Source organism: Azonexus sp. MM2026_4 (genome assembly GCF_055901855.1).
The window spans coordinates 4,555,455-4,612,227 of sequence record NZ_CM148380.1 but is presented as its reverse complement, the minus strand read 5'-3'; the positions used below and the strand labels follow the sequence as shown (position 1 = coordinate 4,612,227).

54 protein-coding genes and 4 pseudogenes (2 of these 58 only partly in view) are annotated in these 56,773 nt (G+C 65.0%); 13 read left to right on the top strand and 45 right to left on the bottom strand.

The features are described 5' to 3' along the window. The 9 genes from napG to AC0KWY_RS21725 form a co-directional block, all read left to right on the top strand. Window positions 1-786, top strand: partial view of a ferredoxin-type protein NapG gene (gene napG / locus AC0KWY_RS21765; protein WP_474027584.1) — the 3' portion only. The gene continues 33 nt to the left of window position 1, outside the view; only the last 786 of its 819 coding nucleotides appear in the window; its start codon lies off the left edge, out of view; the stop codon is at window positions 784-786. After that, window positions 783-1,658, top strand: coding sequence for a quinol dehydrogenase ferredoxin subunit NapH (napH, locus tag AC0KWY_RS21760; protein WP_474027583.1), 876 nt, complete (start codon window positions 783-785; stop codon window positions 1,656-1,658). Before napG ends, napH begins: the two co-directional genes overlap by 4 nt. Continuing rightward, the gene (locus AC0KWY_RS21755; RefSeq protein ID WP_474027582.1) at window positions 1,655-2,113 is read left to right on the top strand and encodes a nitrate reductase cytochrome c-type subunit; all 459 of its coding nucleotides are present in this window, start codon (window positions 1,655-1,657) and stop codon (window positions 2,111-2,113) included. The genes napH and AC0KWY_RS21755 overlap by 4 nt, the downstream gene beginning before the upstream one ends. A gap of 70 nt (window positions 2,114-2,183) precedes the next feature. Further along, window positions 2,184-2,816 (top strand): NapC/NirT family cytochrome c, encoded by a 633-nt coding sequence (locus AC0KWY_RS21750; RefSeq protein ID WP_474029769.1) that lies wholly within the window; start codon window positions 2,184-2,186, stop codon window positions 2,814-2,816. Between the two features lie 105 nt (window positions 2,817-2,921). Then, on the top strand, window positions 2,922-4,787 hold the full coding sequence (locus AC0KWY_RS21745) for a histidine kinase (protein ID WP_474027581.1): 1,866 nt from the start codon (window positions 2,922-2,924) through the stop codon (window positions 4,785-4,787). Continuing rightward, window positions 4,784-5,437, top strand: coding sequence for a two-component system response regulator NarL (gene narL, locus AC0KWY_RS21740; protein WP_374327833.1), 654 nt, complete (start codon window positions 4,784-4,786; stop codon window positions 5,435-5,437). Before AC0KWY_RS21745 ends, narL begins: the two co-directional genes overlap by 4 nt. Before the next feature lie 108 nt (window positions 5,438-5,545). Then, window positions 5,546-6,118, top strand: a complete 573-nt coding sequence (locus tag AC0KWY_RS21735) for a mechanosensitive ion channel domain-containing protein (protein ID WP_474027580.1) — start codon at window positions 5,546-5,548, stop codon at window positions 6,116-6,118. A 267-nt stretch (window positions 6,119-6,385) separates the two neighbouring features. Beyond that, window positions 6,386-7,582 carry an acetylornithine transaminase gene (locus AC0KWY_RS21730; protein WP_474027579.1) on the top strand — a complete coding sequence of 399 codons (1,197 nt, stop codon included), beginning with the start codon at window positions 6,386-6,388 and terminating at the stop codon, window positions 7,580-7,582. Further along, on the top strand, window positions 7,579-8,166 hold the full coding sequence (locus AC0KWY_RS21725; RefSeq protein ID WP_474027578.1) for a transglutaminase-like domain-containing protein: 588 nt from the start codon (window positions 7,579-7,581) through the stop codon (window positions 8,164-8,166). Before AC0KWY_RS21730 ends, AC0KWY_RS21725 begins: the two co-directional genes overlap by 4 nt. An 89-nt stretch (window positions 8,167-8,255) precedes the next feature. On the opposite strand, the gene AC0KWY_RS21720 is transcribed toward AC0KWY_RS21725, so the two are convergent. The 10 genes from AC0KWY_RS21720 to AC0KWY_RS21675 are packed head-to-tail and all read right to left on the bottom strand — an operon-like array spanning window position 8,256 to window position 16,950. Next, window positions 8,256-8,666: an NUDIX hydrolase gene (locus AC0KWY_RS21720; protein WP_474027577.1), complete on the bottom strand. Its 411-nt coding sequence runs from the start codon at window positions 8,664-8,666 to the stop codon at window positions 8,256-8,258. Continuing rightward, complete coding sequence (locus tag AC0KWY_RS21715) at window positions 8,641-9,015, bottom strand: type II secretion system protein (protein WP_474027576.1); 375 nt, start codon at window positions 9,013-9,015, stop codon at window positions 8,641-8,643. Before AC0KWY_RS21715 ends, AC0KWY_RS21720 begins: the two co-directional genes overlap by 26 nt. Next, window positions 9,005-9,484 carry a type II secretion system protein gene (locus AC0KWY_RS21710; RefSeq protein WP_474027575.1) on the bottom strand — a complete coding sequence of 160 codons (480 nt, stop codon included), beginning with the start codon at window positions 9,482-9,484 and terminating at the stop codon, window positions 9,005-9,007. Before AC0KWY_RS21710 ends, AC0KWY_RS21715 begins: the two co-directional genes overlap by 11 nt. Next, window positions 9,481-10,986, bottom strand: coding sequence for a secretin N-terminal domain-containing protein (locus tag AC0KWY_RS21705; protein WP_474027574.1), 1,506 nt, complete (start codon window positions 10,984-10,986; stop codon window positions 9,481-9,483). The genes AC0KWY_RS21710 and AC0KWY_RS21705 overlap by 4 nt, the downstream gene beginning before the upstream one ends. Next, on the bottom strand, window positions 10,983-12,152 hold the full coding sequence (locus AC0KWY_RS21700) for a hypothetical protein (RefSeq protein WP_474027573.1): 1,170 nt from the start codon (window positions 12,150-12,152) through the stop codon (window positions 10,983-10,985). Before AC0KWY_RS21700 ends, AC0KWY_RS21705 begins: the two co-directional genes overlap by 4 nt. Beyond that, window positions 12,136-13,641, bottom strand: a complete 1,506-nt coding sequence (locus tag AC0KWY_RS21695) for a GspE/PulE family protein (protein ID WP_474027572.1) — start codon at window positions 13,639-13,641, stop codon at window positions 12,136-12,138. The genes AC0KWY_RS21700 and AC0KWY_RS21695 overlap by 17 nt, the downstream gene beginning before the upstream one ends. Window position 13,642: 1 nt before the next feature. Further along, window positions 13,643-14,836: a type II secretion system F family protein gene (locus tag AC0KWY_RS21690; protein ID WP_474027571.1), complete on the bottom strand. Its 1,194-nt coding sequence runs from the start codon at window positions 14,834-14,836 to the stop codon at window positions 13,643-13,645. Between the two features lie 9 nt (window positions 14,837-14,845). After that, the gene (gspG, locus tag AC0KWY_RS21685) at window positions 14,846-15,295 is read right to left on the bottom strand and encodes a type II secretion system major pseudopilin GspG (RefSeq protein WP_474027570.1); all 450 of its coding nucleotides are present in this window, start codon (window positions 15,293-15,295) and stop codon (window positions 14,846-14,848) included. Next, a complete protein-coding gene (locus AC0KWY_RS21680) occupies window positions 15,292-16,629 on the bottom strand; it encodes an FAD-dependent oxidoreductase (protein ID WP_474027569.1) in 1,338 nt (445 codons plus the stop codon). The genes gspG and AC0KWY_RS21680 overlap by 4 nt, the downstream gene beginning before the upstream one ends. A 15-nt stretch (window positions 16,630-16,644) precedes the next feature. Beyond that, window positions 16,645-16,950 carry a c-type cytochrome gene (locus tag AC0KWY_RS21675; protein WP_474027568.1) on the bottom strand — a complete coding sequence of 102 codons (306 nt, stop codon included), beginning with the start codon at window positions 16,948-16,950 and terminating at the stop codon, window positions 16,645-16,647. A 415-nt stretch (window positions 16,951-17,365) separates the two neighbouring features. Between AC0KWY_RS21675 and AC0KWY_RS21670 the strand changes: the two genes are divergently transcribed. From AC0KWY_RS21670 to AC0KWY_RS21660, 3 genes and pseudogenes are all read left to right on the top strand, one after another. Then, window positions 17,366-18,208: a DUF6502 family protein gene (locus AC0KWY_RS21670; protein WP_474027567.1), complete on the top strand. Its 843-nt coding sequence runs from the start codon at window positions 17,366-17,368 to the stop codon at window positions 18,206-18,208. Next, window positions 18,205-18,801: pseudogene (locus AC0KWY_RS21665) on the top strand (DUF5666 domain-containing protein); the annotation flags it as partial. The gene AC0KWY_RS21670 and the pseudogene AC0KWY_RS21665, both read left to right, overlap by 4 nt. Before the next feature lie 201 nt (window positions 18,802-19,002). Then, complete coding sequence (locus tag AC0KWY_RS21660; RefSeq protein WP_474029768.1) at window positions 19,003-19,884, top strand: hypothetical protein; 882 nt, start codon at window positions 19,003-19,005, stop codon at window positions 19,882-19,884. 29 nt (window positions 19,885-19,913) lie between these two features. On the opposite strand, the gene AC0KWY_RS21655 is transcribed toward AC0KWY_RS21660, so the two are convergent. From AC0KWY_RS21655 to AC0KWY_RS21515, 29 genes and pseudogenes are all read right to left on the bottom strand, one after another. Further along, window positions 19,914-20,672 carry a hypothetical protein gene (locus AC0KWY_RS21655; RefSeq protein WP_474027566.1) on the bottom strand — a complete coding sequence of 253 codons (759 nt, stop codon included), beginning with the start codon at window positions 20,670-20,672 and terminating at the stop codon, window positions 19,914-19,916. A 175-nt stretch (window positions 20,673-20,847) separates the two neighbouring features. Further along, a complete protein-coding gene (locus AC0KWY_RS21650) occupies window positions 20,848-21,201 on the bottom strand; it encodes a hypothetical protein (RefSeq protein WP_474027565.1) in 354 nt (117 codons plus the stop codon). Window positions 21,202-21,264: 63 nt separating this feature from the next. Further along, window positions 21,265-22,086, bottom strand: coding sequence for a crotonase/enoyl-CoA hydratase family protein (locus AC0KWY_RS21645; protein WP_474027564.1), 822 nt, complete (start codon window positions 22,084-22,086; stop codon window positions 21,265-21,267). 71 nt (window positions 22,087-22,157) lie between these two features. Beyond that, window positions 22,158-23,960 (bottom strand): acyl-CoA dehydrogenase, encoded by a 1,803-nt coding sequence (locus AC0KWY_RS21640; protein WP_474027563.1) that lies wholly within the window; start codon window positions 23,958-23,960, stop codon window positions 22,158-22,160. Window positions 23,961-23,988: 28 nt separating this feature from the next. After that, window positions 23,989-24,942: an NAD(P)H-dependent flavin oxidoreductase gene (locus AC0KWY_RS21635; RefSeq protein ID WP_474027562.1), complete on the bottom strand. Its 954-nt coding sequence runs from the start codon at window positions 24,940-24,942 to the stop codon at window positions 23,989-23,991. Between the two features lies 1 nt (window position 24,943). Continuing rightward, window positions 24,944-26,602: a long-chain-fatty-acid--CoA ligase gene (locus tag AC0KWY_RS21630; RefSeq protein ID WP_474027561.1), complete on the bottom strand. Its 1,659-nt coding sequence runs from the start codon at window positions 26,600-26,602 to the stop codon at window positions 24,944-24,946. A gap of 28 nt (window positions 26,603-26,630) precedes the next feature. Continuing rightward, entirely contained in the window at window positions 26,631-27,206 is a 576-nt protein-coding gene (locus tag AC0KWY_RS21625; RefSeq protein WP_474027560.1) for a chalcone isomerase family protein, read from the bottom strand. Then, entirely contained in the window at window positions 27,121-27,714 is a 594-nt protein-coding gene (locus AC0KWY_RS21620) for a DUF4442 domain-containing protein (RefSeq protein ID WP_474027559.1), read from the bottom strand. Before AC0KWY_RS21620 ends, AC0KWY_RS21625 begins: the two co-directional genes overlap by 86 nt. Further along, window positions 27,714-28,910: an acetyl-CoA C-acyltransferase gene (locus tag AC0KWY_RS21615; protein WP_474027558.1), complete on the bottom strand. Its 1,197-nt coding sequence runs from the start codon at window positions 28,908-28,910 to the stop codon at window positions 27,714-27,716. Before AC0KWY_RS21615 ends, AC0KWY_RS21620 begins: the two co-directional genes overlap by 1 nt. 22 nt (window positions 28,911-28,932) lie before the next feature. Next, entirely contained in the window at window positions 28,933-31,332 is a 2,400-nt protein-coding gene (locus AC0KWY_RS21610) for a 3-hydroxyacyl-CoA dehydrogenase/enoyl-CoA hydratase family protein (protein ID WP_474027557.1), read from the bottom strand. A gap of 160 nt (window positions 31,333-31,492) precedes the next feature. Next, window positions 31,493-32,797 (bottom strand): OmpP1/FadL family transporter, encoded by a 1,305-nt coding sequence (locus AC0KWY_RS21605; protein ID WP_474027556.1) that lies wholly within the window; start codon window positions 32,795-32,797, stop codon window positions 31,493-31,495. Between the two features lie 134 nt (window positions 32,798-32,931). Beyond that, the gene (locus AC0KWY_RS21600) at window positions 32,932-34,836 is read right to left on the bottom strand and encodes a 3-hydroxyacyl-CoA dehydrogenase NAD-binding domain-containing protein (RefSeq protein WP_474027555.1); all 1,905 of its coding nucleotides are present in this window, start codon (window positions 34,834-34,836) and stop codon (window positions 32,932-32,934) included. A 2-nt stretch (window positions 34,837-34,838) separates the two neighbouring features. Then, entirely contained in the window at window positions 34,839-36,122 is a 1,284-nt protein-coding gene (locus AC0KWY_RS21595) for an acetyl-CoA C-acetyltransferase (protein ID WP_474027554.1), read from the bottom strand. Further along, the gene (locus tag AC0KWY_RS21590) at window positions 36,119-38,473 is read right to left on the bottom strand and encodes an acyl-CoA dehydrogenase (protein WP_474027553.1); all 2,355 of its coding nucleotides are present in this window, start codon (window positions 38,471-38,473) and stop codon (window positions 36,119-36,121) included. The genes AC0KWY_RS21595 and AC0KWY_RS21590 overlap by 4 nt, the downstream gene beginning before the upstream one ends. 38 nt (window positions 38,474-38,511) lie before the next feature. Continuing rightward, on the bottom strand, window positions 38,512-39,189 hold the full coding sequence (locus AC0KWY_RS21585; protein WP_474027552.1) for a TetR/AcrR family transcriptional regulator: 678 nt from the start codon (window positions 39,187-39,189) through the stop codon (window positions 38,512-38,514). Window positions 39,190-39,269: 80 nt separating this feature from the next. After that, the gene (locus tag AC0KWY_RS21580) at window positions 39,270-41,516 is read right to left on the bottom strand and encodes a putative bifunctional diguanylate cyclase/phosphodiesterase (RefSeq protein ID WP_474027551.1); all 2,247 of its coding nucleotides are present in this window, start codon (window positions 41,514-41,516) and stop codon (window positions 39,270-39,272) included. Between the two features lie 62 nt (window positions 41,517-41,578). Next, the gene (locus tag AC0KWY_RS21575) at window positions 41,579-42,115 is read right to left on the bottom strand and encodes a dihydrofolate reductase (protein ID WP_474027550.1); all 537 of its coding nucleotides are present in this window, start codon (window positions 42,113-42,115) and stop codon (window positions 41,579-41,581) included. Continuing rightward, on the bottom strand, window positions 42,094-42,477 hold the full coding sequence (locus AC0KWY_RS21570; protein WP_474027549.1) for a dihydroneopterin aldolase: 384 nt from the start codon (window positions 42,475-42,477) through the stop codon (window positions 42,094-42,096). Before AC0KWY_RS21570 ends, AC0KWY_RS21575 begins: the two co-directional genes overlap by 22 nt. 104 nt (window positions 42,478-42,581) lie before the next feature. Continuing rightward, entirely contained in the window at window positions 42,582-42,962 is a 381-nt protein-coding gene (locus tag AC0KWY_RS21565) for a hypothetical protein (RefSeq protein WP_474027548.1), read from the bottom strand. 46 nt (window positions 42,963-43,008) lie between these two features. Continuing rightward, a complete protein-coding gene (locus tag AC0KWY_RS21560) occupies window positions 43,009-43,221 on the bottom strand; it encodes a hypothetical protein (RefSeq protein ID WP_474027547.1) in 213 nt (70 codons plus the stop codon). A 74-nt stretch (window positions 43,222-43,295) separates the two neighbouring features. After that, a complete protein-coding gene (locus tag AC0KWY_RS21555; protein WP_474027546.1) occupies window positions 43,296-44,393 on the bottom strand; it encodes an ATP-binding protein in 1,098 nt (365 codons plus the stop codon). Next, window positions 44,386-45,540: an FIST N-terminal domain-containing protein gene (locus AC0KWY_RS21550; RefSeq protein WP_474027545.1), complete on the bottom strand. Its 1,155-nt coding sequence runs from the start codon at window positions 45,538-45,540 to the stop codon at window positions 44,386-44,388. Before AC0KWY_RS21550 ends, AC0KWY_RS21555 begins: the two co-directional genes overlap by 8 nt. A gap of 217 nt (window positions 45,541-45,757) precedes the next feature. Beyond that, window positions 45,758-46,351: a hypothetical protein gene (locus AC0KWY_RS21545; protein ID WP_474027544.1), complete on the bottom strand. Its 594-nt coding sequence runs from the start codon at window positions 46,349-46,351 to the stop codon at window positions 45,758-45,760. Then, window positions 46,330-46,779: a hypothetical protein gene (locus AC0KWY_RS21540; RefSeq protein WP_474027543.1), complete on the bottom strand. Its 450-nt coding sequence runs from the start codon at window positions 46,777-46,779 to the stop codon at window positions 46,330-46,332. Before AC0KWY_RS21540 ends, AC0KWY_RS21545 begins: the two co-directional genes overlap by 22 nt. A gap of 507 nt (window positions 46,780-47,286) precedes the next feature. After that, a complete protein-coding gene (locus tag AC0KWY_RS21535; RefSeq protein ID WP_474027542.1) occupies window positions 47,287-47,802 on the bottom strand; it encodes a hypothetical protein in 516 nt (171 codons plus the stop codon). Between the two features lie 35 nt (window positions 47,803-47,837). Continuing rightward, window positions 47,838-48,200 (bottom strand): STY0301 family protein, encoded by a 363-nt coding sequence (locus tag AC0KWY_RS21530; protein WP_474027541.1) that lies wholly within the window; start codon window positions 48,198-48,200, stop codon window positions 47,838-47,840. Between the two features lie 61 nt (window positions 48,201-48,261). Continuing rightward, the gene (locus AC0KWY_RS21525; RefSeq protein WP_474027540.1) at window positions 48,262-48,789 is read right to left on the bottom strand and encodes a hypothetical protein; all 528 of its coding nucleotides are present in this window, start codon (window positions 48,787-48,789) and stop codon (window positions 48,262-48,264) included. A gap of 163 nt (window positions 48,790-48,952) precedes the next feature. Further along, window positions 48,953-49,207, bottom strand: a pseudogene (locus AC0KWY_RS21520) (IS3 family transposase); the annotation flags it as partial. A gap of 285 nt (window positions 49,208-49,492) precedes the next feature. Beyond that, window positions 49,493-49,751: pseudogene (locus AC0KWY_RS21515) on the bottom strand (transposase); the annotation flags it as partial. Between the two features lie 237 nt (window positions 49,752-49,988). On the opposite strand from AC0KWY_RS21515, the gene AC0KWY_RS21510 reads away from it, so the two are divergent. Continuing rightward, the gene (locus AC0KWY_RS21510) at window positions 49,989-50,600 is read left to right on the top strand and encodes a hypothetical protein (protein ID WP_474027539.1); all 612 of its coding nucleotides are present in this window, start codon (window positions 49,989-49,991) and stop codon (window positions 50,598-50,600) included. 185 nt (window positions 50,601-50,785) lie between these two features. Here AC0KWY_RS21510 and AC0KWY_RS21505 read toward each other — a convergent pair. The 6 genes and pseudogenes from AC0KWY_RS21505 to AC0KWY_RS21480 form a co-directional block, all read right to left on the bottom strand. Next, window positions 50,786-52,441 (bottom strand): annotated as a pseudogene (locus AC0KWY_RS21505) (bifunctional aconitate hydratase 2/2-methylisocitrate dehydratase); the annotation flags it as partial. Between the two features lie 85 nt (window positions 52,442-52,526). Next, complete coding sequence (locus tag AC0KWY_RS21500) at window positions 52,527-53,348, bottom strand: formylglycine-generating enzyme family protein (RefSeq protein ID WP_474027538.1); 822 nt, start codon at window positions 53,346-53,348, stop codon at window positions 52,527-52,529. After that, entirely contained in the window at window positions 53,293-53,628 is a 336-nt protein-coding gene (locus AC0KWY_RS21495) for a hypothetical protein (RefSeq protein ID WP_474027537.1), read from the bottom strand. Before AC0KWY_RS21495 ends, AC0KWY_RS21500 begins: the two co-directional genes overlap by 56 nt. An 18-nt stretch (window positions 53,629-53,646) precedes the next feature. Further along, a complete protein-coding gene (locus AC0KWY_RS21490; protein ID WP_474027536.1) occupies window positions 53,647-54,687 on the bottom strand; it encodes a reverse transcriptase domain-containing protein in 1,041 nt (346 codons plus the stop codon). 4 nt (window positions 54,688-54,691) lie between these two features. Beyond that, entirely contained in the window at window positions 54,692-55,171 is a 480-nt protein-coding gene (locus AC0KWY_RS21485) for an HRDC domain-containing protein (protein ID WP_474027535.1), read from the bottom strand. An 11-nt stretch (window positions 55,172-55,182) separates the two neighbouring features. Then, window positions 55,183-56,773, bottom strand: partial view of a formylglycine-generating enzyme family protein gene (locus AC0KWY_RS21480; RefSeq protein WP_474027534.1) — the 3' portion only. The gene runs 1,319 nt beyond the window's last position; only the last 1,591 of its 2,910 coding nucleotides appear in the window; its start codon lies off the right edge, out of view; the stop codon is at window positions 55,183-55,185.

Here is a 56,773-nt window from a genome sequence, read left to right as displayed (position 1 = left end):
GAAGCCGGCGCGCTTGCCTCCCAGGCGCGCCGGAAATTCCTCAACCGCATCGCCGCCGCAGCGGGCGGCGCCGGTGCGCTGGCGCTGGGTTCGCTGTTCGCCATGCCGCCGGCGGCGGCCCGTCCGGCGCAGGCGCTGCGCCCGCCCGGCGCCCTGCCGGAAGCCGACTTCGCCGGCGCCTGCCTGCGTTGCGGGCTGTGCGTCCAGGCCTGCCCCTACGGCACCTTGCGCCTGGCCACGCCGGGCGACGGCCTGGCCACCGGCACGCCGGTGTTCACGGCGCGTAATGTGCCGTGCGAGATGTGCGAGGACATTCCCTGCATCAAGGCCTGCCCGTCATCGGCGCTCGACCATCGGCTGACCGAGATCAACAACGCCCGGATGGGTCTGGCGGTGCTGATCGACCATGAATCCTGCCTCAACTTCCTGGGCCTGCGTTGCGACGTCTGTTACCGGGTGTGCCCGGTGATCGATCAGGCGATCACCCTGGAAAAGCTGCACAACCCGCGCTCCGACCGCCACGCGCTGCTCCTGCCCACTGTCCACGCCGATCATTGCACCGGCTGCGGCAAGTGCGAAAAGGCCTGCGTGCTGCCGACGCCGGCGATCAAGGTACTGCCCAGGCCGCTCGCCCAGGGCGCGCTGCCCGAGCACTACCGCAAGGGCTGGGAAGAGAAGGAACGCCACGGCGGATCGCTGATCGGCGAACAGGTGCAGATGCCGGTACGCGGGCTGGAAGACAAAGCCCCCGGCGACACTCGCCTCAACTCGGCGTGGAAACCATGAGCGCCGGAGGCGAAGCCATTCGCAGCAAGGGCTGGTGGGCCGCCCAGCGCTGGTTGCTGCTGCGCCGCGCCAGCCAGCTGCTGGTGCTCTCGCTGTTCCTCAGCGGGCCGTGGTTCGGCCTGTGGATCGCCAAGGGCAACCTGGCCTCATCACTGACCTTCGACCTGCTGCCGCTGAGCGACCCCTTCGTCCTGCTGCAGTCGCTGGCCGCCGGCTTCATGCCGGCACTGAGCGGGCTGCTCGGCGCGGCGCTGGTTCTCGTCGCCTACAACCTGATCGGTGGCCGCGTCTTCTGCGCCTGGGTCTGCCCGGTGAACGCAGTGACCGACAGCGCGGCCTGGCTACGCCGCCGGTTGGCCATCAAGACCGGCCGCGTCCCCGATGCCGCCACCCGCTACTGGCTGCTCGGCGCCGTCTTCGGGCTCGCCGCGCTGAGCGGCAGCCTGGTCTGGGAAACCGTCAACCCGGTGCACCTGATGCAGCGCAGCCTGATCCAGGGGCTGGCCGGCGCCCTCGCCGGCGGCATGACGATGACCCTGAGCGTGCTTCTACTGGTTTTTCTCTACGACCTGCTGGTCGCCAGCCGCGGCTGGTGCGGCCACCTCTGTCCGATGGGCGCCTTCTACGGCCTGCTCGGGCCCAAGGGGCTGCTCCGCGTGGCGGCCAGCCAGCGCGCCGCCTGCAACGACTGCATGGACTGTTTCGCCGTCTGCCCCGAGCCGCAGGTGATCCGTCCGGCACTCAAGCAGGACGGCCAGGTTTCCCCGGTGATCCTCGACCGGGACTGCACTGCCTGCGGACGTTGCATCGACGTCTGCGCCAAGAACGTCTTCAACTTTACTCATCGGTTCGACCAAAGGAGCGATTCATGAACACTACGAGCCGCCTGTTTTCCTCCGCCGTCCTGGCGGTTTTCCTGGCCCTCACCTCGCTGACCTCGGCAGTTGCCGAACCGAAGCTGAAATCGCTGCGCGGCAGCGAGATCCAGGGCGCCGACACGGAGTCCGCCGACCCCTTCAAATCCGAGAAGGACCGGGCGCCGATCGAGCGCAACTACCTCCAGCAACCGCCGCTGATCCCGCACAAGGTCGAAACCTACACGGTGACCAAGAACTTCAACAAATGCATGGATTGCCACGCCTGGACCCGCTACAAGGAAACCGGCGCGACCAAGGTCTCGCTGACCCACTTCAAGACGCGCGACGGCCAGGAACTCTCCAACATCTCGCCGCGCCGCTACTTCTGCCTGCAATGCCACGTCCCGCAGGCCGACGCCAAGCCGCTGGTCGGCAACCGTTTCCAGGCCGCCGAAGGCATCGGCCACTGAGCGCCGACCAGGGAGAAAGATCATCATGCAAGCACTCATATCCCGTCTCAAGGCCATCGGCAGCTGGGCGATGGCCCGCGTCAACGTGATCGGCCCGCTGGCGCTGGCCGGCATCTTCGTCGCCGGCATCGTCTTCTGGGGCGCCTTCAACACGGCGATGGAATGGACCAACCGCGAGGCCTTCTGCATCTCCTGTCACGAAATGCAGGACAACGTCTACCAGGAGTACCGCAACACGGTCCATTACTCGAACCGTTCCGGCGTCCGCGCCACCTGCCCGGACTGCCACGTGCCGAAGGAATGGGGACCGAAGATCTGGCGCAAGATCCAGGCCTCGAACGAAGTGCTGCACAAGGTCCTGGGCTCGATCGACACGCCGGAGAAGTTCAACGCCAAGCGCCTCACCCTGGCCCAGCACGAATGGGACCGGATGAAGGCCTCCGACTCGCGCGAATGCCGCAACTGCCACAACTTCGAGTACTTCGACTACGGCGTACAGGGCAGCCGCTCGGCACGCATGCACCAGACCGGCCTCAACGAGGGCAAGACCTGCATCGACTGCCACAAGGGCATCGCCCATACCCTGCCCGAGGTCAACCAGTCGATCGGCGCCGCCAACACGGAAGGCGCCACGCCCGAGCAGTTCCACCCGCCGCAGCCCGCCCAGCCGGCGCCGGCCGCCGAAGCGGCAGCCGCCAAGTAAGGCGACAGCAGGAGGGACAGGGGGCCGGGGTGCCCCCTGTCGCTTTTGGCCAGCCGATCTTCGATAATGGACCGCCCGATGCCCGAGTCTTCGCCCGCGCCGCCCGTGATCCCCGCCCTGCTCAACACCCTGCGCCATTCCATCCTGGCCCGCCTCGGCCTGGCCATGGTCGTCCTGGCCACCCTCTCCTTCCTTTCCGTGCTGATCTCGACGGTGATCGCCGACAGCAGCGTCGGCAAGGCGAGCGCGATCAACCTTTCCGGTTCGCTACGCATGACCAGCTTCCGCCTGCTCAGCGAGCTACAGCAGGCGAACCAGCGGGCACTGGCGGCGCAGACGCTGGAACAGTTCGAACGCCGGCTGGAAACGCTGGAACGGGCGGTCGCCGGCCAGGCCGGCTCGGCGCTCGACGAACTGCTGGTGCAGGTCCGCCACCGCTGGGAGGAAGAAATCCGTCCGCTGGCGCGCGTCGCCACCGCGCCGGAAAGCGCCGCCGGCCCGGAAGCCATCCAGCAACTGGCGCAGGACATTCCCGGTTTCGTCACGCGCATCGACGAGGTCGTGCAACTGATCGAGATCGACCTCGAGGAGCGCATCCGTTTGCTGCGCGCCACGCAGTTCGCACTGCTCGGCCTGATGGTGGTGGTCAGCCTGGTCACCTCCTGGATGCTGCGCAAGCTCCTCTTCCGGCCGCTCGCCGACCTGCTGAAGGCGGCGCGCAGCGTCACCGCCGGCTCCTTCGGCGCCCGCGTCCGCCACACTGCCCCCGACGAACTCGGCCAGCTCGGCCAGGCCTTCAACACCATGATGGACGAGATCACCAGCATGTACGGCCAGCTCGAAGCCAAGGTGGCGCAGAAGACCGAGGCGCTGACGCGCACCAACCAGTCGCTCGAACTCTTGTACCGGACCAGCCAGCAGCTGTCTTCCGGCGACCTCGGCCTGGAAACCATCCACCAGGTGATGCGCGAAATCGAGGAAGCGCTCGAACTCGGCCACAACGCGATCTGCATCAGCGAACACGGGCAGTTTCCGGCGCAGCAGGTGGTCGGCAGCCTGAGCCCCGGCGAAAACCTCCGGCTGCGCGCCGAACGCGACTGCGCCACCTGCTTCCGTCAGGCCACCCTGGCGCCGGAACAGCAGACCGGGCGCACCGCCGACGGCCGGCAGATGATCGTCTTCCCGCTCGGCGGCAACGAATCGCTGCACGGCGTGATGCCGGTCATGCTCGACAGCGCCATGCCGCTGCCGCGCGACAAGCTGCGCACGCTGGAAACCGTCAGCCGGCAGATTTCGAACGCCCTGGTCAATATGCGGCGCACCGAGGAACGCCACCGTCTGGCGGTACTCGAGGAACGCACGGTGATCGCCCGCGAACTGCACGATTCGATCGCCCAGTCGCTGAGCTATCTGAAGATCCAGGTCACCCGGCTGGAGAAGCATCTCGGCGACAACCCGCAGGCGACGCCGATCGCAGAGGAGCTGAAGGTCGGCCTCAACGCCGCCTACCGCGAACTGCGCGAGTTGATCACCACCTTCCGCCTGCGCGTCGACGAGCGCGGCTTCAGCGCCGCGCTGCAGGAAACCGTCGAGGAATTCTCGCGCAAGTGCGGTTTCGCCATCGCCCTCGACAACCGCCTGTCCGGCATCGTCCTCACTGCCAACGAGGAGATGCACGTCATCCGCATCGTCCGCGAAGCGCTCGCCAACATCGAGAAACATGCGCAGGCGAGCAGCGCCGGCATCGAGATCGGCCTCGACGACGACCGCCGCGTCCGCGTCTGCGTCCGCGACAACGGCCGCGGCTTCAACCCGGAGACGCCGCCGCGCAACCACTACGGGCTGATCATCATGCGCGACCGGGCGCAGATCCTCGACGGCAGTGTCGAGGTCGTCAGCCCGCCGGAAGGCGGCACCCTCGTCTGCCTGGGCTTTCGCCCCGAACAATTCAGCGCCAAGGAAAACCGATGAACGCCACCGCCCCGCTCACCCGCACCCTGGTCATCGACGACCACCCGCTGTTCCGGCGCGGCGTCTGCCAGTTGCTCAGCCTCGAACCCGGCTTCGAGATCGTCGGCGAGGCGGCGAGTGGCGAGGAAGGGCTGGAACTTGCCCGCCAGCTCGATCCCGACCTGATCCTGCTCGACCTCAACATGAAGGGATTGGGCGGCATCGAGACGCTGCGCGCCATGCGCGATGCCGACATCGCTGCCCGCATCCTCATCCTCACCGTTTCCAACGCCGCCGAAGACCTGATCGCCGCCATCCGCGCCGGCTCCGACGGCTACGTGCTGAAGGACGCCGACCCCAACGACATGCTGCGCCTGATCCGCAGCGCGATGGACGGCCAGGACGCGATCAGCCCGGAGCTGATCGGCCTGCTGACCCTGGCGCTGCGCCAGGAAAGCCTCGGCGAGACGCGCAGTCAGGCCAGCCTGACCGAGCGCGAAACGGCAATCCTGCGCTGCCTGGCCGCCGGCAAGTCGAACAAGCTGATCGCCCGCGAACTCGACATCATGGAAAGCACGGTCAAGGTGCACATCCGCAACCTGCTGAAGAAACTCAAGTTCCGCTCCCGCGTCGAAGCCGCGGTGTGGGCGGTGAACAAGCAGATCACCTGAGCGGCCAACCTTGATCGCCCGCCGGGCTGACCGGATAATCGGTCTTCCCGACGCCGCTGGAATGCCCATGCCCTCTACGAACAACGCCGGCAAGCCGGCTGCCACGCCATGAAGGACTACCTCCCCGACTGGGCGCATCCCTGGCTCGACCTGATCACGCTCGGTCTGCAGGTCGTCCTCATCGTCGCCGCCGCGCTGCTCCTGCGCAGCCTCGTCGTGCGCATCATCACCCGCCTGGTACGCAGCCACAACCTGCCGCTGGAGTTGATCGTCGGCGGCCGGCGCTTCGCCAGCATCGTCATCTTCTTCGGCGTCGTCCTGCTCGTGCTCGACCGCTTCAACGTCTCCGGCGCGGTGCTGTGGACCGCCATCACCGGCTTCGCGACGGTCGCCGCGGTGGCCTTCTTCGCCGCCTGGAGCGTGCTCTCCAACATCTTCTGCGCGGTGCTGATCTACACCACCCGGCCCTTCCGCCTGCACGACCACATCGAGATCCTGGAAAACGGCGACAAGCCCGGCCTCGGCGGCGAAGTGCTGGACATCCGGCTGATCTACACGACCATCCGCGAAACCCTGCCCGACCGCGAGCCGACCTTGCTGCAGGTGCCCAACAGCCTGTTCTTCCAGCGCCTGTTGCGGGTCCGCATCGTCGACGACGAACTGCCGTCGCTGCACGACTGATCGGCGCTTGACAGCCGGCCGGCCCTTCCCCGACACTGCCCCCATGAACTTCACCGCCAACGCACTCCGCCGACGCCACACCGCCGCCCGACGTCAATCGGGCGAGCCGGGCCGCGCGTACGCGCAGCGACGGCGGATGGCAGCGCGCCAGGCAACGGCGCCGACGCAACCCTAGCGTCACCCCCCGCTTTTTCGCACCAGGCCACGGCTCACCCCGTGGCCTTTTTGTTTTTCCCCAACGCTTTTTCTCAACGCAAGGAGTTGACCGTGAACCACCCATCCGCCCTTCCCACCCCCGCCAGCCTGATGCCGATCGCCGCCCGCCCCGACATCCTTTTCGTCCGTGGCCAAGGCGCCTGGTTGTTCGATGCCGAAGGCCGCCGCTACCTCGACTGGATGCAAGGCTGGGCGGTCAATTGCCTGGGCCATTCGCCGCAGGTGATCGTCGATGCCGTCGCGCAACAGGCGGCGACGCTGCTCAACCCCGGCCCGGCCTTCCACAACCTGCCGGCAATGCGCCTGGCCGAAAAACTGACCGCGCACAGCGGCTTCGACCACGTCTTCTTCGCCAGCTCCGGCGCCGAGGCCAACGAAGGCGCGATCAAGCTGGCGCGCAAATGGGGGCAGTTGCACAAGGGCGGCGCGCACGAGATCGTCACCTTCGTCGACGGCTTCCACGGGCGCACGCTGGCGACCATGTCGGCGAGCGGCAAGCCCGGCTGGGACACGCTCTTCGCGCCGCAGGTGGCGGGCTTTCCGAAAGCCCGGCTGAACGATATCGCCTCGGTCAACCGGCTGATCGGACCCAACACCGTCGCCGTCATGCTCGAACCGATCCAGGGCGAAGCCGGCGTCATCCCGGCCAGCGGCGACTTCCTGCGCCAGTTGCGGCAACTGTGCGACGCGCGGCAGCTACTGCTCATCGTCGATGAAGTGCAGACCGGCGTCGGCCGTACCGGCCACCTCTTCGCCCACAGCGCGCACGCCATCCAGCCGGACATCATGACGCTCGGCAAGGGCCTCGGCGGCGGCCTGCCAATCTCGGCGCTGCTCGCCACCCGCGCCGCTTCCTGCTTCGCCCCCGGCGACCAGGGCGGCACCTACTGCGGCAACCCGCTGGTCTGCGCCGCCGGGCTGGCCGTGCTCGACACCCTGCTCGCCGACGGCTTCCTGACCGCCAGCCGGCAGCGCGGCGCACAGCTCGCCGAGGCGCTGCGCGCGCTGTCCGCCGAACTCGGCCTCGGCGCAGTGCGCGGTGAAGGTTTCCTGCTCGCCCTCGAACTCGGCGCCGACCTCGGCCCCGCCATCGTCGTCCACGCCCGCGAGCTCGGCCTGCTGGTCAACGCGCCACGCCCGCACTGCCTGCGGCTGATGCCGGCACTGAACACCAGCGAAGCGGAAATCGCCGACGGCATCGCCCTGCTCCGCCGCGCCATCGCCGATGTGCAAGAGGCACAAGCATGAGCCCGGCCGAACGGCAGCCCTGGCTCGCCGCCAGCCGCATCATCGACTGGCGGCAGCCGGCCGTCCTCGCCCAGGCGCATGGCCTCGCCGCCGGCCTTGACGGCGACGCCGCTATCGCCGCCGCCTGTTTCCGCTTCGTGCGCGACGAAATCCGCCACAGTTGGGACCACCGGCTGAACCCGGTCACCTGCGCCGCCTCCGCCGTACTCGAACACCGCACCGGCTATTGCTACGCCAAGAGCCACCTGCTCGCCGCGCTGCTGCGCGCCAACGGCATCCCGGCCGGCCTCTGCTACCAGCGCCTGAGCATCGCCGACGGCCGCCCGCCGTACTGCCTGCACGGCCTCAACGCCGTGTATCTGGCCGCACACGGCTGGTACCGGATCGACGCACGCGGCAACAAACCCGGTATCGATGCCCAATTCACGCCGCCGGTCGAGCGCCTGGCGTTTTCGGTCAACCTGCCCGGCGAAGCAGATTTGCCGGGCATCCACGGCGAGCCGCTGGCGCTGGTGCTGCGGGTGCTGGAAAGCGCCGGCGATTACCGCGAAGTCGCAGACAGCTTGCCCGACATCACCGATTGACTTCAAACATCATGCAGAAAAATGACACTCGGACGGGAATCAGTCACGTTATTGGCGGCCCTCCTCACACTGATACCCGGACCGTCCGCTCACTGCGCTTCCATGCTGCAACGCGCTTCCTGACTCCCCGCCGCGGCCAGGCAGACGGCTACGATCCCCAGGCCGTCGACGCTGACCACCCAGTCCTGGCGGCCGCTGGCGGGGTTCGGGTAGAGCTGGCGCAGGTGGCGGCGCAGGCTGCCGCTGCGCCGGTCTTCGAGAAGATCGGCGAGACGCCGCGGCCGGTAGCTGGCGCCATCCGGCGTCGCCAGCCGGTAGCTGGCCAGCGCCCGCGCGTAGGCGTCGAGCGCGAATTCGGTCTGCTCGGCGAGCTCGCGCCGGGCGGCGCTGTACCAGGACTCGCCGAGCAGCGCCAGACCGTAGCCGGCGACGGCGACCACAAACAGCATCAGCAGGTAGGTATAGCCGCCCTGCCTACCAGTCGGCGTAGCGCGACCCATCGAGCCCCTTCCCTTCGGCGCCGCTGTGCAGATCGCCGACACCGATGCCGTTTTCGCCGGCGGTGATGCGCCAGGTGTCCGCCCTTTCGGTGAGCGGGTCGGTCGGCCGCTGGCGCAGGTAGCGTTCGGCGACCAGTTCGTCGAGCGATTCCGGCGAACGCCCGCGGTCCATGTGGAATTTGTCGAGCGCGTCGCGGACGATGAACAGCGTCTGGCGCAGCGCGGCTTCGCGCGAGCGGTCGAGATGGACGAAGTAGCGCGGCGCGGCGATGGTCAGCAGGAGGGCGATGATCGCCATGACGACCATCATCTCGAGCAGGGTGAAGCCCTTTTCCCGTTTACCACGCACGATGCGGCACTCCGTTCAGGCCGACCGCCGGCGACAGCGAGTAGACGTCGAAAACGTCCTTGCCCGCTTGCGGATCGTCCGGCGGACTGGCGTAGGAACGCAGCCCCCAGGTGGCGGCGGCGGGTGCCCGCGGATCGGGGTGGAAGGGATCGCGCGGCAGGCGGCGCAGAAAATACAGCATACGCCCGTCGGCGCTGCGGGCATCCGGCACGCCCTCGGTCAGCACTTCAAGATTGGGCGGGTAGCCCGAGCCGTCGGCCTGACGGGCGATCAGGCCGGACTCGTGGGCCTGGTGGTAACGGTCTAGCGCGCTGCGGATGTCGCGCAGGGCCTGGCGCAGTTCGCGCTCCTGGGCGCGCTGGTGCACCAGTTGCGAGAGCGGGGCGATGCCGGTCGCCAGGACGCCGATGATGGCGACGACGATCGCCATCTCGATCAGGGTGAAGCCGGCGGTCGTCTGCCGTTTCATTGATTCGTCGGCGCCGGGCTGGCCGCCTCCGGTAGCGCGGCGCCGCCGTCGCGCCATTCGCCGCCTGGCGCGTTCCAGATCTGCTGCGCCGCGCTCGGGCGCGACGGCGCGCGCAGCACGCGCGGGGTGATCAGCAGGACGATTTCGGTTTTCGCGCCGCTGTCGCGCTTCGAGGCGAAGAGGCGGCCGAGGACCGGCAGGTCGCCGAGCACGGGAACCTGGCTGGCGCTGCGCCGCTCCTCGTCGGAAATCAGGCCGGCGAGGATCTGCGTCTGACCGTTGCGCAGGCGCAGGCTGGTGTTCGTGCTGCGCGTGCCGACGATGTAGGCGAGCGATTGCTGCGGCCCCATCACCTCGCGCACCACCGACGACACTTCGAGGCCGATCTTGATCCCGACGTCGTCGGCGTCATGCACCTGCGGTTCGACATCGAGTTTGAGCCCGACATCGAGATAGCTGACCGAGGCCGCCACCCCGACGTTGGCGGTCAACGTCGTGGTGAACAGCGGCAGCTTCTCGCCGATGTGGATGCGCGCCTTCTCGCGGTGCTTGACGCGGATGCGCGGGTTGGCCAGCAGGTTGCCGTTGCCCTTCTCGCCGCGCAGGTTGAGCAGGACCATCGGATTCGGCGCGTACAGGGTGAGCTGGCCGGTATGCCTGAGATCGACGTTGCCGGGCGCCAGTTCGCCGCCAGGGACGGGGACGGTCTGCACGACGCCGCCGCTGAGCAGCGTCGTCGTGGTCGTCGGCGACAGGGCGCCAAGGCCGATCTGGTCGGGGAATTTCAGGCCGAGCTCCTGCAGGCGGTTGCGGCTGATTTCCAGGACCTCGACTTCGAGCATGACCTCGGGGTCGGCGGCATCGAGGCGGGCGACGAGGAATTCGGCCTGCCGCACGACCTCCGGCGTATCGCGCAGGATCAGCACGTTGAGCCGCTCGTCGACGTAAAGATCGCGGGCCTTCAGCACCTGCTTGAAGACGTTCTGCACCTGCTTGGCGTCGGCATTTTCCAGCGAGAAGCTGCGCGTCACCAGTTGCCGGTAGCTGCGCTGCTTGTCGGATTGGGCCGGGTAGATCAGCAGCGTGTTGGCCGAGACGATCTCGCGTTCGAGCTGGTGCGCCTTGAGGATGAGGCCGAGCACCTCCTCGAAGGGCAGGTTGCGGACGACGATGGTCACCTTGAGCTCCGGGCTGACATCCTGGTCGAGCACGATGTTCAGCCCGCTGGTCTTGGCCAGGGCCGTCACCACGTCGCTGAGCGGCGCATCCTTGAGCAGCAGGCTGACCGGCCGCCGGAAATTCTCCGCCAGGCGGATTGGCGGCGGCAACGCGGAAACCATGGCCGGCGCGGCTTCGGCAGCCGGCGGCGGCAGCGCTACCGGCGGCGCGCGCCATTCGGCGACCCGCTGTTCGAGCGGCGGCGGATTTTCCGCGGCGCTCTGCGGCAGCAGGCCGCAAGCGGCCAGTGGCGCGGCGAAAAACAAGACGAGGAAGCGCTTCACGGTTGGACTCCGGAGGATTCGAGTTCGAACTCGCGACGCTCCTGCGTCACGGTGTCGACCAGGGTAAGTTTGGCAATCGCCAGGCGTTCGACCCGGAAACGCTGGTCGATCAGTTCGCCGCGCCGGGCCATGGCGGCCCCCTGGGCGGTGCGGTAGAGAAGCTGGCGCTGCCGGCCGCTGGTGTAGATGCCGAGGATTTCCGGCCAGACGACGCTCTCTTCCTGGACTTCCGGCACCGCCTCCGGCGCCGGCGCGACGACGGTTTCCTCCGCCACCGGCGGCCGCGGCCGCGGCGGCAGCGCGGCGACGACACTTTCCGCCTCCGGCGCCGACGACTCGGGCAGGGAAACATAGACGGTGGCGAGCAGCGTCAGCCCGGCGGCGAGCGCGATCAGGCGGCGCCGCAACGGCCAGCGCTCGCGACTTGGCGCCGGCTTCAGCGCAAAGAGTGGCGGCCGGCAACGGCGGGCAGAGGCGGGCAAGACCGCCCAGCGCCACGGCGCGGCGGCCGCCCCGGCCGACGTCCAGCCCCGGCACCAGATCGTCCGCTCGCCGGCCGGCCAGGCCAGCTCGCCCAGCCAGCGCTGCAGTTCGGCTTCGCCGGCGGCAAGGTCGCCGACCACGAAGCTGCGCCAGCCCAGCCAGCGCCCGCGGGTCCAGGCGCCGACGCTGATCCGGTCGGCGCCGAAAACGGCAAGCGCGCCCTGCGCCGTGGCCGGCACCCGGGACAGGGCCTCGCCCCAGACCGTGAGCACCTGGCGCAAGGCCCGGCGGTTGGCCAGCGCAGCGGCAACCTCGGGCAGCAGGACGCTGACCAGACAGTTCGCCGACGATTTCCACCAGCCCGGCCAGGGCAGCCCGGCGGCGCGCGCCTCGCGCCAGTCGCCGGCCGCCAGTGCACCGTCGAACACCTCGCGCAGGCGATGGCCGATCAGCGCCCGCCGCTCCTCGCCGCGCAAGCCGCCGGCCGGCAGTTCGACCAGCAGGGTGCGCGCCCAGGCATCATCGACCAGGATTTCCCGGGCGACACCCGCGCTGGCAGGCACTGCCGCCAGGGCCGCGGCGAGATCGCCGGGACGCAGCGGCCCGCCGCTGGCCGGCCGGTCGGCGATGGCGATGCCGGCCGGGCCGATCTGCCAGGAAGCGGCTTCAGTCGGCCAGCGCACGCGCTGCCTCCTCGGGAGAAATCTCGCCGCTCAGCAGGCGCGGCCGCAGGCCGACCGACCAGTCGGTGACGCCGCGCTCGGCGGCCAAGTGCTTGAGCTGGCGGATCGGCATGCGGCCGACGATGGCCTCGCGCAGTTCGTCGTCGAGAACCAGATGCTGGGCGACCGCCAGGCGGCCGCGGCTACCGCTGCCGCGGCACGCCGGACAGCCCTGGCCGCGGCGCAGCCGCCGCCGCTCGTCGGCGCTCAGCGCCAGACGTTCGGCCAGGCGCGCGCCGGCCTCCGCCGGCACCAGGCAGTGCGGACAATTGAGGCGGAGCAGACGCTGGGCGACGATGCCGATCAGGCTGGCCGACAGCGCATAGAGGTCGATCCCCATGTGGGTGAAACGCTGTATCACCTCGAAAACGCCGTTGGCGTGTACCGACGACAGCACCAGGTGGCCGGTCAGCGCCGCCTGGACGGCGATCTCGGCGGTTTCCGGATCGCGGATCTCGCCGACCATGATGCGATCCGGGTCGTGGCGCAGGATGGAGCGCAGGCCGCGGGCGAAGTTCAGGCCCTTGCGTTCGTTGACCGGCACCTGCAGGACGCCGGGTAACTGGTACTCGACCGGGTCCTCGATGGTGATCGTCTTCTCGCCGGCCTGCGCGGTCTCCATCAGCAAGGCGTAGAGGCTGGTCGTCTTGCCGCTGCCGGTCGGCCCGGTGAGCAGGAGCATGCCGTGCGGACGAGCGGCGAGGCGACGGAGTTCGTCGGCCTGGGCCGCGGGAAAACCGAGCGCGGCGAGCGACAGGCGACCGTCGCCGGCCGCCAGCCGGCGCTTGTCGAGGATGCGCAGGACGACATCCTCGCCGTGCAGGCTGGGCATCACCGAGACCCGGAAATCGATCGGCTGCTCGCCCTGGCCGTCGAGCGCGACCTTGAAGCGGCCGTCCTGCGGCACGCGCGTCTCGGCGATGTCGAGATCGGCCAGCACCTTGATCCGCGACACCACCTGCTCGGCCAGCGCCCGGCCGCCGGCCTCGTTGACGCCGCCGACTTCGAGCAGGCCGCCGTCGATCCGGAACTTGATCGACAGGCCGTTCGGACAGGCTTCGAGATGGATGTCGCTGGCACCGTCGGCTACCGCGTCGTGCAGGGTCGAATCGACCAGGCGGACGACCGGGTTGTCCTCGACCGCCAGCGAATTGAGCGTGATCCGCGCTTCCGTGCTGCCCGCCGGCAGCGCCGCCGACGGCACATCGGCGAGGGCGCGATAGGTGTCGCTGGCGAGCGCCAGTTGTTCCTGCAGCCAGTCGTCGGCGCAGGGCTGCCAGTGCCAGGGCTCGCCCAGGCGGGCGTCGAGCCAGGCGATCAGCACGGCGTCCGGCGGCTCGACGCGGGCCAGGCGCAAGGCGCCGGACGCCGCGCGCAGGGGCAGCATCTGCCAGCGTAGCAGCGCCGCCAGCGGCAGCTCGGGAAGACAGCTCAGGGCGATCTCGTTCATCTCAGCCCAGTCCTTCCGCCAACTGGAAGATCGGCATGTAGAGCAGCACGACGATGCCGCCGATCAGCAGGCCCATCGCCGCCATCAGCAGCGGTCCGGCGAAGCGGGAGAGCATCTCGCTGGCGTGCAGGACGCGCTGGTCGTGAAAGGCGGCGGCCCGGCCGAGCAGTTCGCCCAACTGGCCGGATCTTTCGCCGGCCTGGATCAGGCGCAAGGCCACCGGGGTCACCAGACCGTGATCGGACAAGGCGGCCGATAGGCGCCGCCCTTCGCGCACGCTGCTGGCGACGGCGGCGGCCGCCGGGCGCAGGGTGACCGCCAGGATGTCGCGGCTGAGGTCGAGCGCCTTGGCCAGCGGCAGACCGGCGGCGAGCAGCAGGCCAAGGCTGTGGAAATAGTGGGAGAGCTGGATTTCGCGCAACAGATGGCCGACCCCGGGCAGCCCGCCGAGCCAGGCCGTCAGACGCGCCCGCCAGGCCGCCTGGCGCCAGAGCAGGATGGCGCCCGCCGGAATCAGGGCCAGACCACCGAGGATCAGCCCGGCACGGCCGCTGGCGAAATCGCCCCAGGCCAGCAGCAGGCGCGCCGCCCAGGGCAAGGGTCCGAGGACGTCGCGATAGACCAGGGCAAAACGCGGTACCACGTAAAGCATCAGGAACAGGACGACGGCGCCGCCGGCGACCAGCAGCAGCAGCGGATAGGTTGCCGCCGCCCACAGCTTGTCGCTGAATTCGCCGAGCTGGCGCCGGTAGCCGACGTAGCGCGCCAGCGCCTCGGCCAGGTTGCCGGTGCGTTCGGCCGCCTTCAGCATCGACTGCAGGATCGCCGGAAAATGCGCCGGCTGGCTGGCCAGCGCCGCCGACAGCGCCTGCCCGGTGGCGACCACCGCCAGCAGTTGGGCAATCGCCTGCCGGAAATCGGCATCATCCTCGCTATCGGCCAGCGCCGCCAGGCTTTCCGGGACGGAAATCCCGGCCGCCAGCAGGGTCTGCAATTGATCGCAGAAGATCAGATGGCGGTCGTGGCCGCCGCGGCTCCGGCGCAAGCCGGCCCAGGCCGGCCAGTGCGGCCGGATCGAGAGCAGCGTCGTGCCGTCCCGGGCGAGACGGGCGCGCAACTCGGCGGCGCCGGCGGCGTCGTGGAGTTGACTGACGACCGAGCCGTCGGCAGTGAGGCTGCGGACCTTGTAGCGCATCGACCTTCCCTAGTTCGAACTGATGTCGGCGTTGCCGTCCTGGCCGCCCGGCTTGCCGTCCTGCCCGTAGGAGAGGACTTCGTACTCCCCGGCGCGCCCCGGCGCGAAGTAGGCGTAGTTGTTGCCCCACGGGTCCTGCGGCAGGGCCTTGGCCAGGTAGGGACCGTGCCAGCGTCCCACCCGCGCCGGCGGTGCCAGCAGCGCCGCCAGCCCTTGTTCGGTGGTCGGATAGGCGCCGACGTCGAGCCGGTACTGATCGAGCGCCTTGCTGAAGGCTTCGATCTGCGCCTTGGCAACCTTCACTTCGGAACGCCCGACCTGGGAAAAGAAGCGCGGCGCGACGTAGCTGGTGAGCAGGCCGATGATGACCAGCACGACCAGCATCTCGAGCAGCGTGAACCCCCGCGCCGGCGCGGCCGACCGGAGTCGGCCGCAAACGGATGAAACAGCTGCGCTCACGCGAAGCTGTCCGTCATCAGGTTGGAGAACCACTGGCGCATTTCCCGGAGACTTTCCGCGTCCGGTGACGGGGCTTCGGCCGGGTTGTTGGCCACCACCTTCATCGTCTTGCTGACCGGGTCGTAGGCGAAGACGGCGGTCAGCCACGACGCCTGGGTTGACGACACCGGGGAATAGCAGGCCGAATTGGTCATGATCGCCGAATCCGGTGCCAGTCCGAGCATGGCACGGACGATCGCGTCGGCGCAGACCTTGGCTTCCTGGTTGGCGATGTGGCCGGCCTTGGGCTGGGTGGTCGCCGACGAGTCGCCGATGATATGCACGTTCTTGGCGGCGGTCGATTCGTAGTTCAGGACATTGACGCCGGCCCAGCGACCATTGACGTTGACCAGGCCATTGCTGGCCAGCACCGCACCGGCGCGCTGGTTGGGAATGACGTTGAGCACATTGGCCTTGATCTGGGTCCCGGTCGCCGTGACGACGGTGCGCGTCAACGCATTGACCGAGGCCACCGCGACGCCCGGGCGATAGTCGATGCCGAGCTTGCTGAAAGCCACGCTGAAGGTGTGCGCTTCGGCTGTGATGCCCGGGTTTTCGTCAAGGACGATCACCTTCGAGCCCGGCTTGTAGCGCTTGAAATAATCGGCAACGATGCAAGCCCGTTCGTAGGGTCCGGGCGGGCAGCGGTAAGGCGCCTTCGGAATGCTCATCAGGAAGGTCCCGCCAGCCTTCATGCTCTGAATCTGCGTGCGCAACGTGGCGGTCTGCGGCCCGGTCTTCCAGGCATGCGGCACGAGCGCCTGCGCGGCAGCGGTTTCCAGGCCGGGAACGACATCGAACTCGATCCCCGGCGCCACCACCAGATGGTCGTAGAACAAGGGAGCGCCGACATCCAGCGTCACCTTCTTGGCCACCGGATCGATACCGCGAACCGTCGCCTGGACGCGCTTCACGCCATAGCTGCTGACCAGGCGGTTCCAGTTGAAATTAAGGCTGTTGAGGGTCAGCTGGTTGTTGAGCACCAGATTGCTCATGATGTTCGAAACGTAGGCCGATGCCGGCTCGACCAGGGTCACCTGGACCTTGCTGCCGCCCCACAGACGCAGGTACTTGGCGACGGTTGCGCCGGCCATGCCGCCACCGACGACGACGACCCGGCCGCTCGCGGCGTAGGTGGTCGGCACGGGGTGGACCGGCGCGTTGCTGGGAATCCAGATCGGGCTGGTGCCGGTCAGGCTGGCCGGCAAGCCGTCGGCCAGAGCACGCGACAGGGGCAACATCGAGAGGCCGCCGGCGCCGAAAGCGGCGAGGATTTTTCTGCGATTAACGTTCATTTCATTCTCCCCGGATCATTTCTTGACGCTGGCGAAATACGCGGCCATCGCCGCAATCTGGGCGTCGGTATAGGCCGCCGCATGCACTCCCATGATTCCGTCTTCCTTCTCCACCTTCATTTCCGCCATTTCGGACTTGAGTTCGCTCGCCGACATGCCGGCGAGACGCTCGAAGCCCGATACCGCCTTGCCGTTCGTGCCGTGACACTGAAAGCAGTTGGACGCCAGGAGACGCCCATTGGGCGGCGTCCCGGCAACCTGGGCGATGCCCTGCAGCGGCAGGCAAGCCGCCAGCAGGATCCATGCATTTCTTTTCACCATGATCGATTCCTCCTGATTCTAATAAATTGCCAAATTCGAATATTTCTCTATGCCGATACAACCGGCGACACTGCGCTGCTACAACAATCGACTTCAGCCTTCCCGCAACAAGTTACGGCGACATGCTTAAAACAAGATGAAGCAGCGCTTCCTGCGGAAATTTCACGCGGTAATTTTTCCCACGCGAATTCATCTTAGTGTCGAATCCGCGCACTGTAAACCCCACGATCCCAGCGAGCCGCCCACTCCTTGATATGTTGGGGAGAAGCTTTCGAGCCCGCAAAAAGTGCAGGAGCCCCCTTTGGCGATGAGAAGAATTCGCTTTACCGAAAGCGGAATACGTGGAAAAATGTTCCACAAAATATAAAACAGCACCATCTCCTTCACCACCGGCAGGCCCCAGCCAAAGCAGGCAATGACAGAATCCCCCATCCGTTCGGCACTGCTTGACGCGATGCATCGCATCCTGGCTCCGCTTGTCCGGGTCCTGCTGACACACGGGATCACGCTGCCGGTCGTGATCGAGATCCTCAAGCGGGTCTATGTCAACGTCGCCGACCGCGATTTCCGGCTCGACGACAAACCCTCGACCGACAGCCGGATCAGCCTGCTGACCGGCGTCCATCGCAAGGACGTCAAGCGCCTGCGCGAACTACCGAAGATCGGCGCAGCCCTCCCCCCCAAGGTTTCCTTGAGCGCCCAGATCGTCGCCCGCTGGATCACCGACGGGCGCTGGCTGGACGAGGCCGGCAAGCCACGCCCCTTGCCCCGCCTGGCGCGGCACGGCGGCGACATTTCCTTCGAGGCCCTGGTCGCGAGCGTCAGTCAGGACATCCGGCCGCGCTCGGTCCTCGACGAATGGCTGCACCAGGAAATGGCCAGCATCGACGCCGAAGACCGGGTGGTCCTCGCCACCGACGCCTTCGTACCACGCAAGGGCAACGAGGAAAAACTCGCTTATTTCGCCCACAACCTCGGCGACCATGCCGCCGCCGCGGCCGACAACGTACTTGGCAAAGCCAGGCCGTGGTTCGAGCGCAGCGTCCATCACAACGGGATGACCCGCGACGAGATCGAAGGCATGCGCACGCTGGCGGCGGAAATCGGCATGCAGATGCTGACCCGCCTGCACAGCACCGCCGAAGATGCACGCCAGGCCCGCCCGGAGCAGGCGTCCGATAGCGACCAGCGCTTCACCTGCGGAATTTACTTCTACAGCGCCGAAGATCAGTGCCAAGCCAGCGAGCCGGATCGATGAAACGCCGTTTCCTTGCCGCCCTCCTCCCCCTGCTGCTTCAGGCACCGGCCTGGGCGGCGCCGGTCTGCGTCGATCCGGAACGCCCCGAACTCAACCATCCGGTGCGCGAAGAAAAGGGCGCTGGCGGCATCGGCGGTACCGGACATCAGCCGGGCACCGGTGGCATCGGCGGAACCGGACACGAGCCTGGCAATGGCGGCATCGGCGGCACCGGGCTGGCGCCGGCTGGGGGCGGCATCGGCGGGACCGGCGCGCCGCTGGGCGACGCCGGTTCGGTCGGTATCGTCGGCGTCATCAGCGGCTTTGCGTCGGTCTGCATCAATGGCGTCGAGGTTCATTTCGACAACGCGGTCCCCGTCAGCGACAACGGCGAACCCTCGGCCGCCGGCAAGCTGGCGGTCGGTCAGGTTGTCTCGATCGAGGCCGGCCAATCGCCCAGAGGACTGGAAGCCAAGAACATCGCCGTCCTCCACGCGCTGGAAGGGCCGGTTACCGATATCCATCCAGGCGGCAAGCTGATCCACGTCATGGGCCAGCCCGTCACGCTCGGCCCCAACACCCGGCTGGCCGGCGCGCCGCTGGCACCGGGACAACAGGTCAAGGTCAGCGCCCTCAGCGGCGCCAACGGCAAGCTCTTCGCAACGCGGATTCAGGCAGCCAAGCTCGATCAGGCCAGTGTCCAGGGGGCGGTGATGCGCACTGGCAATGCCAACACAGTCAATGGCGTTCGCGTCGGCGCACCGCTCACCGCCGATGCCGCGGTAGTCAAGGGTAAATGGACCGGTAGCGCACTGGTGCCCAGCAGCGTCAAGCCGGACCCCAGCACCCGCCTCAAGGAGAATGTCGGTCGCCTGCTGATCGAAGGCCTGGTTCAGGATCGGCCAAGCGCCGAAAGTCTCACGGTGGCCGGCGTACGCGTCAATACCGCGCAACTGCCGCGCGACAGCGTGCGCTCAGTGCAGACCAATCAACGGGTCTTCATCGACGCGGCGGTCAACCGCTCCGGTCTCCTGGTGGCCCGGCGCATCGAGACCGAACAGGTCGCACACACCAACCATCCCGAACGTCGCAGCAACAACAGGAAGCCTTCGGTAAAAACGGAGAGCACGATCAAATCGTCAGTCGCGGAAAGCAGCGAAAGCGTATCCAGCGAGAAAATCGAAATTCCCGAGATCGAAGATATCGAAGAGATTGAGGAGAAGGCCGAGCACACCGAGAAATCCGAGCACACCGAGAAATCCGAGCACGCCGAGAAATCCGAGCACGCTGAACACGCCGAGAAGGCTGAACACGCTGAGAAGGCCGAGAAGGCTGAGAAGGCTGAGAAGGCTGAGAAGGCTGAGAAGGCTGAGAAGGCTGAGAAGGCTGAGAAGGCTGAGAAGGCCGAGAAGGTCGAGAAGGCCGAGAAGATCGAGAAGGCTGAGAAGGTCGAGAAGGCCGAGAAGGTCGAGAAGGTCGAGAAGGCCGAGAAGGTCGAGAAGGCCGAGAAGGTCGAGAAGGTCGAGAAGGTCGAGAAGGTCGAGAAGGTCGAGAAGGTCGAGAAGGTCGAGAAGGTCGAGAAGGTCGAGAAGGTCGAGAAGGTCGAGAAGGTCGAGAAGGTCGAGAAGGTCGAGAAGGTCGAGAAGGTCGAGAAGGTCGAGAGGCCCGAGAAGGTCGAGAAGGTCGAACGCCACTGAACAGCGGCGTCCCTCCCTTCTAGTTCGTCTTAAAAGGCATGGGAAATGAAGGCGCCCCCACCGAAGTCCGGACTGGCCCGGGAAAAGCCCTTGACCAGATAGGTCTGCAACTTCCAGTGGCGATCCAGCTTGTAAATCATGAAGCCGTTGATCTCACGCACCGGAGCGCCGCTATCCTGGAGTTTCTGGCGGTAATCGACACTGCTGCCGACCGTCGTCTTACTCGTAAGCTTGCTCATCCATCCCAGCGAGGAAAATACCGGGTCGTTCAGCGCGACCCCGGCCGGATCGCCGGTCCGCTTGTAACCCAAGGTAGCGAGCAAGGTATTTTCGCCAAACGCGCGATACAGGTCGACCTGCAGGGAAACATCGCTGTGACCGGTCCCCAGCCCCTTGCTGCTGTCGGCGGTCGGCAGTTTGACCTTGGCCATCAGTTCCACCAGCCAGGGACCGTTCTGCAGGGCGTTCCAGCCGACGCCGAGAACCACGTCGCCCAGCCCCGATACGGTTCGGGTGCCGGTCTTTCCGGGATCGATCGTCACCTGATCCGGGCCGTGCCCGATGACCGAAGCCGGCCCCCGCGTGTCGACGCGCGGAATCATCGCGCGAAAAGTCCAGTCGTCGACCTCATATTTCAAGCTGACCGGAACAACGAGGGTTTCGGTCCGTGAATCCTGGCCGTACTTGCCGCTGGAAAAATCGAGCCCGGTGCTGACGGTAAATTGCCCCTCGGCAAGCGCCAACGGCGTGTTCAACAAGGCGAGGACGGCGATCGCAAGGGATTTCATATTATTCAACAGAGTTAGGATCGCGGAATTCTAACTGCGACAGGGAAACGGACACCAGCGCAAAATCGGCCGAGCGCCGTCCGGCACTGCCGCAATGCCCGCTAAAAGCCGGCGCAGCGCAGACAATGCACCGAGCATGAAAGCCGCCAACGCGGCGGATCGCCGCGCGATCGATTCAGCGCAGCCAGGCGGCGAGCGCGACGGCGGCGGTGACGAGGTTGGCGAGTGCGAGCAGCAACAGGCGGCGGCGGGTCTTCTCGACGCGGGCGATCAGTTGCGCGTTCTGCTCGGCGAGCGACTGGATCACCTCGCCGGCGTTCTGCAACTGCGCATGCATTTCGTCGACCCGGACCTGCAGCGCGGCCAGCCGCTCTTCCGGGGTCGCGGCAGCCGCGCCGGGGGCGGCCGCCGGGGTCCGGCTGCCGACCTTCTGCCAGAGCTTGCGAGCGCCGTCGGCGACGGCCGGGGCGTTCTTGATCACGTCGGACCAGGGGACGTTGGATAGTATCGTCATCCAGCCGAGGGCCATGGTTTCTCCTTGTTGGCTGCGGGGCCGGTCAGCATAGCAGGCGCCGCCAGCCCAGTCCCGCGTTCAGTCGGCGAAGCGTGGCGGACGAGCTTCGCGGGCGGCGGCGCCGGCTTCGCGCAGGTCGGCGGAAAGCAGCATGGCGGCGTTCCAGGAGGCGACGTGAGCGAGGCCGTCGGCAACCGAATGATCGCGGCTGTAGTTGAGGACTTCCTTGCTGCCGCGGATGGCGAGCGGCGATTTGCCGGCGATGACGCGGGCGGTTTCGCGCACGTTGGCCAGCAGGCGGTCGGCATCCGGGCTGACGGCATTGACGAAGCCGTGGCGCAGCGCCTCGTCGGCGGCGAACTCGCGCCCGGTGTAGGCGAGTTCGCGGGCGATGCCGGGCGGGACCAGGCGCGGCAGCCGCTGCAGCGTGCCGACGTCGGCGACCATGCCGAGATCGATCTCGCGCACCGCGAAGCGCGCGTCGGCGCTGGCGTAGCGCAGGTCGCAGCAGCAGGCGAGGTCGAGACCGCCGCCCAGGCAGGCGCCCTGGATCGCGGCGATGACCGGCTTGCGGCAGCGCTCGGCAGCCGTCAGGCAATCCTGCAGGTCGATGATCAGGCGGCGCAGGGCTTCGCGGCTGCGCGCCTCGTCGGCGTCGGCAATGCGCGCCATGACGCCGCCCAGCATGGCGAGGTCGATGCCGGCGCAGAAGTGGCGACCGGCGCCGGCGAGGATGACGACGCGCACCGCCGGCGTCGCATCGGCCCAGTCGAAGAGCGTACGCAGTTCCTGCCACAGCGCGTCGTCGAGCGCGTTGGCCTTGTCCGGCCGGTTCAGCGTCGCCTCCAGCACGCCGTCGGCAAATTCGAGTCCGATCGCGCTGAGTTCGGGAAAAGTCATGATGGTCTCCAAAAAAAAGCCCCCGGCGGGCGGGGGCGAAAGACGCGAGGTCGCAGAGATAATCGGGGGAATCAGGCGTCGAACAGTTCGTCGCCGAGACCGGCAATTGCCGCGTCGCCGGTCTTGACCGTCTCGGCGAAAGCGATCGCCTGCGGCAGCATCTGATCGGCGTAGAAGCGGGCGCTGGCCAGCTTGGCGCGGTAGAACGGCAGGTCGCCCTCGCCCTTGTCGAGATAGCGGGCAGCGGCCAGTGCGGCCTTGGCCATCATCCAGCCGTTGCAGACGACGACGGCCAGGCTCAGGTAGGGGACGGCGGCGGTCAACACGCCGCCGAGGCCGGTTTTGGCGTTGGCCGCCAGCCATTCGCTGGAGTCGGTCCACATCTTCAGCGCGACGCCGAGCTTCTGGGCGATCGCCGCCAGTTCCGGCTTGCCGCTCGCGGTCAGCGTCTTGACCGTGGCGTAGATTTCGCCGAAGACGAGCTTCGCGGTGGCGCCCTGGTCGCGCATCAGCTTGCGGAACAGGAGGTCGTTGGCCTGGATGCCGGTGGTGCCTTCGTAGATCGTCGTGATGCGGGCGTCGCGGAAGTGCTGGGCGGCGCCGGTTTCTTCGATGAAGCCCATGCCGCCGTGGATTTGGATGCCGAGCGAGGTGACCTCGATGCCCATTTCGGTGCCGCCGCCCTTGACGATGGGGATCATGAATTCGGCCAGCCACAGCGCCTTCTTGCGTTCTTCGGCGTCGGCCAGGTGGCGGGCACGGTCGAGCAGACCGGAGGTGTAGTAGGTAAGCGCGCGGGCGGCTTCGACGCGCGACTTCATCAGCATCAGCATGCGCCGGATGTCCGGGTGTTTGTCGATGGTCACCAGCATTTCGCCGGTCAGCGCGTCGCGCCCCTGCTTGCGGTCGCGGGCGTAGGCGAGCGCCTGCTGGTAGGCGCGCTCGCCGATGGCGACGCCTTGCAGGCCGACGCCGAGACGGGCTTCGTTCATCATGATGAACATGTATTCGAGGCCGCGGTTGGCTTCGCCGAGCAGGTAGCCGATGGCGCCCTCGCCCTTGTCACCATAGGCCATGACGCAGGTCGGGCTGGCGTGGATGCCGAGCTTGTGTTCGAGCGAGATGCACCAGGCGTCGTTGCGCGCGCCGAGGCTGCCGTCCGCATTGACCAGGAACTTCGGGACCAGGAACATCGAGATGCCCTTGACCCCGGCCGGCGCGTCGGGCAGCCGGGCGAGCACGAGATGGACGATGTTGTCGGTCATGTCGTGGTCGCCGTAGGTGATGAAGATCTTCTGGCCGAAGACGCGGTAGGTGCCATCGCCCTGCGACTCGGCGCGCGAGCGGATCAGCGCCAGGTCGGAGCCGGCCTGCGGTTCGGTCAGGTTCATCGTCCCGGTCCACTCGCCGGAAACCATCTTTTCCAGGAACATCGCCTTCAGTTCGTCGCTGGCGCAGGTGAGCAGCGCTTCGACGGCGCCGGTGGTAAGCAAGGGGCCGAGACTGAAAGCCATGTTGGCCGAGCAGAGCATTTCCTTGGCGGCGATGCCGAGCGTGTCGGGCAGGCCCTGGCCACCGAACTCGGGCGGCAGGGTGATGCCGTTCCAGCCCGCTTCGCGGTACTGGGCGTAGGCTTCCTTCCAGCCGGCCGGCGTGCTCACGCCGTCGGCGCCGAGCTGGCAGCCCTGCTGGTCGCCGACGCGGTTCAAAGGGGCGATGACTTCGCCGGCGAATTTCGCCGCTTCGTCGAGAATGGCATCGGCCAGGTCCGGCGTCGCCTCTTCGAGACCGGGCAGGCTGCTCAGTTCCTTGAAGCCGGCCAGTTCATCCATGACGAAGCGCATGTCCTTGATCGGGGCGCGGTAGTCGCTCATTGTCTGTATCTCCTCTTGATGGTCTTGTTCAGAATGGATTGCTGCACAGCGCTACCTTGGCGCGCCGGTATTCCTCACGCATGGTGGCGATCACCTCGGCGGCGGGGCGCACCTGGTCGATCGTGCCGACGCCCTGCCCGGCGCCCCAGATTTCCTTCCAGGCCTTCGGCCCGGCCGCGGCGGCGGCGCCGAAATTCATTGCCGTCTTGTCCTTGTCGGGCAGGTTGTCCGGGTCGAGACCGGCGGCAACGATGCTCTTCTTCAGGTAGTTGCCATGCACACCGGTAAAGTACGGCGTATAGACGACGTCCTTGGCCGCCGAATCGACGATCGCCTGCTTGTAGGCGTTGACCGCGTTGGCTTCCGAAGTGGCGATGAAGCGCGTGCCGATGTAGGCGAAATCGGCGCCCATCGCCTGTGCGGCGAGAACCGCCGAGCCGTTGGTGATCGAACCGGAGAGCGCGATCGGGCCGTCGTAGAACTTGCGGATCTCGCCGACCAGCGCGAACGGGCTCAGCGTGCCGGCGTGGCCGCCGGCTCCGGCGCAGACCAGGATCAGGCCGTCGACGCCGGCTTCCAGCGCTTTTTCGGCGTGGCGCACGCTGATCACGTCGTGGAAGACCTTGCCACCGTAGGCATGGACCGGCGGGACGATCTGCGTCGGCGCCGACAGGCTGGTGATGATCAACGGCACCTCGTGCTGCACGCACAACGCCATGTCGTGCTCGAGGCGGGTGTTCGACGGGTGGATGATCTGGTTGACCGCGAACGGCGCCGCCTGCGGGTCGGCGGCCAGTTCGCGCTTGATGCGCAGCAGCCAGTCGTCAAGCACTTCCTGCGGGCGGGCGTTGAGCGCAGGAAAGGAACCGATGACGCCGCTTCTGCACTGGGCGATCACCAGGTCCGGGTTGGAGACGATGAACATCGGCGCGCAGATGACTGGCAGCGTCAGGTTCTTGTTCAGGGAATCGGGAATGGGCAACTCAGGCTCCTTCTTTCAGGGCGCGACGCAGGATCTTGCCGACGTTGGTACGCGGCAGGTCGTCGCGGAATTCGACATGCTTGGGAATCTTGTAGCCGGTGAGCAGCGTGCGGCAGTGCTCGATCAGCGCGTGTTCGGTGAGATTGGGGTCCTTGCGCACGACGAAGATCTTCACCGCCTCGCCGGAATGCTCGTCGGCAACGCCAATGGCCGCCACGTCGATGACGCCGGGGTGCATGGCGACGGCTTCCTCGACTTCGTTCGGATAGACGTTGAAGCCGGAGACCAGGATCATGTCCTTCTTGCGATCGACCAGGAAAACGAAACCCTTGGGATCGACATAACCCATGTCGCCGGTGCGCAGGAAACGGTCCGGGTAGAAGACGTGCTCGGTTTCGTCCGGGCGCTGCCAGTAGCCCTTCATCACCTGCGGGCCGCGGATGCAGATTTCGCCGACCTGCTTGACCGGGACTTCCTTGCCGCTGTCGTCGCGGATCGACACCTCGGTCGACGAGATCGGCAGGCCGATGGCGCCGTTGAATTCGTGCATGTCGAGCGGGTTGATCGTCGCCGCCGGGCTCGTCTCGGTCAGACCGTAAGCCTGCAGCAGCGGCACGCCGACCACCTTCAGCCAGCGCTCGGCGACCGGCGCCTGGACCGCCATGCCGCCGCCCAGCGTGACGTTCATCGTCGAGAAATCGAGCTTGGCGAAGTCCGGGTGGTTGAGCAGCGCGTTGAACAGCGTGTTGACGCCGGTGACAACGGTGACCGGGTACTTGCCCCATTCCTTGACGAAGTTGGGAATGTCGCGCGGGTTGGCAATCAGCAGGTTGCGCGCGCCGATCATCAGGAAGGTCAGGCAGTTCGCGGTCAGCGCGAAGATATGATAGAGCGGCAAGGCGGTGATGATGAATTCCTTGCCCTCATGCACCACCGGCCGGATCCAGTTGTAGGCCTGGGTCACGTTGGAGGCGATGTTGGCGTGGGTGAGCATCGCTCCCTTGGAAATCCCGGTGGTGCCGCCGGTGTATTGCAGGAAGGCGATGTCGTCGTGGTCGAGCGGCACCGGCTTGTAGCCGTGCCGCCGCCCGGCCGCCAGCGCCGCCTTGAAGCCGATGCTGCCCGGCAGCTTCCAGGCCGGCACCATCTTCTTCACGTGGCGGATGACGAAATTGACCAGGATGCCCTTGGCGCCGAGCATCTCGCCGAGCGGCGTGACGACGATGTGGCGGATGGCGCTACCGGCGATGGCCCGCTGCAGCGTGTGCGCGAAGTTCTCGACGATGACGATGGCCACCGCCCCCGAATCCTTCAACTGGTGTTCGAGTTCGTGCGCCGTGTACAGCGGGTTGCAATTGACCACGACGCAACCGGCGCGCAGCGTGCCGAACAGCGCCACCGGGTATTGCAGCAGGTTGGGCATCATCAGCGCGACGCGCTCGCCCTTCTGCAGCCCCAGCGACTGCAGCCAGCCGGCGAAATCGCGCGTCGCCGCGTCCAGTTCGCCGTAGGTCATTTCCTTGCCCATGCTGATGTAGGCCACCTTGTCCGCGTACTTGCGGCAGGCGTCCTCGAACAGCGCAACGAGCGACGGGATGTGGTCGATGTCGATGTCGGCCGGCACGCCCGCGGGATAGCTCTGCAACCAGATTCTTTCCATGATGCTCTCCTCCTCTTCTGGTGTCCGCTCAGGCGCCGAGCAGCGCCTTCTTCAAGCCGGCGTCGGCCGGCTTGTCGCCCAGCCAGACGCGCAGCAAGGCCTTGGCGAAGGCCGCGCCGCCAACCTTGCCGGCAGCTTCGCCGTTGCGCGTCAGGGCAATGCCATCGGCCGTGAAGTCGATGTCGATCACCTCGCCCTCGCGCACCTTGCCGAAGGCCCGCATCAGCGCGCCGAGCTGTTCGGCTTGCGCCTTGATCTCGGCAAACTGGGCTAGCGTGTGGTTGTTGCGCAGGCCTTCGTCGAGCGCCGCGTAGAAGCTGTCGGCATCGACGTCGCGCATCATGCGCAGGCGCATGCGGCGCGGCTGCGTGCTGTCGATCAGCGCCTGCGCGTCGCTCGCCTTCTGGCCGACGTACAAGGCGCCGACATAGACCTTGAAGAACATCTTGCTGCGCAGGCCGGCGCCGTTGAGCACCAGCTCGCTGTCGCCGACCTTCACCTGGTCGGCGATCCGCACCTCAGCAACTTCCGCCGCCTGCAGCGCGCCCGCCATGGCCAGCGCGGCGATCAGCAGCGCCTGGCGCATCCTTGTCATTGCCTTCATCTTTGTCTCCTCCGGTTTTTATCCGATAGTAGTTTTTGTCGGCGATATAGACGGTGCGCTCGACGACGGTATGGACCGTGCCGTGCGCATCCTTCAATTCGACCGTGTAAGTCCGCTCAAGCTCCGGGTTTTCCGCGAGGCAGGCGCGAATGAATGCCACTTCCGTCTCGTCGATGACGAAATCGGCGTACAGCGTGCTGTAGCCCGGCTTGCGGTAGCGGATGCTGGCCGCCTTGTCCCAGACGATGACGGAGTCGCCAAGCGCCGCCATCAGCATCATCGGGTGCGCGCCGTCGGTGATCGCAAAGAGCGAACCGCCGTAGAGCGAGCCGACGATGTTCCTCGTCTTCCAGTTGAGCGGTAGGCGGACGCGGATGTGGCGCAGGTCGCGCGCCACATGCACGACCCGCCCGCCGCTGCCGCGGAACGCCGGGTGCAGGTTGAAACCGAGGCGCACCATGCGTGCCCGCCAAGCTGGCGAAAGTCTGGCAAGCCAGGCCGGTTTCATCACACCCGCTCGAAGATGCCCGCTGCGCCCATGCCGGTGCCGATGCACATGGTCACCATGCCGTACCTGCCGCCGGTACGCTGCAGGCCGTGCACCACGGTTGCCGTGCGGATGGCGCCGGTGGCGCCGAGCGGGTGACCGAGCGCGATGGCGCCGCCAAGCGGGTTGACCTTGGCCGGATCGATGCCGAGTTCCTGCATCACCGCCAGCGACTGCGCGGCGAAGGCTTCGTTGAGCTCGATCCAGTCGAGGTCGGCGAGGCCGATGCCGACCTGCGCCAGCACCTTGGGAATCGCCGCCACCGGGCCGATGCCCATGATCTCCGGCGCCACGCCGCCGACCGCGTAACCGGCGAAGCGGGCGAGCGGCGTCAGGTTGTGCTCTTTCAGCACCTGTTCCGAGACCAGCATCACCGCGCCGGCGCCGTCCGACATCTGCGACGAGTTGCCGGCGGTCACCGAACCGCGCGCATGGAAGACCGGTTTCAGCTTGCCCAGGCGCTCGACGCTCGAATCCGGGCGCGGACCTTCGTCGTTCTCGGCGACGCGCAGGCGCTCGCGGATTTCGCCGCTGCCGAGGTCGGGCAGGTATTCGTGGATCGCGTAGGGGGTGATTTCCGCCTTGAAGTGACCGGCGGCAATCGCCGCGCAGGCCTTCCTGTGCGATTCGACGGCGAAGGCATCCTGCGCCTCGCGGCCGATCTTCCACTGGTTGGCGACCTTCTCGGCGGTCAGCCCCATGCCGTAGGCGATGCCGACGTTCTCGTCGGTGAAGACGGCCGGGTTCATCGCCATCTTGTTACCCATGATCTGCGGCATGATGCTCATCGATTCGGTGCCGGCAGCGATCATCACGTCGGCCAGGCCGAGGCGGATCTGGTTGGCGGCATCGGCCACCGCCTGCACGCCGGACGAGCAGAAGCGGTTGATCGTGATGCCCGGCACGGTCACCGGCAGGCCGGCAAGCAGCGCGCCGATGCGGGCGACGTTCATGCCCTGCTCGGCTTCCGGCATGGCACAGCCGACGATGACGTCGCCGATGCGCGCCGGATCGATGCCCGGCACCTGGGCGACGACCGCCTTGATGGCGGCGGCCAGCATGTCGTCCGGCCGCACGTTCCTGAACATGCCGTTCTTCTTGGCCACCGGCAGACGGGTAGCGGCGACGATGTAGGCGTCCTGAATTTGTTTGCTCATTTGTCTTTGTCTCCTTGCCGTCTCAGTTACGGAGCGGCTTGCCGGTTTCCAGCATGTGCTTGATCCGGGCCTGGGTCATGGGGTCTTTCAGCAACTCGACGAACAGGCGGCGTTCGACGGTGATCAGCCATTCCTCGTCGACCCGGCTGCCGCCCTCGATCTCGCCACCGCACAGGGCGACGGCGGCCGAACGGGCAACCTTGTAGTCGTGCGCCGAAATCATGCCGCCCTCCTTCATGTTGACCAGCATCATCTCGAAGGTGGCGATGCCGGTGCGTCCGGCAACCGGGATGTCACGCGCCATCGGCGGCGGCGTGTAACCGGCGTCGGCCAGCGCGCGGGCTTCGCGGATCGCCACCCAGAGCAGTTCGTGGGCGTTGAAAAGGATGGTGTCGGTGGGCCGGGCGAAACCGAAATCGATGACTTCCTGGGCACTCTTGGCGACCTTGGCCATGGCGATGGTGGTAAACACCGGCTGCAGGAAATTGAACAGCTCGGTCGGCGTCGCCGATTGCGCCGCCCACCGCGCGGCGCGCACGGCAAACTCCTTGCAGCCGCCGCCGGCCGGAATCAGCCCGACGCCGGCCTCGACCAGGCCGACATAGCTTTCCAGCGCCATGACCCGCTTCGCCGCGTGCATCACGAACTCGCAGCCGCCGCCCAGGGCCATGCCCTGCACCGCCGCTACCACCGGCACCTGCGCGTACTTCAGCGTCTGCGAGGCGCGCTGGAATTTCTCGACGGTCTTTTCCAGCACGTCGAACTGGCCGGCGGCGATCGCTTCGCTGACTTGCGCCAGATTGGCGCCGACGGCGAACGGCGCCTCGTGCCAGACGACGACGCCGTCGAGCGTCGTTTCCGCCTGGCGGACGGCGGCGATGACGCCATCGAGCACTTCGTCGCCGATCGTGTGCATCTTCGACTTGAACGACAGGATGCCGATCCCGGCATCCACCGCCGACAGGCGCCAGAGGCGGACGCCGTCGTTCTCGAACAGCGTTTCGCCGGATTTTTCCGGACGCGACGCGCCTTCGCCGAGCACGCTTTCCGGGAACAACTGGCGTTGATAAACCGGTAAGCGGGAACGATCCACATAGCGCTTGCCGCGCGCCGACCAAGAACCGAAAGGCGTATGCACGCCGGCACGCCCGCTTTCGGTCACCCAGGCCGGCAGTGGCACGGCGGCCATCGTCTTGCCGGCGGCGATGTCGGCGGCAACGGTTTCGGCGATCTCCGCCCAGCCGGCGGCCTGCCAGGTCTCGAACGGTCCCTGCGCCCAGCCGAAGCCCCAGCGCATGGCGAGATCGAGGTCGCGCGCGTTGTCGGCGACGTTTTCCAGTTGCACCGCGCAGTAATGGAAGACGTCACGGAAGATGGCCCACAGGAATTGCGCCTGCGGATGGGCGCTGGCGCGCAGCGCGGCAAACTGCTCGGCCGGGTTGCGGATTTTCAGGATGGCGGCGACTTCGTCGGCAATCTCGCCGGCCGAGGTCCGGTAGTCACGCGCGGCCAGGTCGAGCACCTGGATTTCCTTGCCCTGCTTGCGGAAAATGCCGCAGCGCGTCTTCTGGCCGAGGGCGCCCTGGGCGATCAAGGCCTGCAACCACTCCGGGGTCGCGAAATGGGCGTGCCACGGATCATCCGGCAGCGTATCGCGCATGGTCTTGACGACATGCGCCAGGGTGTCGAGGCCGACGACGTCGGCGGTGCGGTAGGTGGCGCTCTTCGGGCGGCCGATCTTCGGACCGGTCAGCGCGTCGACTTCATCGAAGCCGAGGCCGAAGGCCTGCGTGTGATGCATGACCGCCAGGATGGAAAAGACGCCGATGCGGTTGGCGACGAAGTTCGGCGTATCGAGCGCGCGGATGACGCCCTTGCCCAGGCGCGAAGTCAACCAGGTTTCCAGCGCGTCAAGCGTGGCGGCGTCGGTGCCCGGCGTGGCGATCACTTCGACCAGATGCATGTAGCGTGGCGGGTTGAAGAAATGGATGCCGCAGAAGCGCGGCCGCACATTTTCCGGCAGCCCCTGCGCCAGCGCCGCCATCGACAGCCCGGAGGTATTGGAAGCGACGATGGCGGTGGCCGACAGATGCGGCGCGATCTTCGCGTAGAGGTCGTTCTTCCAGTCCATGCGCTCGGCAATCGCCTCAATCACCAGATCGCAGCCGGCGAGCAGCGGCAGGTGCTCGTCGTAGTTGGCGGCTTCGATCAGTTGCAGCTTGTCGCGGCTGGCCAGCGGCGCCGGATCGAGTTTCTTCAGGCCGTCGAGCGCCTTGTTGACGATGCCGTTCTTCGGGCCTTCCTTGGCGGCCAGATCGAACAGCACAACCGGCACGCCGGCGTTGGCGAGGTGCGCGGCAATCTGCGCCCCCATCACCCCGGCGCCGAGCACGGCAGCCTTCTTGACGATCAGCTTGTTCAAAGCTTGTCTCCTTTCGTGATCTTATCGTTGTCGTAAAAATAAAACGAACGTTTGAATTATAGACATCGACGCCTGCCGGTCAATGCCTTTGCGCAAGAAAATTCCAAAAAAAATCCCCGGGACAAACCCGGGGATTTCGTGGCGCATCGGCATGCGCGAATCAGAAGTTGTAGTTCAACTGCGTCGAAATGATGTGGACGTCGTTATCCCATTTGCCATTGATGGTCTGAACCTCCGTCACCCCAGCCATCACGGCGCGATTGGTCTTGGCACTGGCGAACATCAGGTAGGTGTAACCGAGGTCCAACGACATCTTCGGCGAAATCCGGTATTTGGCGCCGATCGACAACCAGGTGCGGTCGGAATCCGGCAGCGTCATCGTCCGGTCTTGCGCCGACTTGACCGGCGACTTGTCGTAAGCGACACCGACACGCAGCTTCCAGGCATCGTTCAACTGGTAATTGGCACCGACGCCGACGCGCCAGCTATCCTTGAAGTTGTAGCTGAGCGCATTGAGATTGGCACCGCTCGCTTTGTTCTTCAACTGGATGATGTCCACCACACTCCAGTCGGTCCAGGTGAAATCGGCCAGCAGTTCCAGCCGTTCATTGGCCATGTGCGAGACCGCCAGCGAAGCACTGGCCGGCGTCTTGAGCTTGGCCTCGATATCCTGGTTGGCGGTTGCCGCATTCAAGGGCGCGACGCTGACCCGCTGCCGGCCTTCCAGGTTGAATTCCAGTTCGGAGCGATAGGTCAGACCGATACGGGTGGCTGGCGTCACCTGGAACATCGCGCCGAGGTTGTAGCCGACGGCCCAGTCGTCACCCTTGATATCGAGGTGGTTGGTGCTGCCCGCCAGCAAGATATTGCCGAAGGCCAGCCCCTGCTTGAAGTGGGTTTCGTTATGCGCAAAATTCAGGCCGCCACCGATCGAAAACCGTTCGTTGACCTTCCAGGCGACCGACGGATTGATGTTGATCTGCTTGATTTCGGCGAAATAACCGGCATTGCGGCCGACAAAGTCGAAGTCATATTCGGTGACGTTGCCGAAAGTCGGCGAAACGCCCAGGCCGAGGGAGAGACGATCGTTGAGCGAATACGCCCAGTAGAACGCCGGCACCAGCGAGGTACCCCCGGCATTACCGCCATCCGTGGTACCCAGCGGGAATGCGGCCGATGCCGGCGGCGGCAGGTTTACCGTCGAACCGGTGTCCTTGTAATCGATCGTCCGCACCAACGCCGTTGCCGCTGCGGAAATATTGTGTCCCTTCGGCAGGTAGGTCATACCGGCCGGGTTCCACATCACGGTGCCGGCATCTTCGGCAGTTGCGGCGGCACCGGCGAAGGCGTTGCCATTACCGGAACCGGTCTGGTTCTGCAACTGGAAACCCGAGGCGGCGGCGGTTCCGGAAAAGGCCAGGGCTATGAGCGCCGGAATCAGGCGCGGGGCGAGGCGTGTAGGCATTGGTTTGTCTCCTGTCGTTTTGTTTGTGATGGGCGTTGGCCCGATTGGTACTGCGATTAAATCCCCATACAACGTTTGAAACCCCGTTTTAAATCAACAAATTCAAACGTTCGTTGGGAATAAACAACACTATTTCAAGATTGCATCGTCTCCCGGTAATGCAACGGCCCACCGGTGAACGGCGCAAAACCGGTGCCGAAGATCACGCCGGCGTCGGCCAGCTCGCCATCGGCAACGACGCCGTCGGCGACCAGCGCTTGCGTGCGCTCGATCAGCGGCTGCACCAGTTTTTCCGCCAGCCCGGCCGGCACGGAACCGGTGCTGCCTTTCTGCGCCCTGCCCTGCGTCCAGGCGTAGAAGCCCTGGCCGCTCTTCTTGCCCAATTGGCCTTGCTCCACCCGCTGCAACAGGCAGCGCGGCGCTTCGGCGCCGTCGGCGAGTTGCTTGCCGGCGGCCATGGCGATGTCGAGGCCGACGGTGTCGGCCAGTTCGATCGGCCCCATCGGCATGCCGAAGGCGAGCATGGCTTCATCCACCGTTTCCGGCGCGATGCCTTCGTCGACGGCGCGCATGGCGGCCAGCATGTAGGGCGCCAGCACGGCGTTGACCAGGAAACCTGGCGCGCTCTTCACCGGCAGCGGCAGCTTGTCGATCTGTTTGACGAAGGCGCAGGCGGCACGCACGGCAGCCGGATCGGCGCGGTCGGCTTCGACCACCTCGACCAGCGGCATCATCGCCACCGGGTTGAAGAAGTGGATGCCGACCAGGCGTTCAGGCCGTGCCAGCACCGTGCGCAGGTCTTCGAGCTTGAGACTGGAGGTGTTGCTGGCCAGGATGGCGCCCGGCTTCATCCGGGGTTCCAGCGAGCGGAACAGCGCGTGCTTGGCCTCGACATTCTCGAAGATGGCTTCGATGACGACGTCGGCGTGAGCAACGCCGGCACCGGCCGGATCGGGAATCAGGCGGTCGAAGGCGGCGCGTGCCTTGAGCGGTTCGCGCAGCTTCTTCCTGAACAGCGCGTCTGCACGTTTGATCGCCGGCGCGATGCGCCCCAGATTCTGGTCCTGTAGCGTCACCGTCAGCCCACGCAGCGCGCACCAGGCGGCGATGTCGCCGCCCATGACGCCGGCGCCGATGACGTGCACGCGCTTCGCCGTGAAGTCACTGTCCTTGCCGAAGCCCTTCAGCCTTTCCTGCAGGCGGAAGACGCGCAGCAGGTTCTTCGCGGTTGGCGATTGGATGATGCGGTCGACGACGGCCGGCGCTGCCAGCGCATTGCCTTCGTGCTTCTGCCACAGGTCGATGATCGCGTAAGGCGCCGGGTAATGCTCGGGCCGCGCCTTCTTCGCCACCTGCTTGCGCGCGCCGTTGGCGACGACGCCTTTCAGCGGCCCGGCCAGCAGCTTCTGCACGAAGGGCAGCGGCCGACGCGGCTGCTTCGACAACAGCAGTTGCCGCGCTGCCATTTCCATCACCCGCGGCGGCACGCAATCGTCGGCCAGGCCCATCTTCTTCGCCCGCTTGGCGTCGATGCCCTTGCCGGTCAGCATCATGTCCAGCGCCGCCGCCGGGCCGACCCGCTGCGGCAGGCGCAGCATGCCGCCCCAGCCGGGGAAGATGCCGAGCATGACTTCCGGCAGCGCCATTTTCGTTCCCGGTTCATCGACCGCCAGGATGTAACGGCAAGCCAGCGCCAGTTCCAGCCCGCCGCCCAGACAGTGGCCGCGCACCAACGCCAGTGTCGGGTAGGGCACGGCGGCGAGACGGTTGAACAGGTCCCAGCCGCGGGCGACCAGCGCCCTGCCCTTTTCCGGCGTGTCGAGTTGCGAGAATTCGCCGATGTCGGCACCGGCGATGAAACCGGCCGCCTTGACCGAACGGACGATCAGCCCCTTGGGCGGATAGAGGTCGAGCTGGTCGAGAATCTGCGCGAATTCGGCCATGACCTCGGCCGACAGCGCATTGGTGCTTTCGCCGGCGCGATCGAGCACGGCGATGACGATGCCGCTCGCTTCCTTGTTGAGTTGCCAGTGTTTCATGGTCAGCAGGCCTCCACGAGCATGGCGCCACCGAGGCCGCCACCGATGCAGATGGTGGCCACGCCGCGTTTGGCCTGGTTACGTCGCAGCACATGCAACAGGTGCAGGACGATGCGCGCACCGGAAGCGCCAACCGGGTGGCCGATGGCCACCGCACCGCCATCGACGTTGAGCCGGTCGTCGGCAATCTTGCCGAAGGCGCCGGGTAGGTCGAGTTGTTCGCGGCAATAGGCCTCGTCCTGCCAGGCGGCCTGGCAGCCGAGCACCTGCGCGGCGAAGGCTTCGTTCAGTTCCCAGTAGTCGATGTCGGCCAGTTGCAGGCCGTGGCGTTGCAGGATCGGCGTCGAGGCATGCACCGGGCCGAGGCCCATTTGCTCCGGCTCCAGCCCGGACCACTGGCTGTCGACAATCCTGCCGATCGGCGTCAGCCCCCATTTCTGCACCGCCGCTTCGGAAGCCAGCAGCACCCAGGCGGCGCCGTCGGTGATCTGCGAGCTGTTGGCGGCGGTGATGTTGCCGTATTTCTTGTCGAAGAAGGGCTTGGGCTTGGCCATGCCGGCGAGGTCGGCGTCGGGCCGCACGCCGTCGTCCTCGGCATAGACCTTGCCGTCGCCATCGACGAGCGGGACAATTTCTTCCAAATGCCCGGCCTGGCGCGCGGCGATGGCGCGCTGGTGGCTGCGCACGGCGAACTCATCCATCTGCTGGCGGCTGATGCCGAACTTCCAGGCGAGATTCTCGGCCGTCTGCCCCATGAGCAGGCCGACCACCGGGTCGGTGAGCCCTTTCATCAGGCCGATCACCGGCGTCAGCAAGGCAGCCGGACGCAGCTTGAGGAAATGGCCGAGCTTCTGGCCCAGCGTGCGCATGGACATCATGCCGGCGAACCAGCGCACCATCGCGTCCGAATACAGCAGCGGCGCGCGCGACAGGGCATCGACACCGCCGGCCAGCACCAGTTGCGAACGACCGAGCTGGATGTTGGCGATGGCCGAGTCGATGGCCTGCATGCCGGAGGCGCAATTCCTCATCACCGTCCAGCCCGGCACCTTCTTGCCGCAACCCAGGCGCAGCGCGACCATGCGGCCGATGTTGGTCTCGTCCGGCGAAGGTGCCGCGCAGCCGAGGATGACCTCGTCGAGATCGGACGGCGCAAAGGGCTGGCGCAGCAGCAAGGCGCGCCCGGCCTGCGTCGCCAGGTCGGAAGCAGCAAAGGGGCCCGGCCCTTTCTGCGTTTTCAAAAACGGCGTGCGGGCGCCGTCGACCACGTAGATCGTCTTGTTCATGCCGCCATCCGGTTGTCGGCCGGCTTGTTGGCCGTCGCCACGCCGTAATCGAAGGGGAAGTCGTCGACGCGGACGACGATGTCGCGCAGGTGATTGCGCCGTTTCATCACTTCGTATTCGGCGGCGTTGATGACACCAATCTCGAAGGCGACGACGGCGATGTCGCGCACATTGGCCCGCGGATTGCCGTCGAAGCGACCGTCCTTCTCGGCGGCGCGGATCTTGGCCTCGATAGGCTCGGCTTCCAGCGTCGCCTTGAGCGCCAGCTCGATGGCGCCGACGGGTTCGTTCTCCTGCAGCGGCAGGTAGCATTCGGCGGTCAGCCGGTCGCGCGTCGCCGACGGCGCGATCAGCGCCTTCGCCACCTGGTGCCCGACCTCGTCGGACGGCACGACATAGGGATGGCCCCAGGGGAAGATGATTCGATTGACGACGGCGGCGATGAAGCGCACCGGGAAGTTGGCGATGACGCCGTCGAAGGCCTGCTGCGCCTTGTACATCGCGTCCCAAATTGCCCAGTGGGCGAGCGGCGCGTCTTCCTTCCTGCGGCCTTCGGCCTCGTAACGCTTGAGCGTGCAGGAAATCAGGTACATCTGCGCCAGGATGTCGCCGAGGCGCGCCGACAGCTTTTCGCGGCGCTTGACGCTGCCGCCGAGGACCAGCAGCGAGACGTCGGAAAGGAAGGCAAAAGCCGCCGAGAAGCGCGTCAATTGCTGGTAGTAGCGCTGCATTTCCGGCGCCACGTCGGTGTTGACCGTGACGAAGTGCGAACCGGTCAGGCCCTGGCGGAAAGCGCGCCAGCCGTTCTTCATGGTGAAGCCGATGTGGCCGAACAGCGCCCGGTCGAAATCGACCAACCCCTGGCGGGCATCGGGATTCTGCGCGGCGCGCATTTCCGGCAGCAGATAGGGATGGCAGCGAATGGCGCCCTGGCCGAAGATGATCAACGAGCGGGTCAGGATGTTGGCGCCTTCGACGGTGATCGCCACCGGAATCTGCTGGTAGGCACGGCCGAGGAAATTCGACGGACCAAGGCAGATGCCCTTGCCGCCGATGACGTCCATGCCGTCATTGACCACCTGGCGGGCGCGCTCGGTGACGTGGTACTTGGCGATCGCGGAAACCACCGACGGTTTCTCGCCGAGGTCGACGGCACCGGCTGTCATCTTGCGTACCGCGTCCATCAGGTAGGTATAGGCGCCGATCCTGGTCAGCGCTTCCTCGACGCCTTCAAACCTGCCGACGGCCATCTTGAACTGCGAACGGACGCGGGCGTAGCCGCCGACGGCGCGCGCCGTCATCTGCGCCATGCCGGTGTTCGACGAAGGCAGCGAAATCGAGCGCCCTGCCGCCAGGCACTCCATCAGCATGCGCCACCCGTGGCCCGCCATCGCCGGTCCGCCGATGATGAAGTCGAGCGGCATGAAGACGTCCTTGCCGCGCGTCGGCCCGTTCATGAACATGGCGTTGAGCGGGAAGTGGCGGCGGCCGGTATCGACGCCCGGATGATCGTAAGGCACCAGGGCACAAGTAATGCCGATATCCTTCTTGTCGCCAAGCAGGCCGTCCGGATCGTAAAGATGGAAGGCCAGGCCGAACACCGTGCACACCGGCGCCAGCGTGATGTAGCGCTTGTCCCAGGAGACGCGCATGCCGAGCACTTCCTTGCCCTGGTAGATGCCCTTGCAGACGACACCGCTGTCGGGAATCGACGCCGCATCCGACCCCGCCCACGGGCTGGTCAGCGCGAAGGCTGGCACCTCGATGCCCTTGGCCAGGCGCGGCAGGTAGTGGTTCTTCTGTTCCTCGGTACCGTAGTGCAGCAGCAGTTCGGCCGGTCCGAGCGAGTTCGGCACCATCACCGACACCGACAGCGCGGAGGAGCGGGTTGACAGCTTGGTCACCACCTGCGAATGCGCGTAGGCCGAGAATTCCAGGCCGCCGTATTTCTTCGGGATGATCATGCCGAGGAAACCCTTGTCCTTGATGTAGCGCCAGGCTTCATTGGGCAGGTCGTAGAGTTCGTGCGTCACTTTCCAGTCGTCGACCAGGCGGCAGGCTTCCTCGCACTCCTTGTCGAGGAAGGATTGCTCCTCGGCGGTGAGCTTGGGCACCGGGTAGGCGTGCAGCTTCCGCCAGTCGGGCTTGCCCTGGAACAGCTCGCCCTCCCACCAGACGGTGCCGGCTTCGAGCGCTTCGCGTTCGGTATCGGACATCTGCGGCAGGACCTTGCGGTAGGCGGAAAAAACCGGCCGGGTGAGCACGGCGCGGCGCAACGGGCGCACCGTAAACAGCCCGGCCAGAAGCACCAGGGCTAGCACCCCGAGCAGAGGGATGGGGTTTTCGAACATGCGTGTCTCCTTATTTTGTTTTAGGTATGGCCGCCAGCTTACTGGCCCGGCGGATCGAAATGCGGCAGCGGCGCGCGCAGGCCGCCGATGAGGAAGGACATCAGGCGCGGCACCAGGCGATCGAGGCGGTCGACCGAGTCTTCTTCCTCGATCTGCCAGTCGGTGACCAGACGCAGCGCGTCGGTCCCGGCGATGGCGTAGGAAGTGGCGCCGAGCATGAAATGGAAACGCCAGACGATCTCGGCCTTCGGCACTTCCGGCAGGGCACGGAACAGCGCCTCCTTGAAGCGGTCCATCACCGCCTTGTATTCGTGGGCGAGAAAGGCACGGATGAACTCGGAGGGCTCGGTCAGCGTCCGCCCGAGCAGGCGCAGGAAGGTCATGCCGCCGCGCGCTTCGTCGTCAGCCATGCGCAGCAGGGTGCCGAAAAAGGCATCGACGATCAGCGACGGCTTGACCGGCTGCTCGCCGGCTTCGGCTTCGAGACGGTCGAGGACGCACATGCGCTCCTCGTTCAGCCAGTCGAGGCGGCGCCGAAAGACCTCACGGATCAGCGCTTCCTTGGAGCCGAAGTGGTAATTGACCGCCGCCAGGTTTACGCCGGCTTCGCCGGTGATCTGCCGCATCGAGGTACCGTCGTAGCCATGGGCCATGAACAGGCGCTCGGCGGCATCGAGGATGCGTTCCCGGGTATCGACATTGCGAACTTCAGCCATTCTTGCTTCCTATGATTCATACGTTCGTTTGAATCATAGGAAAAGCCGCCCGCCTTGGCAAGCGTTTTCTCGTCCAGGGCTCAGCCGGGCAGGCCGTTACGCTGGCGGATGAAAGCTTCCACCTCGGGTGCCGGCAACGGCCGACTGAACAGATAGCCCTGCACCAGGTCGCAGCCGCGCGCCCGCAGGTAGTCGAGCTGGGCCTCGGTCTCGACGCCTTCGGCGACCAGCGTCAGGCCCAGGGCGTGGGCGAGGCCGATCGTTGCGTCGCAGATGACCTGGCCGTCGATATCCTCGCCGATGCCCTCGACGAAGGAACGGTCGAGCTTGAGCTTGTCGAGCGCGAACATGCGCAGGTAGCTGAGCGAGGAATAGCCGGTGCCGAAGTCGTCGAGCGCCAGCGTCACCCCCATGTTGCGCAGGACATCGAGGACACGGACGGTTTCGTCAGGCTGCTCCATCGCCACCGATTCGGTGATCTCGAACACGAGATCACCGGGCGCCAGCGAGTAGGCATCGATGACGCCGCGCGCGATGACCGGCAAGCTGCTGTTGCGCATCTGGATCGCCGAGATGTTGATCGCCATCCTGACGTCGGTGATGCCCGCCGCGCGGAATGCCGCCAGTTGCCGGCAGGCGGTCCATACCACCCAGTCGCCGATCGGCTGGATCAGGCCGGTTTCCTCGGCGACGCCGATGAAGAGACCAGGCGCGACCAGGCCGCGTTCCGGATGCCGCCAGCGGATCAACGCCTCGACGCTGGATACCTTGCCGCTCTGCAGGTCGATCACCGGCTGGTAGTAGAGAACGAATTCCTCGCGCTCCAGCGCCTGGTGCAGCGCGTGTTCGATGTTCAGGCGTTCGATCGCCGCTTCGTTCATTCGCGCGTCGAAGAACTGGAAGTTGTTCCGCCCGGCCGCCTTGGCGTGGTACATCGCGGCGTCGGCGTTCTTCATCAGCGCCTCGCCACTCCCGCCGTCCATCGGATAGACGGCAATGCCGATACTCGGCGTTGTGTACAGCGTGTGCGGGCCGATCGCATAGGGTTCGCCGACCACCTTGACCAGCTTCTCGGCGACCGTCGCCACCGAACTCATCTGCTCGACGCCGCTGGCCATGACGACGAATTCGTCACCGCCCAGACGGGCGACCAGGTCGCTGTCGCGCACCGCGCCGCGCAGGCGCTGACTGACCAGGATCAGCAGTTCGTCGCCAATGTGGTGACCCAGGGTGTCGTTGATCACCTTGAAACGATCGAGGTCGATGAACAGCAGCGCGACCCGCGAGCTCTCCCGGCGCGCCACGGCCAGCGCATGTTCGAGCCGCTCCTTCAGGCTGAAACGGTTGGCCAGCCCGGTCAGCATGTCGTGGTGCGCCATGTGATGGATGCGCGCCTCGGCGGCACGCTCGGCGGAGACATCGGTGAAATGGGCGATGTAGTAGCGGATTTCGCCGGCATCGTCACGCATCACCGAGATCGACAGCCATTTCGGATAGACGCCGCCATCCTTGCGCCGGTCCCAGACCTCGCCCTGCCAGTAGCCCTTCTGCTTGATCGACGCCCACATCCGCTCGTACTCCTCGGGCGAGGTCCGGCCGGCCGAGAGCATGTTGGGATTTTTGCCGACCACGTCGGCCAGCGCGTAGCCGGTCAAGGTCGTAAACGCCGGGTTGACGGTGACAATCCGATTATCCTGATCGCTGATCAGGATCGCTTCGCCGCTATGGTGGAAAGCCGTCCCCAGCAACTGCATCTGCGATTCCATGCGGCGCAGGTCGGTGATGTCCTGGGCGGTGCCGATGGTCCGCAACGGATTGCCCAGGGCATCGAAGTGGGTTTCCCAGCGCGAACGGATCTGCTTGATCTGACCACTGCCACTGAGCAGGCGATGTTCGACCTCGTGCGGCTGGCGATCCCTGAACGAGGCACGATAAGCGTGATCGACGCGTTCGCGGTCGTCGGCCGGGACCATCTGCAGGAAACGCTGATAGTCGCCCGGCCCCGCCTGCGGGTCGATGCCGAAAATCCGGTAGAGCTCTTCCGACCAGGTCAGGCGGCCGCTCGGGATATCGAGTTCCCAGCTACCGATCTGCGCCAGCCGCTGCGCCTCGCGCAATTGTTGACGCCCCTGCCGCAACTCGGCGATCACTCGCTGGTTATTGCGCTGCCGGCTCCACAGCATCCAGGCGACGACGGCCAACCCGGCGACCACCAGCAGCCAGGCAACAAAATAATCGAGATGCATGGAAAGCAGGCCGCTGACGAACAATGCCATCGCCAACAGCGCATAGCCCCTTCCCGGCTTGATGTTCTGGCGCCCGCTCATGACATGCGGTCCCTTTGTCTGATTCTTTGCGCCATTTTGCGCACTTGACGCCCAAACATCAATCAGGAAAGCGGCAGCGGCCGGGGTTGCGGCTGCTCGAACACCAGAAAACGGCAGTCGACCAACTCGCCCGACTTGCGCTCGACATAGCGCTCGCCACGTTCGGAGATCAAGCGCCAGTCGGCCAGCGGAATCTCGTCGGGGAAACGTACGTCGCCAGCAAAATCCCGCGCTATACGGGTCAGATGAAAATGGCGGCAATAAGGCCACGCCGCCGCATAGACAGAAGCGCCACCGATCACGAACACCGGCTTGCCGGTCGCCAGCGCCCGGCGCAACCCCTCCTCGACCGAGCCTACCCGGTAACAGCCGGGCCGCGGCGCGAAAGCGGGATCGCGGCTGAGGACGAAGGTATCGGTTGGCACCTCGGCCATCGATTCGTAGGTGGCGCGACCGACGACCAGCGCCGCCCCGGCAACGGTCCGTTCGAAATAGGCAAGTTCCTCGGGAATATCCCAGGGCAGCCAGTTGTCCAGGCCGAGCATGCCGTTGGCAGCAACGGCGCCGATGGCGGCGATCACCCCCGCGCCTTCAGCCATTGCTCGCGACTCAGCGTCAGGGTGATGGCCGGCATCGCCCGCCCGTTGTAGACATGCGGCTTGTGCATCGAGACCAGCGCCGACGTCACCACGGGAATCGAGAAGATCGCATCCATGACCTCCAGGATGCTCGATTCCAGGCACTCGCAATGGCTGTTTTCCTCGAGGCGCAAGATCGCCAGGTAGATGACTTCATAGTCGACAACCTCGCGGATGTCGTGGGGATCGGCGATGGCGTTGACCGGCGCCCAGGCGTCGGCATGCACGACGACGGCCTGCGGGCCGTGTTTTTCCAGCGGATTGCACCCGGTGCGCAACTGTATCGTCGCATCGACCGAGGCACACCAGTGATTGGCGAGCACGATGAGAGTCCTTGCAAAGTCGGGGGGAAACGAAAAATACCAGAGCGCCGGCAAATGCGCACAAAAAAGGCGCCCGCAGGCGCCATCGGGGGGCGACGGAAAGCTCAGGCGGTGACATTAACCAGTGTACCGGTCGCCTGCCCTTCGCTGTTGATGAAGGCAGCGCTTGCCGCAGGCGCTTCGGGCGGCGCCAGGACGGCGGCAATCTGCGTGCTTAAATCCGCCAGACTGGCGCTGACACCGCCGAAGGCTTCCATCGAGGACAGATTGCGCCGCGCGCTGGCGGCATCGTTACTGGCCTGCGAAGAACTGCCTTGCAAGCGGCTGGCATTTTTCTGGGCCCGATCGGCTTCGGTCTGGGCCGTCCTCGCCTGCGCCTGCAAGGCGCGCGCCTTTTGCTCCGCCTGTTCGGCACCGCGTTGCGCCTGCTGCATCTGCAACTGGCTCATCACGCTTGATGCACTGCCCTGTGCACCGGAGATCATCTTTTTCTCCCCGCCGCAAGCCTGCCGGCTGCGGCAACCTTTGATATCAGGCCGTGGTGTTGATCAGCCTGCCGGTCTCCTGACCCTGGGCATTGACCACCGGACGGGCCGCTTCTTCAACCTGCTGAACCTGTTGCTCCGGCCGCAACTGCTGCTGACGCTGTTCGACCTGCTGCTGCTCCGGCGCCGGCTGCGGACGCGCCGACTGGGCGGCGGTACTGGCATATGCGCCGGAAGCGCCTACGGATGCCATTTCCATGATCTTCTCCTGAAAATTACTGCCACGAACTCACTTTACACCATTTACAGCCGTTCGCCAGCGAAAATTCCCGTTTAAAAACAGACATTACCTTTGTCATTGCCGGGTTCCTGCCGCAACGGCAGGAAGACCGTAAACACGCTTCCCCGTCCGGGCTCACTGTCGACCTCGATGCGTCCCCCGTGACGGTCGACGATGCCGTAAGTCACCGACAGACCGAGACCGGTTCCTTTTCCCACCGGCTTGGTAGTAAAAAAGGGATCGAAGATACGATCGCAGATCTCCGCTGGAATGCCGGAACCGGTATCGGCCACCGCGATGCTGATGCAATCGCCGAGGTAGCGGGTGCGGATGGTGATCCGACCATGATCGACGATGGACTGCGCCGCATTGACCAGCAGGTTGAGGAAAACCTGGTTCAATTGCGATGGCAGACATTCGATTTCCGGCAGTTCGCCGAAATCGCGCACCACATCGGCCTTGTACTTGAGTTCGTTCCAGACCACGTTGAGCGTGCTCTCGAGACCGGCATGAATATCCGCAAGCTGCCATTCGGCGTCACCGTTGCGCGAAAAATCGCGCAGATCCTGGACGATCTTGCGCACCCGCTGGGTACCATCGATCGACTCGGCGATCAGATCGGCGATGTCGCGGCGCAGGTAGTCGATATCGACGCGCTGCCGAATTGCGGCAAGACGCTCACGCGATGCCGGCGACAACTCGTCGCCGACCGCCTGATAGGCATCGAGCACCGCCAGCAGGTCCTCGACATAGGCCTTGAGGGCGCCAAGGTTGGAGCTGACAAAACCGATCGGGTTATTGACTTCGTGCGCGACGCCGGCCGCCAACTGGCCGATCGACGCCAGCTTCTCCGATTGCAGCAACTGGTTGTGCGCTTCCTCGAGTTTCCTGATCAGCAGGCGCTGCTCCTCGCGCTCGCGGGTCAAATCCCGGTTGATCCGTTCGTTCTCGCGCAGGGCGCTTTCCAGCTCGGCGGTACGCCGCCGCACCTGGCTTTCGAGCGCCACAGAATCGCGGAATACCCCGTAATGACTGCGGCGCACTCCGGACTCCCGCTCGACACGGTGCAGCAAGGCCTTGACCACCTTGTTCAGACGGTCGACCTCGGCCTGCAACGCGGCTTCACCGAGCGCCGGATGACGTTCACTCATCGCCCGCCTCCCGCTCGCCGATGGCAATCCCGGTCAAGGTCTGGTTGATGTGCACACCATCGCATTGTTCGCCATAAGTACTGAGACCAACCGCCGAATGCGCACGCAGCAGCGCCGCCACTTCGTCCTGCTGACCGGCACGGGCAATCTCCAGCCCGCGCAGCACGCAATCGCAGAGCAGCATCCCGGTCACCGAGCCGATCTCCGCCTGCACCGCCTGCAGCGCGTCGGCCAACTTGCCGACCAGATTCTCGCCACGGGCGACGCGCAGCACGACCCCTTCATCGAGCGCACAGTAGAAGGTTAGGCTGCCGTCGCGATTGGCGCTGCGGATCGAGCGCACGTAGTCCTGACCGTCGATCTTGACCACCACCGGCCGGGCGGCGAACCTGACCGGCGTCAGTTGCGACGGCTTCACGCCGATCAGCCGCGCATATTCGTCGGCCGCCGGCAGACCGTTGATCTCCCTGACCATCCGGCGCTCGCTGTCGACCTCGGTAACGACCAGGCTTTCGCCATCGGCCACGAAATGCTGGGTACGCAGCGGGAGGAAAGGCAAGTGCGTCGCCAGCACGGCAAAGACCGCCGCATCGTCATGAAAGCGGCCATTGTGGAATACCCGCGTACGCTCGAAGCGCAAGTCGTCGCCGGCCGAGGCGCCGATCACATGGATGCCGCCCAGGCCGTCCTGCAACGCCATCGCCACCTGCTCCTCGCGCATCGACAAGCCATCGATCAGCGACAAACCGAAATAACCGCTGCCCGGCGGCGTTTCCAGGCGCTCGCGCAGACGCAGCATCACTTCGAGCGCCCGTTCGCGCCCGATATCGTCGTCGAACTCCTGCAGCCTGTCGAAGGCGCCGCATTCGACGGTGAAATCCTCGGCGGCGAAGGCCACCCCAGAAACCCCGCTCTCACCGTAACCCTGCGGACCGATGATGCCAGCAGCGGTGCAGCCGATCACCGGAATCCCGGCAAAACTGCGGTTGATTTCGGCAGCCAGCAGGTCGAGGTCATAGCTCGCCGAACAGAAGAAAATGACCAGCGCCGGCGGTTCTCCGGCCAGTTGCGCCTGCAGTTCATGGACGGCGACCGCGGCCTCCATCGCCAGCGACTGTCCAATGCGTAGGGGTCGTTGCTTTGTCATTGCCTTTCCTCGCGAAGCATAGAATTTAACGTCAATATTCTTCTAAAACAACAAAAACGTCAAATATATCTTTGCTGACATCATTTTCACTCGCCGTTTCCTGGGCAAAAAACGCACACCTGAAAAAAATGAACCGCCACAATAAAACCGAACGTCATACAGCGATAATCCCGCGTTCCACAAACGACGAGTCATACCTGGTCTGGATCAACACGGCTTATTCTCCGGCCGCGGCATCCGACATGTATTCCTTATCCACGGGGCCCGTGAAAAGGAGGCGCAATGCCTGCCCGGTCCATTCATAGAAATACTTTCCCTCGCGCTCGTCATCGAGCGCCCCGGTGATGATGAACAAACGGCTATCGAGGCGATAGTCGATGCGCTCTTCACCGTTCCCCATCACGCCCGCAACGTATTTCATCCCCGGCAAGGTGTAGGTCCTGCCGCTGATCAGATCGATGATGGCGAAGCCATGGCAATCCGTTCCACAACCCCAGCGGGCGACACGAAAATGGCCGGCGAAATCTGCTTCCTGCTTTGCCGCATCGGTGATCACCGTGCGGTAGCGCCGCGCCAGGCGGGAAGCCAGGATGAGCCTCTTGGCATGGAGCACTGGCCCCGACTCGTGCGCCACCGGAAAATCGCCGAAGCCCTGTGGAACCGCGGCGGAGCGCTGCGCCTTGGGGCGTTCGGCCGCGCTTGTGAGAGCCGGGGCGCAGACCAGCGCGCCGGCGAGAAACAACAGGCCGGCCCGACGCAGGATGCAATCCAGCCAACGTCTGAGCACTGCTATGGCCGAGAGGCTGAACACAAACCTTGCCGCCTAAGCTTTTTTTCTGTGACACCACTTGCCGCAGACACCCCGAGATGCACTGGCGAGCCGACCTCTTTGCAAGTCATGGCATCGAAGAAAAATATGTCGTCACTTGCAACTTCAAGCGCACGTAGTGCCAACAACTTTTCCCCGGCATAGACGCGACGCACCGCCTCGATTGCAATTTTGCACTCGTTCGCTGCTTGCTGGTTCTTAACAACCACCAGCCCTTTCAGTTCATCAACGCTAACAACCCAGGCCGAGTCCGGTGAGGCATATACATACGGAGACGCTTCGGATGTCCTCGGCAGTTCATGAAACTTGCACGGAGTGCCCGCTGCTTCGCACAAGGCTGGCGCAGATAAAAGGATGGCGCCGGCAACAAGGCCGAGATGCCCAAATGCGAGGCACTTTGAGATACGCATAGACAACTTCCTTCAACAATGCGGAGGGGAAAACAAGATCCACCTGGGTCTGTGCCTTGCTTGCTCGCTTCCGTCCGCCAACTTTACCGTTCCGGGCCTGGATGGTCCTCCTGAAGCCACGATGACGACGTGCCCCATTGAGGCGGCGTGCTCATGCCCCCCTTGTCCTTCTACTTCATTTCACTCTTGGTCAGCCCGCCAATAACCAAGTGTCCCTCGTTGGCAACAAATAGCGTTTATCCGCCGAAGCGGTAGAGGTAGGCAGGGAATCATGTCGGCGGATAAACCTCGTTGGACTGAACCGCCGGGAAGGCGATTGCCATGGGGATGGTAGTCGAGCGGAACCCCAAGTCAATCGGCTGTCATGGCGCGGGGAACCGGCGACATCGACGCCTCGACGAAGTACTCGGGTACAGACGAAGGTCATCGACTGGCCAGATTGGCTGGGGGTTCAGTTGTGAAGTGCAATGAGATGGTGAGAAGGCGACAGGGAAGCGGGAAGCGAGATTACGGTGCAGAGACATCGTGTCTTTGATACCAGGCCTCAAACCCCCGCCCGTCGGCTGTTGCGCAGCTGGCTCGAATGAAATTATCTCCGTCCCCGACAAGGTAACAAGCGATTTCGATGGCGCGTGCTTTTGATTCATATCTGACCATCAAGTGCTGGACCTGGTCTGGGCCGCAACTTTCCATCCACGCTTCGCCTTTCAGCGTGTGGCCCCGGACGGTTCGAGTCAAAAGGTACGAGTTCTTGCCGGGGTTCACTTGGAGAGTGCCGGCGTAGGTGTTACCGGTGGCTGCGTCCTTACCGATAATGTCGTAGCTACCAGAGAGTCCGGCCGGTACCTCGTTATCGAAGGACAAACGATTGCAGTAATACCGCGTGCCTGCTGGTTCCGCAAAGGCGGCAGGTGCCAGTATCACCAGAACAAGGGCGAGATAGTTCATTGCGCCTTTACCGATATTCATAATTCGCCGAAGCTGAATTTTCATTTTCGAGATAACAAAATCGCTCTGATTCATTGGAACTGCCGAGAACTGGAAGCACGGAACCTTGGCTACTTGCACTTCAGCTTGTCCCAGACCTTGCCGGCCCCCGTGTTCGTACAGCGGGTATAAGCTTTCGGAAGTTTGAATTCAAGCTTGGCGCCTCGGCTTTTATAGACGCACACATACCAGTAGTCGTATTCCGAAGGGCCCACGGTCCAGAATGCCGGCCCGGTATCATCTTCGTCGTTATCCGGCTTCAATTGCGCCAGCTCGGAAGGCGGGCCGCTAAAGAGAGCAATGCCCAAGGCCCGCTCCAACTGACCTTTCTGGTTAGCCAGTTTTGGGCATGAGTACGTGTCTGACTTGGCGGTTGCGTGTGCGGCACTGGCAAGCGTCAACAGTGCTACGAAAATCAAGTTACCTGGCTGCATGATATTGAACTAACAAAGCGAGTGAGGAAGCGGCGGGAATGGTCTTCTGGAAGAGCAATGCTCAATGTCGAACCAATGAACGGTGATACCCCATGGGCCGGCAGGTTGCATCAAGTTTAATGCGCACGGGCCGCTTTGGCGGCGTGGTCGGAGTTATCAGGATACTGTTGCCATCAATGACCCACTTCGAGTTTGACACATCAACCGACGCCCGTTTCTTGCACGTTCGCGGGTCGTAAAAGTTCAGCTCGCCACTCGAGCCACTGTATTCGTGGGTGACAAGCATACGCCCCTCCGCACCGGTATACACGTGCTGGCGTACCCAGACTCCGCCATCGTTGATTGCGCACTCGGTCTGGGTCTGCAATTGCTTCACGAGCAGCGGCGGCTCGGGGAAGACGTTGACTGCGCCGCTCATCTCTTCGTTGTGAAAGTGCAGTTCAAGTTGCGCGGTCTTGCCGACATAGGTATCGGTGGGTTCCACCGCCGCCGGCTCAATGACGACAGGCAGAAGATTGCATGCACAAGCAAAGGGTGGAACCAGAATGAGAAACCATAGCAGCGGCGCAAGCAAGCAGAACCTCTTCATGTCCTTCGCCTGGAGACTCCGAACAAAAGCGCGGCGCAGAAAAACTGTACTCATTGCAATCCTCTTTACATTGGGGGTGCACCGGAAACCACCTGGCGGCGCTTGAGGTAGGCCGTCAACCGTAGAGCCCAACGGGTTAAGCGGCAATCTGTTTTGCATAATACTACTGACTGAAAGCGGCAGGCGAGAGATAGCCCAGTCGCGCCTGCTTGCAAATGCGGTTGTGGAAGATCTCGATGTACTCGGTGATTTCGCGCTTGGCCTGGTCTCTTGTGGCAAAGCGACGGTGATGCACCAGCTCGTTTTTCAGCCCCCAGAAACTCTCCACCGGCGCGTTGTCCCAGCAATCTCCCTTGCGGCTCATGGAGGCCTGCATGCCAAACTGTTGCAGTTGCTTCCGATAAGCATGGGAGCAGTACTAGGGCGTGTTCACAGTAAGCAGCGGGCGGCGCAAGGGGTTGGCGGGGAGGCAGTGCAAGGCGCCGGTCGCGCCGTGCAGTGATCTGCACAAGCGAGCGGCAACGCGGCAATGCGCCCCGCCAACCCCTTGCCCTTCGGGTTTGGCGTGGCGGGCGGTCGCCAGCGTTGCTCGGCTCGGGAATGGAACAACCATTCCCAGCGCCTCGCGCCTTGGCGCCCATCCCGCCACGCCAAACGCCGTCCCGCAGATTACTGTGAACACGCCCTAGCAGCCGCGATCCGAATCCAGAAGATTGGGCGCCAGCGGTAGCGCATGGCTCGAATTCGTCGTCGCCTTGTATTTGCGCTTCTGCTTGCAGTAATCCGAGTCGCGTGCGAATCCGCTTGATGCGATAGACGCTCGCCTGGATGCCATGATCGGCTAGGTCGGATTGCAGGCGCTTCGGCCCGTAGGTCTCGCGCGTCCGCTGATGTGCCGCCTTGATTTCGGTTTCCAGCCGGAGATTTTCTTGCTTGCGCACTGAGGGCGGGCGCTGGCGCCACTCGACGATCGGTTCCTTGTTCCTGGCAGATTGCGCAGGGTAGGCGCCAGAGCAGGCCGAGGGGTGTCGCAGGTATGCGGCACCGGCAAAAACTGCCAGCTGCGGCAATTGGATCTATCGACAATTTCACTGAAGCTTCCTTGCTGGGAGCTCAAGCAGATACTTTAGGGATATGGCCTGTAACTTGCTGCGAATCGCTGCAAGAAGCTGAATTCCAACCGTGCAGGGAGAACAAGCATGACCTTGAGCATCAACACCAATAGTTCGAAACTCTTGAATGAATTGATGAATTCACGCATGACGACTTCGGGCAATCCAACTGCGTTGTCATTTGCGGAAACATTGAGCAACGCGCAGAAGAGCGGTGCAGATAAGACATCCGCCCCTGCGTCAGGCGAAACCGCTTTGAACAATGCGGTACAGAACAGCAACAATACTTCGAATGCCGGGATGCCTATGGCCGCACTGGATTATTTTTCATTTGGCGATGGCGAGGCAATGGGACTGCCAGAGGGAGTCTCTCGTCTGGAATACAACGTCTACCGTCCCGATGGCTTGGATATTGACGGACGATCCTATCCTTTTGTTGTCAAATCGACCGGTGAAAAACTCAGTGGATCTGTTGCCGACAAATACCAAAAGATGCTGCTGGAGGTAACCAGGCAAAGAGTCGAAATTTATAAGGAAGGAAAAGCGACAGGACTATCTGACGAGCAGATATTGTCGAACCTTCAAGCCTTCGACAAGAGTCTGCCTGATTCATATCGCACTTTGGTTGGAAAGTCCGACATGGTTGCCCCCTCGACGAGGTACAACATGCCAACACATGACGAGGTGATGCAAGCTTGAATCAAAAGCCAAGCTGAAATGCGGCTTGCTCAGGCGACATCACTCTTTTGAAAAAAGGCTCACGGCGCCGGCGACATGATGGCCCGATCGAGTATAAAAAGCCCCCGCCGCTCAGTTGCCACTGAGCCGACGGGGGCTTTTCAATTTCCTACGGTTGACCGGCAAAACCGGTCGATTTTCGCAACTTACATCTCGACCGTAGCCGCCTGTTCCACAAACTCCGGAATCTGGTCGAAGTTCATGTAGCGATAGACTTCACCGGCCTTGGCGTTCACCAGCTTGATCTGCTCCATGTATTCCGCAACGGTCACGATGCGGCCGGCCAGCGCGCACATGGCGGCCAGTTCGGCGGAACCGAGGTACACCTGGGTGTCGATGCCGAGGCGGTTCGGGAAGTTGCGGGTGGAGGTGGAGATCGCGGTGGAGCCCTTGCGGATCTGTGCCTGGTTACCCATACACAGCGAGCAGCCCGGCATTTCCATGCGCGCGCCGGACTTGCCGAGGACGCCGTAGTAGCCTTCTTCGGTCAGGATCAGCGCATCCATCTTGGTCGGCGGGGCGATCCACAGACGGGTCGGGATGTCGGACTTGCCTTCGAGGACCTTGCCGGCAGCACGGAAGTGGCCGATGTTGGTCATGCAGGAGCCGCTCATTTACCAACACTCGACTTCGTCGATCTTGGCGCCGGCGACTTCGGACAGCAGCTTGACGTCGTCCCGCTGTTGGCAACCCCGGTTCGGGCAGGCCAGGATCGGCTCGGTGACTTCGGCCAGGTCGATTTCGATGACCGCGGCGTACTGGGCGTTGGCGTCGGCCTTGAGCAGCGTGCCGTTGGCGATCCAGTCTTCCATGGCGTTGATGCGGCGCTTCAGGGTGCGGGCATCGGCGTAGCCTTCGGCAATCATCCACTTCATCAGGGTGATGTTCGAACGCATGTACTCGACCATCGGTTCCTTGTTCAGGGCGACGGCACAGGCGGCAGCGGAACGCTCGGCGGCAGCGTCGGACAGCTCGAAAGCTTGTTCGACCTTAAGGTTCGGCAGGCCTTCGATTTCCAGGATGCGACCCGAGAAGACGTTGATCTTGCCCTTCTTCTCGACGGTCAGCAGACCGGCCTTGATGGCGTACAGCGGAATGGCGTTGACCAGATCACGCAGCGTGATGCCCGGTTGCATTTCGCCCTTGAAGCGGACCAGCACGGATTCCGGCATGTCCAGCGGCATGACGCCGGTGGCGGCAGCAAAGGCGACCAGACCGGAACCGGCCGGGAAGGAGATGCCGATCGGGAAACGGGTGTGCGAGTCACCGCCGGTACCAACGGTATCCGGCAGCAGCAGGCGGTTCAGCCAGGAGTGGATGACGCCGTCGCCCGGACGCAGCGAGACGCCGCCACGGGTGCTGATGAAGGACGGCAGTTCGCGGTGCATGCGCACGTTGACCAGCTTCGGATAAGCTGCGGTGTGGCAGAAGGACTGCATGACCAGATCGGCAGAAAAGCCGAGGCAGGCCAGGTCTTTCAGTTCGTCGCGGGTCATCGGGCCGGTGGTGTCTTGCGAACCCACGGTGGTCATCTTCGGCTCGCAGTAGGTGCCCGGCAGGATGCCGGTCACGCCACAGGCCTTGCCGACCATCTTCTGGGCCAGCGAGTAACCCTTGCCGTCGTCGGCCGGGTTTTGCGGCAGGCGGAACAGCGTCGATTGCGGCAGGCCGAGGAATTCACGCGCCTTGGTGGTCAGGCCACGACCGATGATCAGAGGGATACGGCCGCCAGCGCGGACTTCGTCGAGGATCACCAGGGTCTTCAGTTGCGATTCGGCGATCACGGCATCGTTCTTGGTGGCGGAGTTGCGTGAAGAACCGGTGCCGACCACGTCGCCGACGTAGGCAATCAGGACGCCAAGCTTTCAACCCCGGCGCGTCCCACGCCTACCCCAACGGCCCTCCGGGCCTTGCCTGACCTGGCTCGATGGACCTCAGGACAAGCCGGAAACCCAGGGAGTAGCTGCGCATGCCGGGCGCGTAGCCGCGGCGGATAGCCGAGCGCAGCCACCCGGCGTCGCCGACCCAGGAGCCGCCGCGCACGGCGCGGTACGCCCCTTCATTGACCGGCTCCGCCGGGTTCACCTGCGCCGCTCCATCGTACTTTCGCATCCCATCCGCACACCACTCCCACACATTCCCGTGCATCTGGTACAGACCCCAGGCATTCGGCTCAAAACTTTTCACCGCCACCGTCCCTTCGCTGAGCTTCTCAATCCCACTGTAGTTCGCTTTTTCCCGGTCGATGTCATCGCCAAAATGGTAGGCCGTCGCCGTCCCCGCCCGGCACGCGTATTCCCATTCCGCTTCCGTCGGCAAACCCGCCTCCATTCCCGGCAGCAGTTCCTCCAGCCGCCCGAGAAATCCCTGCACTTCGTCCCAACTCACCTGCTCCACCGGCAACTCATCTCCCTTGAAATGGCTCGGCTCTGTCCCCATCACCGCCTGCCACAAGGCCTGCGTGCACGCCGTCTCCGCCAGCCAGTAACCCCGCCTCAGCGTCACTTCGTGCTGCGGGCCTTCGTCGCTCCTTCGCTCTCGTTCACTCTCTGGCGCCCCCATCCAAAACTGCCCCGGCTCAATCCAGCGCATTACCTGGCTGGCGCGCCCCTGCCCGGTCTCCAGCGTAAAGGAGGACCATAAACCGTAACGGTCATCTCCCCAGGCATTGGCAAAACAAGGCGGAAAAGGGTTGGGCAAACAGATCATGACAGCCAGCCAAAAAAGTCGGCCACCCGGCGAGCCTTCGCCACGGGGCATCCGCCACCGCCGCTACCAGCACGCCGGGCGCCTTGCAGTTTGCCGCCACGGCACAGGCCATGGCGAACGGGAGGGCGGGCCTGGTCCATGGACCGTGCTTCCACACGGTATTCATCGAGCTCAGGACAAGCCGGAAACCCAGGTTGTTGTTGCGCTTGCCGGGTGCGTTGTCGTTGCGGTAAGCCGAGCACAGCCTCCTGGCGTTGTTGATCCAGGAACCGCCGCGCACGGCGCGGTGCGCCCGCCTTCATCTTGGCCGCCCTCCTGGAAGCGGAGGGTAAACGGCTTCGCCATCGTTGCCAAGCGCGTGCAGACGTTGCCGAAAGCCCAGTGTCCGGGAACCGGCCAGCGTCGCCAGCAGACCATCCTGAGCGCGCTGCGCGGTGGCCTCATCGACCTGCTGCTGGCTCAACGCCTCGGCGATACGCTGGCTCCCGGCCCGGTAACGGGAAAGCTTCCTGGAGCTGGCGAACACGCCCCCCGGACGCACCCGAAACCCGCAATAGCGCAGACCATGCCGGGATTCGCCAAGGCGCGCCGTCGGCTTGAGGCACAAGGCCCGTTCCCGAGCAAGGAAATCCGCCAGATCGGCGAGCGTTTCCTCGGCGGCGGCGCGGGACGGGCACCACCAGACGATGTCGTCCATGTAGCGCACATGGGCGCGTACCGCCGGGTGTTGCAGCAGGCGGCGGTCGCCGGCATCCAGGTAGGCATTGGCGAAATGCTGCGAAGTCAGCGAGCCGATGGGCAGCCCGCGCCCCGGCACGACGGCGCCGCCGTCGATGATGCGTCCGAGCAGATCGAGAAAGCCGCGCCCCTTGAAACGGCTGGCCAGCAAATCCTTGAGCCTGGCGTGGTCGACCGCAGGAAAGTAGCCATCCACATCCACCTGGACGAACCACGGCCAGCGTTGCAATTGGCGCTGCGCATGAGCGACGGCGGCATGGATGCCCTTGCCGGGCCGGCAGGCGTAGCAACTATCTACCAGCATGCGCTCGAAACGCGGCTCGGCCAGGTTGAGGATGGCATGGTGCAATACCCGGTCGGTAAAACAGGCGGCGGTGATGAGGCGCGGTTTGGGGTCGCGAATGGCAAAACGGCGCCCTCGTCCGCAAGGAGCGCGCCCGCTCAGGATGTCTTCAGCCAGCCCGGCCAGACGCCCATCGAGGTCGGCCAGAAAGCGCACGACAGCGGGACGCTGCCGCTTGCCGCGCGCGGCTTTCCAGACCGCAAGCAGCAGGTTGTCACGGGCGGCGATGTCTTCCAGGGCAATGGCGTCGCGCTGCACAGATCTATGCTCCCGCTGGTGGCGAAAACTGACGCAGCCGCTCCAGTACCGCCACGCCGTAACGCTCCACCCGTGCCGGCCCGATGCCTTCGATGGCGGCAAGCGCCGTCGCTGAGTCAACACGTTGTCGAACGATTTCGGCCAACTGTTCGTTGCTGAAGACGGCATAGACGGGAACGCCTTCCCGCTCCGCTGCCGATTTGCGCCAGGCCCGCAAATCCGCGTAGCGGGCGAAATCGGCGTCGTCGAGCACTTCACGGTAGTCGACCTTGCCGCGCCCTGCCCCGCGTTGCTCGGATGCCTTGAGCACATCCGGCAGAGGGCCGGAACCAGGAGCAAGGGTTACGCACACCGCCCAAAAGGACTCCGCCCCTGCCGCCACCAACTGGCGCTCTACCGACACCACCCGGTGCGCATTGCAAAAGCGGTTGAGTTCGTCCTGAGCGGTGGCCGGGTTGAGCGCGGGAATGGCAAAAAAATGCATGGACATGGCCGTCAAGCGCGTCCTTTTTTGCGCGGCGCGCGCTCCGCGCGCGTCTTCTTTAACCCCGGCGCGTCCCGCGCCAACCCCAACGGCCCTCCGGGCCTTGCCTGACCTGGCTCGATGGACCTCAGGACAAGCCGGAAACCCAGGTCGCGGCTGCGCCGGCCGGGTGCGTAGCCGTAGCGGGAAGCCGAGCACAGCCACCAGGCGTGGAGGAACCAGGAACCGCCGCGCACGGCGCGGTGCGCCCCTTCATCGACCGGCTCCGCCGGGTTCACCTGCGCCGCTCCATCGTACTTTCGCATCCCATCCGCACACCACTCCCACACATTCCCGTGCATCTGGTACAGACCCCAGGCATTCGGCTCAAAACTTTTAACGGGGACCGTCTTCTCCCGGTATTCCCCTTTTTCACCATCGTCGTAGGGAAAGTTGCCGTCGTAGTTCGCCTGCCCGGTGGTGATCGTCTCGCCAAAACTGAACGGCGTCGGCGTCCCCGCCCGGCACGCGTATTCCCATTCCGCTTCCGTCGGCAAACCCGCCTCCATTCCCGGCAGCAGTTCCTCCAGCCGCCCGAGAAATCCCTGCACTTCGTCCCAACTCACCTGCTCCACCGGCAACTCATCTCCCTTGAAACGGCTCGGCTCTGTACCCATCACCACCCGCCATAAAGCCTGCGTACATGCCGTCTCCGCCAGCCAGTAACCCCGCGTCAGCGTCACTTCGTGCTGCGGGCCTTCGTCGCTCCTTCGCTCTCGTTCACTCTCAGGCGAACCCATCAGGAAATGACCAGGAGGAATCCAGCAGAGACGCTGGGTGGCACTACCGTAGCCGGTTTCTACGGTGAAATCCGCCCACAGGCCATGATCGTCCTCGCCAATCTCTCCTTCCCCTGTCCAAAGCATCTTGCTGCCAGCCTGGTTTTCAAGGTGACGAAGGCGGTGGCGCCGGCCCAGCCAGGAAACCTCCGCAAACAAGCCATCCGCATCACGGCTCATAGTTTCCGCCCAGGCGGGGCGCAGGGTTTCCAGCCACAAACGTTCGCCCCCCAGGTCAACAAAGGCGGTGCCGCTGTCGGCGGGCAGGAGCCCCAAGTCGAGCGGCAGGCTGGCAACAGAGAGCGCCTGGCTGCTCGGGGTGGCACCGCTGACATCAAGGCGGACCAAGCCGCCCTGGAGGGTGGTCACTGCCAACGCACAGCCCTGTGCCAGGGTTTTCGGCTGCTGGTCGAGATAAAGCCGGTCGCCGCGCTGAACGAGCAGACAGGGGCGCGACGGCAGGTTCTCGGTTTCGAGAAAGAAACGCAGGTCGGCATTCTGCGGCAACCAGTCGGGGAGTTCGAGTCTGCCTTTCTGCCACTCCTTGCTGCGACTGATGGCCCAGAGCGCCTGCAGTTCGCGAGAGCCGGCAAGCACCTCGCCCCCCTGCCGCCCCAGATGATCCGGCAGCCAGTAATCGCGCAGGAAACCGCCCGCACTTTCGTGGCTGAAACGTACAAGGCGGGCGCGGTAGTCCGCCAGCGACTGACGCGCGGTTTGGTCGAGCACGGCGAGTTGCTGCGCCTCAGGCAAATCACGCAGGTAATGGGCAACCAGACCACGC

Coding starts and splice junctions, on each gene's coding strand:
- AC0KWY_RS21755 (WP_474027582.1), top strand. CDS start 1,655: ATGAACACTACGAGCCGCCTGTTTTCCTCCGCCGTCCTGGCGGTTTTC.
- AC0KWY_RS21680 (WP_474027569.1), bottom strand. CDS start 16,629: ATGAACGTTAATCGCAGAAAAATCCTCGCCGCTTTCGGCGCCGGCGGC.
- AC0KWY_RS21615 (WP_474027558.1), bottom strand. CDS start 28,910: ATGAGCAAACAAATTCAGGACGCCTACATCGTCGCCGCTACCCGTCTG.
- AC0KWY_RS21585 (WP_474027552.1), bottom strand. CDS start 39,189: ATGGCTGAAGTTCGCAATGTCGATACCCGGGAACGCATCCTCGATGCC.
- AC0KWY_RS21605 (WP_474027556.1), bottom strand. CDS start 32,797: ATGCCTACACGCCTCGCCCCGCGCCTGATTCCGGCGCTCATAGCCCTG.
- AC0KWY_RS21530 (WP_474027541.1), bottom strand. CDS start 48,200: ATGCAGCCAGGTAACTTGATTTTCGTAGCACTGTTGACGCTTGCCAGT.
- AC0KWY_RS21640 (WP_474027563.1), bottom strand. CDS start 23,960: ATGAGCGACTACCGCGCCCCGATCAAGGACATGCGCTTCGTCATGGAT.
- AC0KWY_RS21720 (WP_474027577.1), bottom strand. CDS start 8,666: ATGGGTCGCGCTACGCCGACTGGTAGGCAGGGCGGCTATACCTACCTG.
- AC0KWY_RS21750 (WP_474029769.1), top strand. CDS start 2,184: ATGGCCCGCGTCAACGTGATCGGCCCGCTGGCGCTGGCCGGCATCTTC.
- AC0KWY_RS21695 (WP_474027572.1), bottom strand. CDS start 13,641: ATGAACGAGATCGCCCTGAGCTGTCTTCCCGAGCTGCCGCTGGCGGCG.
- AC0KWY_RS21675 (WP_474027568.1), bottom strand. CDS start 16,950: ATGGTGAAAAGAAATGCATGGATCCTGCTGGCGGCTTGCCTGCCGCTG.
- AC0KWY_RS21510 (WP_474027539.1), top strand. CDS start 49,989: ATGACCTTGAGCATCAACACCAATAGTTCGAAACTCTTGAATGAATTG.
- napH (WP_474027583.1), top strand. CDS start 783: ATGAGCGCCGGAGGCGAAGCCATTCGCAGCAAGGGCTGGTGGGCCGCC.
- AC0KWY_RS21620 (WP_474027559.1), bottom strand. CDS start 27,714: ATGAAACCGGCCTGGCTTGCCAGACTTTCGCCAGCTTGGCGGGCACGC.
- AC0KWY_RS21595 (WP_474027554.1), bottom strand. CDS start 36,122: ATGAACAAGACGATCTACGTGGTCGACGGCGCCCGCACGCCGTTTTTG.
- AC0KWY_RS21535 (WP_474027542.1), bottom strand. CDS start 47,802: ATGAATCAGAGCGATTTTGTTATCTCGAAAATGAAAATTCAGCTTCGG.
- AC0KWY_RS21710 (WP_474027575.1), bottom strand. CDS start 9,484: ATGAAACGGCAGACGACCGCCGGCTTCACCCTGATCGAGATGGCGATC.
- AC0KWY_RS21565 (WP_474027548.1), bottom strand. CDS start 42,962: ATGATCTCCGGTGCACAGGGCAGTGCATCAAGCGTGATGAGCCAGTTG.
- AC0KWY_RS21600 (WP_474027555.1), bottom strand. CDS start 34,836: ATGAAACACTGGCAACTCAACAAGGAAGCGAGCGGCATCGTCATCGCC.
- AC0KWY_RS21575 (WP_474027550.1), bottom strand. CDS start 42,115: ATGGCTGAAGGCGCGGGGGTGATCGCCGCCATCGGCGCCGTTGCTGCC.
- AC0KWY_RS21645 (WP_474027564.1), bottom strand. CDS start 22,086: ATGACTTTTCCCGAACTCAGCGCGATCGGACTCGAATTTGCCGACGGC.
- AC0KWY_RS21735 (WP_474027580.1), top strand. CDS start 5,546: ATGAAGGACTACCTCCCCGACTGGGCGCATCCCTGGCTCGACCTGATC.
- AC0KWY_RS21670 (WP_474027567.1), top strand. CDS start 17,366: ATGACAGAATCCCCCATCCGTTCGGCACTGCTTGACGCGATGCATCGC.
- AC0KWY_RS21630 (WP_474027561.1), bottom strand. CDS start 26,602: ATGGAAAGAATCTGGTTGCAGAGCTATCCCGCGGGCGTGCCGGCCGAC.
- AC0KWY_RS21590 (WP_474027553.1), bottom strand. CDS start 38,473: ATGTTCGAAAACCCCATCCCTCTGCTCGGGGTGCTAGCCCTGGTGCTT.
- AC0KWY_RS21550 (WP_474027545.1), bottom strand. CDS start 45,540: ATGACAAAGCAACGACCCCTACGCATTGGACAGTCGCTGGCGATGGAG.
- AC0KWY_RS21725 (WP_474027578.1), top strand. CDS start 7,579: ATGAGCCCGGCCGAACGGCAGCCCTGGCTCGCCGCCAGCCGCATCATC.
- AC0KWY_RS21555 (WP_474027546.1), bottom strand. CDS start 44,393: ATGAGTGAACGTCATCCGGCGCTCGGTGAAGCCGCGTTGCAGGCCGAG.
- AC0KWY_RS21580 (WP_474027551.1), bottom strand. CDS start 41,516: ATGAGCGGGCGCCAGAACATCAAGCCGGGAAGGGGCTATGCGCTGTTG.
- AC0KWY_RS21485 (WP_474027535.1), bottom strand. CDS start 55,171: ATGCATTTTTTTGCCATTCCCGCGCTCAACCCGGCCACCGCTCAGGAC.
- AC0KWY_RS21560 (WP_474027547.1), bottom strand. CDS start 43,221: ATGGAAATGGCATCCGTAGGCGCTTCCGGCGCATATGCCAGTACCGCC.
- AC0KWY_RS21500 (WP_474027538.1), bottom strand. CDS start 53,348: ATGATCTGTTTGCCCAACCCTTTTCCGCCTTGTTTTGCCAATGCCTGG.
- AC0KWY_RS21625 (WP_474027560.1), bottom strand. CDS start 27,206: ATGAAGGCAATGACAAGGATGCGCCAGGCGCTGCTGATCGCCGCGCTG.
- AC0KWY_RS21690 (WP_474027571.1), bottom strand. CDS start 14,836: ATGCGCTACAAGGTCCGCAGCCTCACTGCCGACGGCTCGGTCGTCAGT.
- narL (WP_374327833.1), top strand. CDS start 4,784: ATGAACGCCACCGCCCCGCTCACCCGCACCCTGGTCATCGACGACCAC.
- AC0KWY_RS21655 (WP_474027566.1), bottom strand. CDS start 20,672: ATGAAATCCCTTGCGATCGCCGTCCTCGCCTTGTTGAACACGCCGTTG.
- AC0KWY_RS21525 (WP_474027540.1), bottom strand. CDS start 48,789: ATGAAGAGGTTCTGCTTGCTTGCGCCGCTGCTATGGTTTCTCATTCTG.
- AC0KWY_RS21540 (WP_474027543.1), bottom strand. CDS start 46,779: ATGCGTATCTCAAAGTGCCTCGCATTTGGGCATCTCGGCCTTGTTGCC.
- AC0KWY_RS21650 (WP_474027565.1), bottom strand. CDS start 21,201: ATGGCCCTCGGCTGGATGACGATACTATCCAACGTCCCCTGGTCCGAC.